This window comes from Mycolicibacter terrae (genome assembly GCF_010727125.1).
Lineage (GTDB): Bacteria > Actinomycetota > Actinomycetes > Mycobacteriales > Mycobacteriaceae > Mycobacterium > Mycobacterium terrae.
In genome coordinates this window covers 3,142,635-3,198,866 of sequence record NZ_AP022564.1, presented here as the reverse complement: position 1 = coordinate 3,198,866, position 56,232 = coordinate 3,142,635, and the positions used below count along the sequence as shown (strand labels likewise).

Sequence of the window (56,232 nt, the reverse complement as noted above, 5' to 3'; positions counted from 1 at the left end):
TGCAGTACGTCAAGCCGGGGCTGCCGCGCACCCTGATCCACGTCTCGGGCGCTGAGGTGCTGCTGCACGACGCGCGGCTGGGCGCCAAGATGCTGGCCGCGGCCGGAGTTCCGGTCGAACTGCGGGTGTGGCCCGGCCAGATCCACGTCTTCCAGATCGCCGCACCGTTCGTTCCCGAGGCCACCCGCTCGCTGCGCCAGATCGGCGAATACATCCGCGAGGCCACCGGCTAGGCCCAGGCCGTGGCCCGGTGAACACCACCGCCTGAGACGATGGCAGGTATGCGGATAGCGCGCCATATCAGTGACCTCATCGGCAACACCCCCCTCGTCGAGCTCGGTTCGATCGTTCCCGCCGGCGCGGGCCGGGTGGTGGCCAAGGTGGAATACCTCAACCCGGGCGCGAGCTCCAAGGACCGCATCGCGGTGAAGATGATCGACGCGGCCGAGGCCAGCGGGGCGCTGCGGCCTGGCGGCACCATCGTCGAACCCACCTCCGGCAACACCGGCGTCGGCCTCGCCCTGGTCGCCCAGCGCCGCGGATACAAGTGTGTGTTCGTCTGCCCCGACAAGGTCAGCGAGGACAAACAGAACGTGATGCGGGCCTACGGCGCCGAGGTGGTGGTGTGCCCGACGGCGGTACCGCCCGACGACCCGGCCAGCTACTACAGCGTGTCCAACCGGCTGGTCGAGGAGATCGACGGCGCCTGGAAGCCCGACCAGTACTCCAACCAAGCCGGCCCGGAGAGTCACTATGAGACCACCGGCCCGGAGGTGTGGAACGACACCGACGGCCAGGTCACCCACTTCGTCGCCGGGATCGGCACCGGCGGCACCATCACCGGCACCGGCCGCTACCTCAAGGAGGTGTCGGGAGGCCGGGTGCGGATCATCGGCGCCGACCCGGAGGGCTCGGTGTACTCCGGGGGGACCGGCCGGCCGTATCTGGTCGAAGGTGTCGGTGAGGACTTCTGGCCCGCCGCCTACGACCCGGGCATCCCCGACGAGATCATCGCGGTGTCCGACGCGGACTCGTTCGACATGACCCGGCGCCTGGCCCGCGAGGAAGCGCTGCTGGTCGGCGGGTCCTGCGGCATGGCCGTGGTGGCGGCCGTGGAAGCGGCCGTCAAAGCCGGGCCCGACGCGCTCGTCGTCGTCCTGCTGCCCGATGGCGGCCGCGGTTACATGTCGAAGATCTTCAGCGACTCCTGGATGTCGTCCTACGGGTTCCTGCGCTCCCGGCTGGACGGCTCGACCGTGCAACCGACCGTCGCCGACGTGCTGCGCGCGAAGTCCGGGGTGTTGCCGGATCTGGTGCACACCCACCCGTCGGAGACGCTGCGCGACGCCATCGGGATCCTGCGGGAGTACGGGGTGTCGCAGATGCCCGTCGTCGGCGCCGAGCCGCCGGTGATGGCGGGGGAGGTGGCCGGCAGCGTGTCGGAACGCGACCTGCTCTCGGCGGTCTTCGAGGGCCGCGCCAAGCTGGCCGACGCCGTGTCGCAGCACATGGGCCCGCCGTTGCCGCTGATCGGCTCCGGTGAGGTGGTCGGCGTCGCCGCGGCTACGCTGGCCGAGGTCGACGCGGTGATGGTGGTCGAAGACGGCAAGCCGGTCGGTGTCATCACCCGCCACGACCTGTTGGGTTTCCTGTCCGACGGGGCGCGCCGCAGGTAGCCACGACGAGGGCACGTTGCGGTAGCGTGAAAATCCGCATCAATCGATTCGATGAAGGGTGCCCATGACTGACTTTCCGCCGCCGCCCCAGGGCAATTACCCGCCCCCGCCCGGCGACTACCCGCCCCAGGGCAATTACCCGCCCCCGCCGCCCGGCAACTACCCGCCGCCGGGTAACTATCCGCCCCCGCCTCCGGGTAACTATCCGCCCCCGCCGCCGGGTAACTACCCCCCGCCGCCGCCGGGGTACGCCTCGGCCGGAAGCCCGGTCGGCGCGCTCCCGGCCGAGGCGTACACGTCGTGGCTGACCCGGGTGGGCGCCTACCTCATCGATCTCATCCCGATCCTGGTGATTTACGGGATCCCCTCGATGATCGCCGGATCAACGGCGCGAAGAGAGTGCATCACCACGTCGGCGGGGTTCGCCTGCACCGTCACCCCGTCGAGTGCCGGCGCCATGCTGATGTTCATCGGGTGGGTGGCGGCGCTGGGCTACGGAATCTGGAACTTCGGCTACCGGCAGGGTGTCACCGGGTCGAGCATCGGCAAGTCGGTGATGAAGTTCAAGGTGGTCTCCGAAGCCACCGGCCAGCCGATCGGGTTCGGGATGTCGATCGTGCGGCAGCTGGCCCACATCATCGACGGCGCCATCTTGTGCATCGGCTACCTGTTCCCGCTGTGGGACGCCAAACGGCAGACGATAGCCGACAAGATCATGACCACCGTCTGCCTGCCGATCCGGTGAGTCAGAGTCACGGGCGCGGCCCGAAGGGCCTGTCCACCAAGGCGATCCACGCCGGCTTCCGGCCCGACCCGGCCACCGGGGCGGTCAATGCCCCGATCTACGCCAGCAGCACTTTCGCCCAGGACGGCGTCGGGGGCCTGCGCGGCGGTTACGAGTACGCCCGCACCGGCAACCCGACCCGGGCCGCGTTGGAGGCCGCCCTGGCCGCGGTCGAGCGGGGCCGCTTCGGCCGGGCGTTCTCCTCCGGGATGGCCGCCACGGACTGTGCCCTGCGGGCGATGCTGCGCCCGGGCGAGCACCTGATCATCCCGGACGACGCCTACGGAGGCACCTTCCGGCTGATCGACAAGGTGTTCACCCAGTGGGGGGTCGCCCACACCCCGGTCGCGTTGTCCGACCTGGACGCGGTGCGCGCCGCGCTCACCGACAAGACCCGGCTGATCTGGGTGGAGACCCCGACCAACCCGCTGCTGTCGATCAGCGATATCGAAGGCATTGCCGCGATCGGCCGAGAATCCGGCGCGAAGGTGCTGGTGGACAACACCTTCGCCTCGCCGGCGTTGCAGCAGCCGCTGACGCTGGGCGCCGACGTGGTGCTGCACTCGACCACCAAGTACATCGGGGGGCACTCCGATGTGGTCGGCGGCGCGCTGGTCACCGACGACGAGGAACTCGACGCGGCCTTCGCGTTCCTGCAGAACGGCGCCGGTGCGGTGCCCGGGCCCTTCGACGCCTACCTCACCCTGCGGGGTCTCAAGACGCTGGTGTTGCGGATGCAACGGCACAGCGAGAATGCGACGGCGGTGGCGGAGTTCCTCGCCGGGCACCCGGCGGTGGACAGCGTGCTCTACCCGGGTCTGCCCGGCCATCCCGGGCATGACGTGGCCGCCCGCCAGATGGGCGGCTTCGGCGGCATGATGTCGGTGCGGATGCACGGCGGGCGGCCCGCCGCCGAGAAGCTCTGCGCCGCGACCGAGATCTTCATCCTGGCCGAGTCACTGGGAGGGGTGGAGTCGCTGATCGAACTCCCGGGCGCGATGACGCATGCGTCCACGGCCGGCTCGCAACTGGAGGTTCCCGACGACCTGGTGCGGTTGTCTGTCGGGATCGAGGACATCGATGACCTGCTCGACGACCTGAAGCAGGCGCTGGGCTGAACGCCTGCGCTCAGGAGTGGTAGGGCTTCGCGCTGACCAGGGTCACCTTGACGGTCTTGCCGCTGGGCACGGTGTAGCTGCGCTCCTCGCCCTCCTTGGCGCCGAGCAGGGCGTGACCAAGCGGTGAGTTCGGCGAGTACACCTCGAGCTTGTCCTCGCTGACGCCTTCCTGGCGGGTGGCGATCAGGAACGTCTCGGTGTCGGACTTGTCGCCGTCGTAGAAGACCTTGACCACCGACCCCGGCAGCGCCACCCCGGACTGGGTGGGCGCCTCACCGACCTTGGCGCTGCTGAGCAGGTCCTGCAGTTGCCGGATGCGGGCCTCTTGTTGGCCCTGCTCCTCGCGGGCGGCGTGATAGCCGCCGTTCTCCCGCAGGTCGCCCTCTTCGCGGCGGTCGTTGATCTCCGCGGCGATCACCGGACGGTTTGCGATCAGCTGGTCGAGCTCGTCCTTGAGCCGGTCGTGTGACTCCTGCGTCAACCAGGTCACCTGAGTGTCCGTCATCTCACTTGCTCCTCGTGTCGTCGGAACCGGCGATCCAAGTCAGCGGGGTTCGACGTCGTTCTAATGCAGCAATACACGGTCCCAGCCGGAACCGTGTATCCGTAAAGGGTACCACCGCGAAATCATGGCGAAATCAGATAACTGGGCACGTCGGTGCCGCAGCCGTAGATATCACCCATCATCGGCGGGCGGGATGATTTGACGATCGTCGTCAGCTGAACGTTCGCCGACTCCGACGGTGGGATCAGCACTTCGCGGCGGCCTGTCTCGCTTCCGTCACCGGCCCGGACCCGGACGATGCACACCGCGGGCCGGGACGGGTCGGATCGCGTCACGCTGATCTTTACCGACACCGTCTGGTCGTCGATCACCTCATAGCCATACATTTCGCCCTTGACGTCGGCGGTGGTCAGCCGCTGATAGCCCAGCACGGCGACGGCGGCGGCCGTCGCGACGGCCAGCAGGCCCAGCACGATCGCGAGCAGGCGCCGGGGCAGGGCGCGGCTCCGGGTGCTGCCGTAGCGGGCCGGCTTCGAGTCGGTCATCGTCGTGGTATGTCCCATGGTCGCCGGTGGAGTCGGGATCGGTTACCGCGCCCGCCGCGCATGGTGGAACGATGGGGGCCGGAAACCAACAGGAACTATAGGGGACTTTGCACATGAGCGGACTGCGGTTGATGGCGGTGCACGCGCACCCCGACGACGAGTCCAGCAAGGGCGCGGCGACGTTGGCCCGCTATGCCGCCGCCGGCCACCGGGTGATGGTGGTGACGCTGACCGGCGGTGAGCGCGGCGACATCCTCAACCCGGCCATGGATCTGCCCGAGGTCCACGGCCATATCGCCGAGATCCGCCGCGACGAGATGGCCAAAGCCGCCGAGATCCTCGGCGTCGAGCATCGCTGGCTGGGTTTCATCGACTCCGGGCTGCCCAAGGGCGACCCGCTGCCGCCGCTGCCCGAGGACTGCTTCGCACTGGTGCCCATGGAGGTGTCGGCGGGGCGACTGGTGGAGGTCGTTCGGGAGTTCCGGCCGCACGTGATGACCACCTACGACGAGAACGGCGGCTATCCGCACCCCGACCACATCCAGTGCCATCAGGTCTCGGTGGCCGCGTTCGAGGCCGCCGGCGACCATCGCCGCTACCCGCACGCCGGCGAACCCTGGACGGTCTCGAAGCTGTACTACAACCACGGGTTCCTGCGCCAGCGGATGCAGCTGCTGCAGGACGAGTTCGCCCGCAATGGCGAGGTCGGTCCGTTCGCGAAGTGGCTGGAGCACTGGCAGCCCGACCGCGACGTGTTCGCCGACCGGGTGACCAGTCGGATCCACTGCGCCGAGTACTTCCACCAGCGCGACGACGCGCTGCGTGCCCACGCCACCCAGATCGACCCGAACGGCGATTTCTTCGCCGCTCCGATCGAGTGGCAGCAACGCCTGTGGCCCACCGAGGAATTCGAGCTGGCCCGGTCTCGGGTGCCGGTTATCCTGCCGGAGACCGACCTGTTCGCCGGGATCGAGGATGACTCATGAATCACGCTGTGCTGACCGCACTTTGGATCTTGGCCGACGACGTGCCCCGTGACACCGGTCCGGACTTCGGCAAGGCGAGCCCATTCGGACTGCTGGTCATCGTGCTTCTGCTGCTCGGCACGTTCGGGCTGGTGTGGTCGATGAACAGGCAGCTCAAGAAGGTGCCGGAATCCTTCGACCCGCAGGACCCGGCGGCCGATCAGGCTGCCGACGAAGGCACGCTGGAGCCGGGACCGGACTCGGCGGGGTAGGCCGGGCTCATGGCTAATCGTCTCGCCGGATCCACCAGCCCGTATCTGCGCCAACACGCCGACAATCCGGTGCACTGGCAGGAGTGGACGCCGCAGGCGTTGGCCGAAGCCGCCGAACGCGACGTGCCGATCCTGTTGTCGGTCGGCTATGCGGCCTGCCACTGGTGTCACGTGATGGCGCACGGGTCCTTCGAGGACACGCAGGTCGCCGAAGCGATGAACGACGGCTTCGTGTGCGTCAAAGTCGACCGGGAGGAGCGCCCGGACATCGACGCGATCTACATGAACGCCACCATCGCGCTCACCGGCCGTGGCGGCTGGCCGATGACGTGTTTCCTGACCCCGGACGGCAGGCCGTTCTATTGCGGCACCTACTACCCGAAAGACACGTTCCTGAACCTGCTTTCGGCGATCACCGACACCTGGCGCAACCGCCGCGACGAAGTCGAGGACGCGTCCGACCGCATCGCCGGCGAGTTGCGCTCGATGGCCGCCGGGCTCCCCGGGGACGGGCCGCCCGTCGACGCGATGCTCTGTGACGGCGCCGTGGCGGCGGTGCTGCGAGACGAGGACACCGAACACGGGGGCTTCGGCGGCGCGCCCAAGTTCCCGCCGTCGGCGATGATGGAAACCCTGCTGCGCCACTACGAACGGACCGCAGCCCGCCCGGCGCTGGATGCGGTGGCGCGTGTCGGCGCGGCGATGGCACGCGGTGGCATCTTCGACCAGCTCGCCGGTGGCTTCGCCCGTTACAGCGTTGACAATGCTTGGGTGGTACCGCATTTCGAGAAGATGCTGTACGACAACGCGCTGCTGTTGCGGGCCTATGCGCACTGGGCGCGGCGCACCGGTGACGCGCTGGCCATCCGGGTGGCGACGGCCACCGCCCGGTTCCTGCTCGACGAGCTGTCCGAGGGAGGCATGTTCGTCTCCTCGCTGGATGCCGACGCCGACGGCCGGGAGGGCTCCACCTACGTGTGGACTCCCGAACAGCTGACCGACGTGCTCGGCGACGACGACGGGCATTGGGCGGCAGACGTTTTCGGGGTCACAGTGGGCGGGACCTTTGAAGTCGGCGCCTCGGTGCTGCAATTGCCGATCGACCCCGACGATCCGTCGCGACTCGACCGGGTGCGGCAACAATTGCTGGCCGCCGGCCGTGCCCGCCCCCAGCCCGGACGCGACGACAAGGTGGTCACCGCCTGGAACGGCATGGCGATCACGGCTTTGACCGAAGCCGCTGTGGCGCTGGGGGATCCGAGCCTGGTCGCCGCCGCGCAGGGCTGCGCGGCGGCCCTGCTCGACCTGCACCTGGTGGACGGCCGGCTGCGCCGGGCCAGCCTGGGCGGACAGGTGGGGGACAGCGCCGCGATCCTGGAGGATTACGGCGCGCTGGCCACCGGTCTGCTCAGCGTGTACCAGCTGGACGGCGACCCGCGGTGGCGCGACGCCGCCGCCGGCCTGCTGGACACCGCGCTGGCCCATTTTGCCGACCCGGCGCAGCCCGGGCGCTGGTTCGACAGCGCGGACGACGCCGAAACATTGGTGCTGCGCCCCGGCGACCCGCTCGACGGCGCCACCCCGTCGGGGGCGGCGCTGATCACCGAGGCGCTGCTGACCGCGGCGCACCTGGTCGACGCGGACCGCGCCGAGCGCTACCGGCAGGCCGCCGCCGACGCGTTGGCCGCGCACAGCGCGCTGCTGGCCCGCGCCCCGCGCTCGGTGGGGCACTGGCTGGCGGTCGCCGAGGCCTACATCCGGGGCCCGCTGCAGGTCGCCGTGGCCTGCGAGCGCACCGACTCGGCGCTGCTGGCCGCCGCGCGCCGGCTGGCGCCCGGCGGGGCGATCGTCCTAGGCGGTGCGCCGGGCTCGTCGGAACTGCTGATCGGGCGGGACCGTGTCGACGGTGCCGACGCCGCCTACGTCTGCCGGGGCCCGGTGTGCGACCTGCCGGTCGGCAGCGCGGCGGAGCTGGCGGTGGTGCTCGAGGTGCCCGGAAACCCGGCGTCCGGTGTAACCTGCGGCACATGACGAGCGCACCCGACCGGACCCAGGCCATCACCGAGACCGTCCACCGCTACATCGAGTTGGTCGGCGGTGGGGACGCGGATGATCTGGTCGGGCTGTACGCGCCCGACGCCACTTTGGAGGACCCGGTCGGCGGCGAGGTGCACATCGGCCACCAGGCGATCCGCAACTTCTACTCGAACATCACCGGCCTGGACCGCAAGTCAGAGCTGGTCACGCTGCGGGTCGCCGGCAACGAAGCGGCTTTCCACTTCGCGCTGACCATCACCAGCGGCGACCACGGGATGCGTATCGAGCCGATCGACGTGATGGTGTTCGATGGTGACGGCAAGATCGCCGCGATGAAGGCCTACTGGTCGGCGGAGAACATCACCCAGCTGTAGACCCGGTCACGGCGAGGACAGCGCGGCGAACCAGATCGCGATGTACTGGCAGATCGCCGCGACCGCGGTGCAGGCGTGGAAGAACTCGTGGTAGCCGAACGTCTGAGGCCACGGGTCCGGCCACTTCAGCGCGTACATGATCGCCCCGACGCTGTAGAGCGCGCCGCCGACGGTCAGCAGCACCATCGCCGCGACCCCGGCGTTGTGCATGATCGTCGCGATGAAAAACGCTGACACCCAACCCAACAGCAGATACAGCGGCACCCCGACCCACTTGGGGGCGGTCGGCCAGCACAGCTTCAGCAGCACGCCGGCCAGTGCACCGCCCCACACGATCGTCATCACCAGCCGTTCCTGGGCGCCGTGGTCCATCGCCAGCAGCGCGAAGGGGGTGTAGGTGCCGGCGATGAAGATGAAGATCATCGCGTGGTCGAGCCGTTTCATCCGGATCCGGGCTGCCACCGATTTCCACGTCACCCGGTGATAGGTGGCGCTGACGGCGAACATGCCGACCACCGAGATGGTGTAGGCCAGCGTCGCCAAACCCGCCTCCAGCCCGGCCAACGGCCAGGTCACCCCGATCAGCGTGGCCCCGGCGATGACGGCCACGATCGCCGACACCAGGTGAATCCATCCGCGTGCCCGCGGCCTGGTGTGGGCTGGGGCGACGTCGACGGGCAGGTCACTCGGGTTCGGCTCCGAGATGGTTTCGGGGTGCGTGCTCATGAACCTTTCCTCCAGTGGATTCCCGGATGCGATTCGCGGCAACTTCTGCCGATCACAGTAGTCTGGGTTTTTGTGGCGATCATCCCGGCGCGCCTGAAGGAGCCGCTGTACCGGCTCTACGAAATGCGCCTCCGGCAGGGGCTCGCGGCCTCACGGTCGGCGCTGCCGCGGCACATCGCCGTGCTCTGCGACGGCAACCGGCGCTGGGCGCGCGATGCCGGCTACGACGATGTCAGCTACGGCTACCGGATGGGCGCGGCCAAGATCGCCGAGATGCTGCGCTGGTGCGCCGACGCCGGCATCGAGATGGCCACCGTCTATCTGCTGTCCACCGAGAACCTGCAGCGCGACCCCGCGGAGCTGGCCGCGCTGATCGAGATCATCACCGACGTGGTGGAGGAGATCTGCGCGCCTGCCAACCGCTGGAGCGTGCGCACCGTCGGGGATCTTCAACTGCTGGGCGAGGAGCCGGCCCGCCGGCTGCGGGAGGCCGTGGAAAGCACCGTGGGCGCGGCGAGCGCGGGGCGGACGACCGGCGCCGACGGCGGCGGCAGTCCACGCCTGCATGTCAACGTCGCCGTCGGCTACGGCGGCCGCCGGGAGATCGTCGACGCCGTGCGCGGCCTGCTCGGCAAGGAGTTGGCCAACGGTGCCACTGCCGAGGAACTCGTCGACGCGGTGACCGTCGAGGGCATCTCGGAGAATCTCTACACCTCGGGCCAGCCGGACCCGGACCTGGTGATCCGCACCTCGGGCGAGCAGCGGTTGTCCGGATTTCTGCTGTGGCAGAGCGCCTATTCGGAGATGTGGTTCACCGAGGCGCATTGGCCGGCTTTCCGACGGGTGGACTTCCTGCGGGCGTTGCGCGACTACAGCGTGCGGCACCGGCGATTCGGGCGGTAGCGGGGGCGTGGTCGTACTGTCGGCGCTGGTTTTCACCCTGAGCTGGTGGCTGCCCTGACTTGGGGCCGGTTGAGCGTGCCGCCCCAGCCGCCACCGTCTACAGTTCTCTCCCATGATGTGGCGGCTGGCGGCGATGACGCTGATTCCCGGAACCCTGATCTTCGCCGCCGCGCCCGCCCAGGCCGACGAGAAGGGCTACCTCGGTTACCTTGAGTCGCACGGCTTCAAGTACCAGAGCAGTCCGGGGCTCAGCACGCCGTCGGGTGCGGTGAAGTTCGGCGAGATCATCTGCCAGAACTTGCGGCGCGGCCGTCCCGCCCGGGACCGGTTCGACAAGAAGATCGCCGACGGCATCTCCAAGGTCGTGGTGGACGCTGCGCAGAACGAGATGTGCCCGGAGACCTTGGCCGCCGCCTCGACCCCGACCCCGGCGGCACCGCCGCCCGGTGCTCCCGAGAATCCGCCGCCCCCGCCGGCCGACGAGCCGCCGCCCGGGTTCCCGCCGCCGCCCGGGTTCCCCCCGCCGCCGGGGTTCCCCCCGCCGCCCGGGTTCCCGCCACCGCCCGGGTTCCCGCCACCGCCGGAGTTCCCGCCGCCTGCCGAGTTCCCGCCGCCGCCCGGATTCCCGCCGCCTGCCGAGTTCCCGCCGCCGGCCCAGCCGCAGCCGGGCACCGCAACGCAGCCGTAGCCGATCCCGCTAGAGCTTGCGCAGTCGCAGCCGGTTGATGGAGTGATCGGCGTCCTTGCGCAGCACCAGGGTGGCCCGCGGCCGGGTGGGCAGGATGTTCTCCACCAGGTTGGGCCGGTTGATGGAGCGCCAGATGTCGCGCGCGGCGGTCACCGCCTCCTGGTCGTTGAGCCCCGCGTAGTGGTGGAAGTGCGACTCCGGATTGGCGAACGAGGTGGAGCGCATCGCCAGGAACCGGGAGACGTACCAGTGCTCGATGTCCTCCACCCGGGCGTCGACGTACAGCGAGAAGTCGAACAGGTCCGACACCATCAGCGTGGGCCCGGTCTGCAGCACGTTGAGGCCTTCGAGGATCAGGATGTCGGGATGGCGGACCACCTGCTTGGCGCCGGCGACGATGTCGTAGCTCAGGTGTGAATACACCGGCGCGCACGCGTAGTCGGCGCCGGACTTCACCGAGGTGACGAAGCGCATCAGCGCGCGCCGGTTGTAGCTCTCCGGAAACCCTTTGCGGTGCATCAGGTTCCGGCGTTCCAACTCCTTGTTGGGGTAGAGGAACCCGTCGGTGGTCACCAGGTCCACCCGCGGGTGGTGGTCCCAGCGGGCCAACAGCGCCTGCAGTACGCGGGCGGTGGTCGACTTGCCGACGGCCACGCTGCCGGCCACGCCGATGATGAACGGCACCGGCCGGTCCGGGCTTTGGTCGTGCTCACCGAGGAACTCCGCGGTCGCGGCGAACAGCTGCTGACGGGCGGCGACCTGCAGATGCAGAAGTCGCGCCAGCGGCAGATAGACCTCTTCGACCTCGAGCAGGTCGACCTGCTCGCCGAGGCCGCGCAGGGCCACGACCTCTTCCTCGGTCAACGGAAGCGGCGTCGACATGCGCAGCGTCCGCCACTGACGTCGGTCGAACTCCACATAGGGACTCGGCTCGCTAAGCCGCCGCATGACCGTACAGTCTTGCAGTAACCCCGGCGGTTAGCCTGATCGGGTATGGAGCCCGCCGAATTGATCCGTGAATACCTGCTGCTCGGTCTGCGCTTCGACCGGGTCGAGCCGGGTTATGTCGACGCCTTCACCGGTGATCCGGCGCTGCGACGACTGGTCGAGAACGAACCCGTGCCCGACCCGGCCGCGCTGGCCCGCCAGGCCGAGAAACTGCTTGCCGAACTGCCGGCCGGCCTCGATGCCGCACGCGCCGACTACCTGCGGGTACACCTGCGGGCGCTGGCGTGCGCGGGGCGCAAGTTCGCCGGCGAACAGGTCGGTTTCGTCGACGAGGTACGCGACTACTTCGACGTCGATATCGCCACGGGTGACACCGACCGCTACCGGCAGGCGCACGCCCGGCTCAGTGAGTTGTTGGGCGGCAGCGGCCCGCTGGCCGACCGGATGGCTGCGCACCGCCGGGCCGAGGAGATTCCTCCGGAGCGGCTCGAGGCGGCCATCCATGCGTTCTCCTCGGCGCTGCGTGATCGGGTGCGGTCACACTTCCCGCTGCCGGAGACCGAGACCATCACTTATGAGGTCGTCACCGACAAACCGTGGTCGGGATTCAACTACTACCGCGGCGACTACCGCTCCACGGTGGCGGTCAACGCCGACCTCAAACAGCTGATGTCGAATCTGCCGAGGCTGGTGGCTCACGAGTCCTACCCGGGTCATCACACCGAGCACTGCCGCAAGGAGGCCGGGCTGGTCGTGGGTCGGGGCCAGGCCGAGCAGACCATTTTCCTGGTCAACACCCCGCAGTGTCTGATGGCCGAAGGCCTGGCCGACCTGGCGCTGCACGCCGCGGTCGGTCCCGGCTGGGGCGTCTGGGCCGCGGAGATCTACGCCGACCTGGGGCTGCGGTTCGACGGCGAACGGGCCGAGGCGGTCGCCGAGGCCGCGGCGGCGCTGGCCGACGTGCGCCAAGACGCGGCGCTGATGCTGCACGACGAGCACCGGGACGTCGACGAGGTGGCCGACTACCTGCGCCGTTGGTTGCTCGTCCCCGACGACCGGGCCCGCCAAACACTGCGGTTCCTGTCGTCGCCGCTGTGGCGTGCCTACACCTCGACCTACGTGGAGGGCTACCGGCTGCTGCGCTCCTGGCTGGACGCCCGACCAGCCGGGATGACTCTCATCGAGCGGTTCGGCCGGCTGTTGGACGAGCCGCTGATCCCGTCGTCGCTGCGGGCCGAGCTGGCTCGATAGACTGACCGGCGTGACTGCCGCACCCCACACTCGTCCCGCCTCCACGATGTCGACTCCGCTGGCCGAGGTCGATCCCGATATCGCCGAGCTGCTCGGTAAGGAGCTGGGACGCCAGCGCGACACCCTGGAGATGATCGCGTCGGAGAACTTCGTGCCGCGTGCGGTGCTGCAGGCCCACGGCAGCGTGCTGACCAACAAGTACGCCGAGGGCCTGCCCGGCCGCCGCTACTACGGCGGGTGTGAGCACGTCGACGTGGTGGAGAACATCGCCCGCGACCGCGCCAAGGAACTGTTCGGCGCCGAGTTCGCCAACGTTCAGCCGCACTCCGGCGCCCAGGCGAACGCTGCGGTGCTGCAGGCGCTGATGGAGCCCGGCGACCGGCTGCTCGGCCTGGACCTGGCCAACGGCGGGCACCTGACCCACGGGATGCGGCTGAACTTCTCCGGCAAGCTCTACGAGAACGCCTTCTACGGCGTCGACCCGGTCACCCACCGCGTCGACATGGATGTGGTGCGGGCTCAGGCGCTGGAGTTCAAGCCGAAGGTGATCATCGCCGGCTGGTCGGCCTACCCGCGCATCCTGGACTTCGAGGCCTTCGCCTCGATCGCCGCTGAGGTGGACGCGACGTTGTGGGTGGACATGGCGCATTTCGCCGGGCTGGTGGCCGCCGGGCTGCACCCGTCGCCGGTGCCGCACGCGCAGGTGGTGTCCACCACCGTGCACAAGACCCTCGGCGGCCCGCGGTCCGGGCTGATCGTGGGCAAGAAGGAGTTCGCCAAGCAGATCAACTCGGCGGTCTTCCCCGGTCAGCAGGGCGGCCCGCTGATGCACGTGATCGCCGCCAAGGCCGTCGCACTCAAGATCGCCGGCACCCCCGAATTCGCCGAGCGTCAGGAGCGGGTGCTCTCCGGCGCCAAGATCCTCGCCGAGCGCCTGCTGGCCGCCGATGTCGCCAAGGCCGGTGTGTCGGTGGTCAGTGGTGGCACCGACGTGCACCTGGTGCTGGTGGACCTGCGGGACTCCCCGCTGGATGGCCAGATGGCCGAGGATCTGCTGCACGAGGTCGGCATCACCGTCAACCGCAACGCCGTCCCCAACGACCCGCGGCCGCCGATGGTCACCTCCGGGCTTCGGGTGGGCACCCCGGCGCTGGCCGCCCGCGGCTTCGGCGACACCGAGTTCACCGAGGTCGCCGATGTCATCGCTACTGCGCTGGCTGCCGGTTCGGGCGCTGACGTGCCGGCGCTGCGGGCCCGGGTCACCAAGCTGGCGCAGGAATTCCCGCTCTACGACGGCCTGGAGGACTGGAAGCTCGCCTAGGGCTGTCGCGAGCGCGGCGGCCCGACACGGCGCGTCCGAGTTGACAAGATAGTGTGAATTCGGGTTACAGTTACTTTCATGGCTGAACGTCCCGTTGCTAATGCATTGATCCTCGAGCTGGAGCCGGTGGTCGACGCGAACCTGACCCGGCACATCGACACGGTGGACCCGTGGTACGCGCACGACTACGTGCCGTTCGAGCAGGGCCAGAACTTCGCCTTCCTCGGCGGCAAGGACTGGGACCCGTCGCAGGTCACGCTGCCCAAGGTGATCACCGATGCCTGCGAGATCCTGCTTATCGAGAAGGACAGCCTGGCCGGCTACCACCGCGAGCTGGTCGAGCACTTCATCCTCGAGGACAAGTGGGGCCGCTGGATCGGCCGGTGGACCGCCGAGGAGCACCTGCACGCCATCGCGCTGCGCGAGTACCTGGTGGTGACCCGGGAGATCGACCCGGACGCCAACGAGAGCGTCCGCATGCAGCACGTGCAGAAGGGTTACCGCGCCGACCGCTACAGCCAGGTCGAGACGCTGGTGTTCATGGCCTTCTACGAGCGCGCGTGCGCCGAGTTCTGCCGCAACCTGGCCGACAAGACCGACGAGCCGGTGCTCAAGGGACTGATCAGCCGGATCGCCGGCGACGAGGAACGTCACGAGGAGTTCTTCGCCAACCTGATCACCCACTGCCTGGACTACGTGCACGACGAGACGGTGGCCGCGATCGCCGCCCGGGCAGCCGAGCTGAAGATCGTCGGCGCCGACATCGACGCCTACGCCGACCGGCAGGCCGGAATCGCCGAAGCCGGCATCTTCGGGCCCGACCAGTTGCGCCGGGTGATCTCCGACCGGATCAGCGCCTGGGGGCTGGCCGCACACCCCGACTTGAAGCGGTTCGTCATCAGCTGATGAGCTCCGGCGCGCCTGCTCGGCAGGCCCGCGCCGACGGGGGTACCGTCGCAAGCGATGGCTAGCCACACGCTCTGCTGTCTAGGCGGCACCACTGGTCGTGACTACGACAGGACCGGCTCCGGTCCTGGTGCCGCCGCCCCGTCGAATTGCTCGCGCGGGGCCGCGCGGGCCCGCACCCGCTGGAGCGCTTAGTGCCTGATATCCGGACGTATGTGCTCGACACCTCCGTGCTGTTGTCGGACCCGTGGGCCTGTACCCGGTTCGCCGAGCACGAGGTCGTCGTCCCTCTGGTGGTGATCAGCGAGCTCGAGGCCAAACGCCATCATCACGAGCTCGGCTGGTTCGCCCGCCAGGCGCTGCGCCTCTTCGACGACATGCGATTGGAACACGGTCGCCTTGATCAGCCGATTCCCGTTGGTGCGCAAGGAGGTACGCTGCACGTCGAGCTCAACCACAGCGACCCTGCGGTGCTGCCGACCGGGTTTCGCACCGACAGCAATGACTCCCGGATTCTGACCTGTGCCGCCAACCTGGCGGCGGAGGGACGGCGGGTCACGCTGGTGAGCAAGGATATTCCGCTGCGGGTCAAGGCGGCGGCGCTCGGCCTGGCCGCTGACGAATACCACGCCCAGGACGTCATCGTCTCCGGCTGGACCGGAATGGACGAGGTCGAGGCCTCCGTCGACGACATCGACGTGCTGTTCGACGACGGTGAGATCGACTTGGCTGCTGCACGGGATCTCCCGTGCCACACCGGAATCCGGCTGCTCGGTGGTAGCTCGCACGCGTTGGGACGGGTCAACGCGGCCAAGCGCGTGCAGCTGGTCCGCGGTGACCGGGAGGCTTTCGGGCTTCGCGGCCGCTCCGCCGAACAGCGGGTGGCGCTGGATCTGCTGCTCGACGAGTCGGTGGGCATCGTCTCGCTGGGCGGTAAGGCGGGCACCGGCAAGTCGGCGCTGGCGCTCTGCGCCGGCCTGGAGGCGGTCTTGGAGCGGCGCACCCAGCGCAAGGTCGTGGTGTTCCGGCCGCTGTACGCCGTCGGCGGGCAGGAACTCGGTTACCTGCCGGGCAGCGAGAACGAGAAGATGGGGCCGTGGGCGCAGGCCGTGTTCGACACGCTGGAAGGGCTGGCCAGCCCGGCGGTGCTCGAGGAGGTGCTCTCGCGCGGCATGCTCGAAGTGCTGCCGCTGACCCACATCCGGGGCCGGTCGCTGCACGACTCGTTCGTGATCGTCGACGAGGCCCAGTCGCTGGAGCGCAACGTGCTGCTGACGGTGCTGTCGCGGCTGGGCACCGGGTCGCGGGTGGTGCTCACCCACGACGTCGCCCAGCGCGACAACTTAAGGGTCGGCCGGCACGACGGTATCGCCGCGGTGATCGAAAAGCTCAAGGGCCACCCGCTGTTCGCCCACATCACGCTGCTGCGCAGTGAGCGTTCGCCGATCGCCGCGCTGGTCACCGAGATGCTCGAGGAGATCAATCCCGGCGCGCTGCCGTAGGCTGCCGGGGTGCGATACCCGCCCACCGTTGCGGCCCTGGTGGCCGCGCTGCTCATCGGCGCCTGCGCCACCGGCCACGTCCACCGGGCCGATGCCGGTCCGGTGGACTGCGCCGTGGTCAAGTGTGTGGCGCTGACGTTCGACGACGGGCCTTCGCCGTACACCGACCGGCTGTTGCGGGTCTTGAACGACGCCGACGCGCGCGCCACCTTCTTCCTGATCGGCAACAAGGTGGCGGCCGACCCGGCGGGTGCGGCACGGATCGCCGAAGCAGGGATGGAGATCGGCAGCCACACCTGGGAACACCCGAACATGACCACGATCCCGGCGGCAGACGTGCCGGCTCAGTTCGCCCGGGCCAACGACGCGATCCGCTCGGCCACCGGGGTCACGCCGACCCTGTGGCGCCCGCCCGGCGGGCTCACCGACGACGCGGTGAATGCCCAGGCCGCCAAGTTCGGTCTGGCCGCGATCCTCTGGGACGTCATCCCGTTCGACTGGATCAACGACGCCGATATCACCGCGACCCGTTACATGCTGATGACCCAGATCAAGCCCGGCTCGGTGGTGCTGTTCCACGACACCTACTCATCCACCGTCGACCTGGTCTACCAGTTCCTCCCGGTGCTGAAAGCCAATGGCTACCACATGGTTACGGTCGGCGAATTGCTCGGTCCGCGCGCACCGGGCAGCGTGTACGGGGGACGGGACAACGGCCCGCCGGTCAACGAGCTGCACGACATCCCGGCCGCCGACATCCCGGCGCTGCCGGCCACACCGTCGCCGCCGCCGATGCCCAACTTCCCGATCACCGACATCGCCGGGGCGAACTCGGGGGGCCCGAACAACGGCGCGTGACAAACTCAGCGGCGTCACGCCCTGATCGCGCGGCGGGTGTCAGAGATTTCGGGTATGATCGAACGTATGTTCGAATCGAACTCGTCGCAAGGTTCGCCTCCGGAGGTGATCGCCTGGTTCGACGAGCTCTTCGAGCGGCATTACCCGTCGACCACGCCGGAGTCGGCGGCGTTGGTGGATCGCATTGGTGCCTCGGCGCGGGCGGAGAATCGGGCGGCGGCGGCGCATCTGGTGGCAATCGGGGAGTTGTTTGCGCTGCGGTTGAGCCGGTGCAGTGAGACCGAGGATTGGGCGGTGGATACCACGGCGGCGGTCACCGCTGAGGTGGCGGCGGCGCTGCGGATCAGCCAGGCGCTGGCGGGTTCTCGGCTGAATTACGCCCGCGCGATGCGCGAGCAGTTGCCGAAGGTGGCCGAGGTGTTCAAGGCCGGCGATATCGATCTTCGACTGTTCTGCACGATGGTGTATCGCACCGATCTGATCACCGATCGTGAGGTGTTGGCGGCCGTGGATGCCGAGTTGGCGGTCAAGGTGCCACGGTGGCCGTCGCTGACAGCGAGCCGGCTGGCCGGAAGGATCGACAAGATCGTGGCCAAAGCCGATGCCGATGCGGTGCGGCGCCGCACAGAGCGCCGGGCGCAGCGCGAGATCTCGATCCAGGACCAGGAGGGTGGGGTTTCAGAAATCCACGGCAGCCTGTTCACCCCGGACGCGCGCGCGTTGGGCAAAGCCCTGGATGCATTGGCGGCCACCGTGTGTGAGCACGATCCGCGCAGTCATGAGGAGCGCTGTGCCGATGCGATGGGCGCGCTGGCCGCGCGAGCGGACCGGCTGGGGTGTCGGTGCGGCCGCCCCGATTGCGCCGCGGGACGACGACCGGCTGCCTCTCCGGTGGTCATTCATGTGATCGCCGAGCAGGCCACGATCGAGGGCACCGGCTCCGAGCCGGGATGGCTGGTGGAGGCCGATGGGCTGGTTCCCCCGGAGATGATCGAAGAACTCGCCCGCTCGGCGCGCTTGGTGTCGTTGGCTCATCCCGGCGATGCCCCGCCCGAGTCGGGTTATGTGCCGTCGGCGGCGTTGGCGGCGTTTGTGCGTTGCCGGGATCTGACCTGTCGCTGGCCTGGTTGTGACCGCCCGGCGGCCGACTGCGACATCGACCACACGATTCCGTTCGGTGACGGCGGCCCGACGCATGCCTCCAACCTCAAATGCTATTGCCGCACCCATCATCTGGTGAAGACGTTCTGGGGCTGGCGCGATGCCCAGTTGCCGGATGGCACGCTGATCTTGGCGTCGCCGGCGGGGCGCAGCTATGTCACCACCCCGGGTAGTGCGCTGCTGTTTCCCCGCCTGTGTGTGCCCACCGGGGACCTGGCGCCACCTGAGCGAAATCCCGATGCCGCGGGCGGGGAACGCACCGCGATGATGCCCCGGCGCCGGCGCACCCGGGCGCAGAACCGCGCGGCCCGCATCAACACCGAACGCAATCAGAACCGCAACGCCCGCGAAGCCCGCCGCGCCGCCCGGGCCGCCGCCCTGTGCCCCAAAGCGGCACCGGGCACCGGCGGCGACGACCCACCCCCGTTCTAGCCGAAGCTACGCCTCAATGAGGTTGTGCCGCTTCCGCTTCGGAGCGGATCCCAGGAAAACCACCAGGCCGGCCGCGAGCAGTGAGAACGCTCCGATCACCCACAGGGCGACTTTGCTGTCGCCGGTCAGATCGGTCAGCCAGCCCGTGACGTAGGGGCCGCCGAAGCCGCTCAGGTTGCCCAGCGAATTGATCAACGCGATCCCTGCGGCCGCCGCCGTCCCGGTGAGGAACTCAGACGGCAGAGCCCAGAAAACCGGCATTGCACACATGATCGAGCACGTCGACAACGTGATCGCGAGCATCGCCAGGTACGGGTTGGCCATGTACAACGCCGCGGGAATGCTCAAACCGCCGACAATGGCGGGGATCGCCACATGCCAGACGCGCTCTCCCGTCCGGTCTGCGTGCCGCGCCCACGGCACCATCACGACGGCTGCGACGGCCCAGGGAACAGCGGTCACGACGCCGCGCCCGATGATGCTCAGCTCACTGCCGTACTGCTGCGCAAACCCGGCGACGATGGTCGGCAGGAAGAACCCGACGGCGTAGAGCCCGTAGACGATCCCGAAATAGATGAACGCCAGCGCCAGCATCCGCCGATGGCTGAGGACCTTGGTGAGCGGCCAATGCTGACCGGCCCCGGCCGCCGCCCGTTCGTCCGCCAGTGTTGCTTCCAGCCACTGCTTCTCGTCGGTGTCGAGCCAGCGAGCCTGCGCAGGCCGGTCGGTCAGGTAGAACCAGCACGCGAACGCGAGCGCGATCGCGGGCAGTCCCTCGACGAGGAACATGAAACGCCATCCGGCAAGGCCAAAAACACCGTGGCCCCAGTCGATGACGAGTGAGGACAAAGTGGAGCCGATCGCCGTCGAAACCGGAACCGCCACCATGAACAGCGAGATCGCCCGGGACCGCTGCCGTTGCGGGAACCAGAACGTGAGGTAGAGGATGATGCCCGGGAAGAAGCCGGCCTCGGCCACCCCGAGCAGAAACCGCAGTGCGACGAGCGTGGGTGCGTTGGGAACGAAAGCGATTGCGGTGCTGACGATTCCCCAAGTGAGCATGATGCGGGCCAGCCAGCGTCGGCCACCGAACCTGTGCAGCGCGATGTTGCTGGGTATCTCCAGGAACAGGTAGCCGAAGAAGAAGATCCCCGAGGCGAAACCGAACATCGTCGCGGTCATGCCCAGTTCGTCGTTCATGCCGTTAGGCCCGGCGAACCCGATGTTGACGCGGTCGAGGTAGTTGACGAAGTAAAGCAGCCCCAGGAAGGGGATGACACGACGAGTCACCTTCGCCGTCGCCGACCTGCCCGTCTCGGACGCAGCCGGATCGGCGCTCATCTGGTGGCTTAGTCTTTGTCGACCTTGGCCATCGCCAGCACGTCGAGGCGGCGGTCCAGCTCGGCCTCCGAGAGCTTGTCGCCGATCAGACCGCGGTCGATCACCGTCTGGCGAATCGTCTTGCGCTCCTTGAGGGCCTGCTTGGCCACCGCGGCGGCCTCCTCATAGCCGATCGCGGAGTTCAGCGGCGTCACAATCGACGGGCTGGACTCGGCGAGCTCGCGCAGGTGCTCCTCATTGGCGACCAGCCCGACGATGCAGCGCTCGGCGAACAGTCGCGAGACGTTGGTCAGCAGCGTGAAGGACTCCAGCATGTTGCGGGCCATCATCGGGATGTAGACGTTGAGCTCGAAGGCGCCGTTGCCGCCGCCCCAGGCGATCGCCGCGTCGTTGCCGATCACCTGCGCCGCCACCTGGGTGACCGCCTCGGGCAGCACAGGATTCACCTTGCCCGGCATGATCGAGCTGCCTGGCTGCAGGTCGGGCAGCTGGATCTCGGCAAGGCCGGTCAGCGGGCCCGAGCCCATCCAGCGGATGTCATTGGCGATCTTGGTCAGCGACACCGCGATGGTGCGCAGCGCACCCGAGGCCTCGACCAAGCCGTCCCGCGCCGCCTGCGCCTCGAACGAATTCGCCGCCGTGCGCAGTTCGGTGATCCCGGTCTCTTTGACCAGCACCTCGACCACCTTGGCGCCGAAGCCCTCCGGGGCGTTCAGCCCGGTGCCGACGGCGGTCCCGCCGATCGCCAGCTCACCCAGGCGGGGCAGCGTTGCCTGCACTCGCTCGATGCCGGCCGCGATCTGGCGGGCGTAACCGGAGAACTCCTGGCCCAGGGTCACCGGGACGGCGTCCATCAGGTGGGTGCGGCCCGATTTCACCACGGTGCGCCACTGCATCGCCTTGGCGGCCAGCGCTTCGTGCAGCACCTGAAGTGCCGGAATCAGGTGGCGCACCGCAGCTTCGGTTGCCGCGATGTGGGTAGCGGTCGGGAAGGTGTCGTTGGACGACTGCGACATGTTCACATCGTCGTTGGGGTGCACGGTCACCCCGTTGGCGGCCGCTATCGACGCGATCACCTCGTTGGTGTTCATGTTGGAACTGGTGCCCGAACCGGTCTGGAACACGTCGATGGGGAACTGGTCGTCGTGCTTGCCCTCGGCGATCTCGGCGGCGGCGGCCTTGATGGCGGCGGCCTTCTCCGGGGCCAGCAGACCCAGGTCGGCGTTCACCTGCGCGCACGCGCTCTTCAGCAGGCCGAGCGCCCGGATCTGGGTGCGCTCCAGGCCACGACCGGAGATCGGGAAGTTCTCCACGGCGCGCTGCGTCTGCGCGCGCCACAACGCACTCGCCGGCACCCGGACCTCGCCCATGGTGTCGTGTTCGATGCGGTATTCGGTCTCGCTCATAGCTTTCAAGTCCTCGCTTGACGGTCAGGGCAGGGGGTAGGCGGCGTGTGCGTCGCCGGTGAAATCGACCGCCGAATACTCGTTGAGCTTCGACAGGCGGTGATATGCCTCGATCATCCGGACGGTGCCGGACTTCGAGCGCATCACGATCGATTGGGTGGTGCAGCCGCCGGGGTAGTAGCGCACTCCCTTGAGCAGGTCGCCGTCGGTGACCCCGGTGGCGCAGAAGAACACGTTCTCGCCGGAGACCAGATGCTCGGTGGTCAGCACCTCGCCCAGGTCGTAGCCGGCGTCCAGGGCCTTCTGCCGCTCGGCGTCGTCGGTGGGCGCCAACTGGGCCTGAATCTCACCGCCCATGCAGCGGATCGCCGCGGCCGCGATGATGCCCTCCGGGGTGCCGCCGATCCCGGCCAGCATGTCGGTGCCCGAGTCGGGCCGGCACGCCGCGATCGCTCCGGCCACGTCGCCGTCGGTGATCAGCCGAATCCGCGCACCGGCGGCCCGCACGTCATGGATCAGCTGCGCGTGCCGGGGCCGGTCCAGGATGCACACCGTCATGTCGCGGGGCGACAGGCCCTTGACCTTGGCGACTGCTTTGATGTTGTCGGCGATCGGCTTGGTGATGTCCAGTACGTCGGCCGCCTCGGGGCCGACCGCGATCTTGTTCATGTAGAACACCGCCGACGGGTCAAACATCGCGCCGCGCTCGGCCACCGCCAGCACCGAGATGGCGTTGGGCATGCCCTTGCTCATCAGGGTGGTGCCGTCGATCGGGTCGACGGCGAAGTCGCAGTCGGGCCCGTCGCCGTTGCCGACCTCTTCCCCGTTGTAGAGCATCGGCGCGTGGTCCTTCTCGCCCTCGCCGATCACCACCACGCCGCGCATCGACACCGAGTTGACCAGTTCGCGCATCGCGTCGACGGCCGCACCGTCGCCGCCCTCCTTGTCGCCGCGGCCGACCCACCGGCCGGCGGCCATGGCGCCGGCCTCGGTCACCCGCACCAGCTCCAAGGCCAGGTTGCGGTCTGGGGGTTCGCGGCGAGAGGGTGCGGTCATGGTTGCTCATTGTCCCAGAACAGGGTGGGCCGCTCGGAGCTGGGATACTGGCTTCCGTGACCGCAGAGCCCCCGCCGCCGACCCGCCCTGCCCCGAAGCCGGCGAAACCACGCCTGCTGCAGGACGGCCGCGACATGTTCTGGTCGATCGCGCCGCTGGTCCTGGCCTGCATCGTGCTGGCCGGCTTGGCCGGGACGTGCTCCTTTCGTCCCGGCGGCAGGTCGGCCGGGCCGGTGCCTTCCTACGACGCCGTCGCCGCGCTCAACGCCGATGCGCAGACGCTCGGGTTCCCTGTCCGGTTGCCGCAGCTACCGCAAGGCTGGCAACCCAACTCCGGCAGTCGCGACAGCATCACCGACGGGCGCACCGATGCGTCCGGCCAGCGGCTGCGTGCCGTCACCTCGAGGGTCGGCTACATCAGCCCGACCGGGATGTATGTCAGCCTGACCCAGAGCAACGCCGACGAGACGGCGCTGGTCGCCTGGGTCCGCCCCGGACTTCATCCCACCGGGACCCAGGACGTCGACGGCACCCGCTGGGTGGTCTACCAAGGTGACGGCGAGCCGGTGTGGACCACCCGGTTGGCCGGAAAGGCCGGGGCGGCCCAGCTCGCGATCACCGGCGCGGGCGGCGCCGACCAGTTCCGGACGCTGGCGGCGGCCGTGCAATCACAGCCGCCGCTACCCGCGGCCCGGTAGGGGTATGCGCCATCGGCGGGCCCTGGGCTCCTCGTCGTGGGTCTGCAATTCCACCCCGTGATACACCGCCCGGTAGACGTCGATGGTGGTGACGATGATGATCATCACCACCGGGCCGATCACGATGCCCCAGAAGCCGAACATGCCGATCCCGGCAAAGACGGCCAGCAGCATCAACGCCGAATTGAGCCGGGCGTCGCGCGGCACCAGCATCGGGCGCAGGAAGTTGTCGATGTTGGTGACGACGATCAGGTGGAACGCCACCACGAACACTCCGCCGACGACGTTGCCGAACAGTGCCATGCCGATGCCGAACGGCATCGTGACGATGCCCCCGCCGAGCGGGATGACCGACAGTGCGCTCAGCAGGATCGCGAAGATGAAGAAGGCCTGGTGGAACCCGCCGATATAGATGGAGGCGGCCCCGGCGACCCCCTGGCAGAAGGCGATCACGAACTGCCCGCCGACGGTGCCCCGCACCATCGAGCCCACCTTGGCCAGGTACAGATCGGTGACGTCGGCGCCGAGCGGGTTGAGTTGGCGGATCAGGGTGTGCAGTTCCTCGCGGTGGGTCAGCAGGGCGAGGAACACGTAGAGAAAGATGATCGCCGCCGTGATCGCCCCGACGACGCCCCCGACGGCGCCCTGCAGCACATGCAGCAGCAGCTCGCCGCCGCGCTGCGCCACGTTGACCATCGCCTCACGCAGCGAATCCATGGTCACCTGCACGTGCACGAAGGGAATCCGCTCCAGCAGGCCGTTGACGAACTTCAGCACCTTGTCACCGAGGGCGTTGGGGTCGGTGGCCTGCACCCACTCGGCCACCTCGCCGGCGGTGCGGGTGATCTGCACGACGGCCAAAAAGCCCGTCAGGCCGACCGGGACGATGACGGCGATCAGCGCGGCCAGCAGCGTGCCGGTGGCCGCCAGCCCGGTGGGCAGCCGTCGGCCGAGGGCACGAAACAGCGGGGTGAACAGATAGGCGCCGACGGCGGCCACCACGATCAGCACGAAAAAGGCGCGCAGGAAGTACGCCCCGAACAGCAGCGCGATGACGGTGAAGACCGCCAGGGCACGCCGCTGGGTCGGGGAGAAGTCGGAGTTCACGGGCGCGGGTCGCCCCACTTGTCGGCGATGGCCCGCCACGGGTCGGCAAACTTCTTGCCGGTGCGGTAGTAGGGGCTGCGCCACCCCAATACGACACGGGCCAGGGGCGCGACCACACGCAGCAGGTATCGCCTGGGGCCGGCGTTCGCCGCCGTCTCGGCCAACATCTGCTGCCAGGAATGCTGCTGGAAGCCCAGCGCGTCCTGGGCGCGACTGGTGTCCATCCAGTCGGTGTTGAACCAGTCCTCGTCGCGCTCGGGGTTGCCGGGCAGACCCGCGGGGATCCCGTTGACCAATCCCATCGCGGCGGCCATCGCCGGCGCGATGTCGCCCTGGAGTTGGCGGTGGGTGTCGTCGCCGCCGATCAGCAGGGTCTCCCCGACCACGGGCGCGGTGGTGGCCGCGACGAACGCCGAGGCGACGTCCCGCACGTCCACGGTCTGGAGCCTGCCGTCGGACGGCAGCAACTTCTCGAAATACAGGCCGTCGAGATTGATGTCGGAGCCCAGGTCGACGGCGAGCACTCCGCCGAGCCGCAGGATCACCCAGTCCAGCTGCGAGTCGCGTACCAGCCGTTCGGCTTGCACCTTGTGGTCGCCGTAGATGTCGGCGGGGTTGGTCGGGGTGTCGGCGGTCAGCACGCCGGAGACGGTATGCGGGTTGCGGGAGCCGTACACCGCGATGCTGGAGGCCTGCACGAAACGGGGCGGGTCGGACTGTGCGGCCGCCGCGGCCAGCAGGTGCCCGGTCGCCTCGACGTTGACCTGGTAGGCCAGCTTGCGGCGCGAATAGATCAGGGGCGGGATCACTGCGGCCAGATGGATGATCGCGGCGGGTTTCACGGCGCCGACGAGCTCGTCGACCGCGGCCGGGTCGGTGAGGTCGGCATACCGCACTTGTACGGACTTCGGAAGTTCTGCCGCCGCTTTGCGGTTGGCCGGGACGTCGAGATCGGTGGCTACGACCTCCCGACCGTCCACCGCCAATTGCCGTACCACCGCTGAACCGACCAGACCGAACGCGCCGGTCACCAATACCGTGCCCACAGCACCTCCTCAACCACCGCGATCTTTCCGTGAAAACCCGGCCAGCGACAACCGTTCGCAACAAAGTGGCTCATGGCGCCGGCCGTCTGTCTGTTGTTCGACGGCGATCCGAGCGGGCGCGGCCGCACGTCGCCTATGCGATCGCAGCCGTCCCTACTGTGACGATCACGTAACAAAAGCCCAGCTAGCTGAGGAAAAGCATATTCTTGGCCAATCGTTTGATTTGACGGATCGGCGGCGTCGGGATGACCGCAACTACTTGCCGGGTGTGCGGTGCCGAACCACTGGAGAATGCACGGTTCTGCCACTCCTGTGGTTCGCCAATCAGTGCTGCCGCAGTACCGGCGGAATTCAAACAGGTGACGGTTCTTTTCGCCGACGTGGTGCATTCGATGGATATCGCGGTGGCAGTGGGTGCCGAACGGTTGCGCGAGATTATGGCGCAGTTGTTCGATCAATGCGCGGCGGTGGTGCGGCGTTATGGCGGGACGGTGGACAAATTCACCGGCGACGGGATCATGGCGGTGTTCGGTGCGCCGGTGGCGTTGGAGGACCACGCTTTTCGGGCGTGCCTGGCGGCTTTGGAAATTCAGCGGTCTGAAGAGGGTGTGCTGCAACTGAGGGTGGGATTGAACTCGGGCGAGGTGGTCGCCGGTGAGATCGGGTCCGGACCGGGCAGCTACACGGCGATTGGCGAGCAGGTCGGGATGGCGCAGCGGATGGAGTCGGTTGCCCCGCCGGGCGGGGTGATGCTCAGCGCATCTACGGTGCGATTGGTCGAAGACGTTGTCGCGCTAGGTGAGTCGGAGTTGGTGCAGATCAAGGGCGCCGATGGCCCGGTGCCGGTTCGTCGGTTACTGGGGGTGGCGCAACAGCATCGGCAAGGAAGGCGAAGCGACCCGGCGCTGGTGGGGCGCACCTGGGAGTTGAACACCGTTGCCGGGATTCTCGATGAGGCGATTGGCGGCGCCGGATGCGTGGTCAGCGTCGTCGGTCCGCCGGGAATCGGTAAGAGCCGCATCGTTCGGGAATCGGCCGCACTGGCCGCACAACGTGGCGTGGAGGTGTTCGCCACCCATTGCGAATCACATACCAGCGACATCCCGTTCTACGCGGTCGTGGGATTACTGCGGGCCGGGCTGGGAGTCGAAGGTCTCGGGCATCAGGCGGCTCGGGCACGGGTCCGTGAACGCGTCACCGGCACGGACCCCGAAGACCTGTTGCTGCTGGACGACTTGCTGGGCATCGCCGATCCCGACGTCGAACTGGCCGACCTCGAAGCCGATGCCCGGCGGCGGCGGCTGACGGCGCTGGTCAATGCCGCCTCGGTGGCCCGGGATGCGCCGGCACTGTATGTGATCGAAGATGCTCACTGGATCGACGAGGTCAGCGAATGGATGTTGGCCGATTTCCTGGCGGTGATCCCCCAGACCCATTCGATGGTGTTGATCACGTACCGGCCCGATTACCGTGGTGTGCTGGCCGCCATGCCCGGGGCACAAACGATCGTGCTGCGGCCGCTGAACAACGCGCAAGCTACGACGCTGATCGGGGAGCTGCTGGGCAGTGATCCCTCGGTTCACGAGCTGACGCAGATAATCGCCGAACGTGCTTCAGGGAATCCGTTTTTCGCCGAAGAGATCGTGCGCGACTTGGCCGAGCGCGGCGTCCTCCGCGGCAGCTGCCGCTCGTATCTGCTGGTCGGCGACATCGATGAGGTGGGGGTGCCGGCCACTCTGCAGTCGGCGATTGCCGCCCGCGTCGACCGCCTGAGTCCCGCCGCCAAACGCACGCTTAGCGCCGCGGCGGTCATCGGGTCACGATTCGACCCCGATCTGCTGACCGCACTGGGGATCGACCCGCTCCTCGATGAGTTGGTCAAGGCCGAGCTGGTCGACCAAGTCGGGTTCACCCCGCGTCCCGAGTACGCGTTCCGGCACCCGTTGATCCGGTCGGTGGCCTACGACTCCCAGCTGAGGTCCGATCGCGCCGAGCTGCACCAGCGGCTGGCCGCCTCGATCGAACACCGCGGTTCGGCCGACGAGAACGCCGCGTTGATCGCCGAACATCTCGAAGCCGCAGGCGATCTGCACGCAACATTTGACTGGCACATGCGCGCCGGCACGTGGTTGACCCATCGGAACATGGTCGCGGCACGGGCCAGTTGGCAGCGTGCGCGCGACGTCGCCGACCGATTGCCCGACTCAGACCCGGAAAGAACCGCACTGCGGATCGCCCCGCGGACGCTGCTGTGCGCCACATCGTGGTTTGTCGGCGGCACTCTGGCCGATACCGGCTTTGATGAACTGCGCGGCCTTGCCGGCGCTGCCGACGACAAGGTGTCGCTGGCCATGGGGATGGCGGGATGGCTGCCGGCCTTGATCGTGCACGCCCGGTTCCCGGAAGCATCGTTGTTGGCTTCCGAGCTCACCAGCCTGCTCGAATCGATCGGCGACCCGACGTTGAGCCTCGGGTTGCTCTACAGTGCGCTCGCCGCCAAGTTCCAGCAAGCCGAGATGACTGAAGTCGTGCGGCTCGCGCAACGGATGATCGACCTGGCTGACGGGGATGTCACCAAGGGCAATCTGATAGTCGCCTCTCCGTTGGCGTGCGCAATCATGTTGCGGGGCTGCGCACGATGTTGCCTGGGTGACCACAGCTGGCGAGATGACGTCGAGCAGGCGGCAACGATGCTCCGTGCATTCGAACCGTCGTTCCGCGCGGTCACACTGCTCTTCAAGTACACCCTCGTCGGTTGCGGTGTGTGGCGGCCCGACGCTGCCGCGCTACAGGAGACGGCTGAGGTGCTCGCGCTCGCGGAACGATCCGGCGACGATCTCACGCTCGCATCCGCCCGGCAGGTGCGCGGCATCGCCTTGATGGTCCAGCACGGCCCCGGTCGTGAAGAGGGCTTGGCCCTGCTCGCCGCGGCCCGTGAGGCCGCGGTGCAAGAGCGCTTCACGATGGTCGCGGCATATTACGTCGACAATATTTTCGCCGAGGAGCATGCCCGAGCCGGCGATCTCGACGGCGCGATCGCCGAGTCGCGGGTCGTCCTCAAAGAGCTGTTCGCCACAGGCGATGTACTCGGGCTTGGGCAGGCCACCGCGGTTCTGGGAGGGTTTCTCCTGCTCAGAGGTACAGCCACCGATGTGCAAGAAGTGCAGGCGGCCATCGACCGGCTGGTGGCCGTGCCGACCGAGCCGGGGTTCGTCGTGCACGACATCTGGCTGCTGCAGCTGCGGGCGCTGCTGGCCCGGGCTCACGGCGACGAAGCGGGCTATCGAGATTTCGCAGACCGTTACCGGGCGATGGCCAATGACCTTGGCTTTGAGGGGCACATGGCGCTGGCGGAGGCAATGACATGACCGCGTGCCCGACGTGCGGCACCGAGTTGCGGGAGAACGCCAAATTCTGTTCCGAGTGTGGTGTGTCCGCCGCGCCGGCTCATCGGCCGGCTGAGTACAAGCAGGTGACCGTGCTCTTCGCCGATGTGGTGCATTCGATGGACATCGCCGCGGCGGTCGGTGCCGAACGGTTGCGCGAGATCATGAGTGACTTGTTCGGCCGGTGTGCTGCGGTGCTGCGGCGCTATGGCGGCACGGTGGAGAAGTTCATCGGTGATGCCATCATGGCGGTGTTCGGTGCGCCGGTGGCGTTGGAGGACCATGCCTTTCGGGCATGTTTGGCGGCGTTGGACATCCAGCAGCAAGCCCGGGGTCTGGCCGATGAGGTGCAACGTCAGGACGGCATTGCACTTCGGTTGCGAGTCGGATTGAATTCGGGCCGGGTGGTTGCCGGTGAACTCGGCTCCAACCCGCTGACCTACACCGCCATCGGCGAGCAGGTCGGTCTGGCGCAACGAATGGAATCGGTTGCCCCGCCGGGCGGAGTGATGCTCAGCGCCTCGACGGCGCGGCTGGTCGAGGACGTTGCCGCGTTGGGTGAGCTGGAGTTTGTGCATATCAAGGGCGCTGCAGAGCCGGTGCCGGCGCGCCAGCTGCTGGGGGCGTCGTCCGAGTATCGTCGCGATGGTCGGCAGGATCCGGCGTTGGTGGGCCGCAGCTGGGAGATGGGCGCCCTGACGGGCATGCTCGACGCGGCGATCGACGGCACCGGCTGTGTGGTTGGTGTCGTGGGGCCACCCGGTATCGGCAAGAGCCGCATGGCCCGCGAGGTCGTTGCGGTGGCGCAGGGCCGCGCTGTTGAGGTATTCACCACTTACTGTGAATCGCACGCCAGCGAAATTTCCTTCCACACGGTGACAGCGCTACTACGAACCGCGCTCGGAATCACTCTGCTCGGTGCGGAAGCAGCCCGAGCTCTGGTCAGGGAGCGTGCGCCTGACGCCGATCCGCAGGATCTGCTGCTGCTCGACGACCTGCTCGGGATTCGTGACGGCAGTGTCGAATTGCCAATCATTGATCCCGATGCGCGGCGCCGTAGGCTGACCCGCTTGATCAACGCCGTGTCGCTGGCCCGTACCACACCCGCCCTTTTCGTAATCGAGGATGTGCATTGGATCGATGAGGTGAGCGAGTTCCTGCTGGCGGATTTTCTGGCCGTGATCCCGCAAACCCCGTCGTTGGTGATGATTACCTACCGGCCGGAATATCGCGGGGCGCTGACCCGTGCACCGAATTCGCAGACGATCACCTTGGCGCCGCTGAGTCCTTCCCAGTCCGCAACGCTGGCGACTGAATTGTTCGGTTCGCACCCGTCGGTGGCGGCGTTGTGCAGGCGAGTCGTGGAGCGGGCGGCTGGGAACCCGTTCTTCGCCGAGGAGATTGTGCGCGACCTGGCCGAGCGCGGTGTGCTGAGCGGTGCCCGTGGTGACTATTCGTGTGAGGTCGATGATGACGGTGTCGTCGTGCCCGCCACCTTGCAGGCCACCATCACAGCTCGCATCGACCGCCTCGACCCCGCCGCAAAGCAAACATTGAACGCCGCCGCGGTGATCGGATTGCGTTTCAGCGCAGACCAACTGACGCTGCTTCGTGGTGAACCTGAGGTGGGCCAGTTGATCGCTGCCGAACTCGTCGAGCAGGTACGGTTCACCCCGCGCGCTGAGTACGCCTTCCATCACCCGTTGATCCGGACGGTGGCCTACGAGTCACAGCTCAAGTCCGACCGCGCCGAACTGCATCGGCGCCTAGCCTCCGCGATCGAGCAACGCCACCCTGATGCGCTGGATGAGAACGCGGCGCTGATAGCCGAGCATCTTGAGGCGGCCGCGGACCTCAGCGTCGCGTTCGGCTGGCACATGCGCGCGGGGGCTTGGGCACAACATCGCGACATCAGGGCCGCGCGGGTCAGTTGGGACCACGCCCGGTCGGTCGCCGACCGGTTGCCCACCGGCGACCCGGGCCGGACGTCGATGCGCATCGCCCCGCGCACCCTGCTGTGCGCGAGCACCAGCTGGGTCAGTGGCAGCGTCGCCGATGCCGGCTTTGAGGAGCTGCACGAACTGTGCACCGCCGTCGATGACAAATTGTCGCTGGCGATTGGCATGGCCGGCCTGATGACGGTGTTGATCTTCCATAGCCGGTACGTCGAGGCGTCACGCCTCGCGTCGGACTGCAGCCGGCTACTGGAGTTGATCGGCGACCCGATGTTGACGGTTGCGCTTGCCGTCGCGCCGTGCAACATCAAGGTGCAGGCAGGCGAGGCGGCCGAAGGTCTGCGCTTGGCCCAGCGCGTCATCGACCTGGCCGACGGCGACCCCGCCATGGGCAACCTGGTGATCGGATCACCGCTGGCGGTTGCGCTCATGTTCCGTGGCTCCGGCCGATATTGTCTCGGGCTCCGAGGCTGGCGGGAAGACCTCGATCAGGCGTTGGTGATGGCCCGCCGCGTCGACGCCAGGACCTACGTAACGGTCGTGCTGGGGAAGTACGGTGTCGCCGTCCACGCCCGGGTGGTGTTGCCCGACTCGGCAGCCGACCGCGACACCGCCCAGGCCCTGGAGATGGCCGAGCATTCGGGCGACGACTACGCGGTGGATACCGCGCGGTTGTGCCGGGGCCTCATTCTCATCAACCAGGGAGGGACCCGACATGGTGCCGGTATGGCGCTGCTCACCCAGTACCGTGACGCTTACCTACAGCACGGGTATGCGCAAAGCGCGGTGCGGTTTTTCGAGACCGAGCTTGCGCGGGAGAGGGCCCGGGCCGGGGACATCGACGACGCTATCGAAATAGCCCGCGTCGCGGTCGATTATCTGTTCGACGTGGGTGACATGCTCGTGCCAGGTGAGGCAACCAGGGTCTTTGTGGAATCACTGTTGCAACGCGGCAGCAAAGCCGATCTCGCGGAGGCGCAGGCCGCCATCGACCGATTGGCGGCCGCGCCGACCGACGCCGGCTACGCGTTGTTCGACGTCCCGCTGCTCCGGCTGCGGGCGTTGCTGGCGCGCGCGAACGGCGACGAAGTCGGCTACCGCGATTACGCTGACCGGTACCTCAAGCGGGCCACCGAGGTTGGCTATGAAGGCCATATGGCGTTAGCGGAGGCGATGACGTGAGTGGTTTGCGCCTCTCGTGGCCGCTGACCGGCCGCTCGGAGGAGATCCAAACTCTCCGGGAGGCCCTCTCGGCTTCGGATGTATCCGGGGCCATTGTGTGCGGTGCGGCGGGGGTGGGCAAGAGCCGGATCTCGCGTGACCTGTTGTCGGTGGCGGCATCCCAGGGCTGCGAAGTGCGATGGGCGATCTGCACATCCGCGGCGCGCGACGTCCCGCTGGGCGCGTTCGCCGCATGGGTGCCCTCGGATGTCACCGACACGGTTCCGTTGGCAAGGGCCGTGATCGAATCGCTGACGGCCGACTCTTCGGGCGCCGCGGTGGTGGGCATCGACGATGTGCATCTGATCGACGACCTGTCGGCGTTCGTGGTGCATCAGATCGTGCAACGGGAACTGGCGAAGGTGATTCTCACCGTTCGCGACGGCGAAGCGATACCCGCTGCCGTGCACGAGATCTGGTCGGCCGGCCGGTTTGAACGGCTCGACCTGCAGCCGCTGTCACTCGGCGAGACCACCGATCTGCTGTCTGAGGCGCTGGGCGGCCCGATAGATTCCGGTGCGGCGCAGCGGCTGTGGGAGCTCACCCGCGGCAATGTCTTGTATCTTCGCAACATCGTCGAACACGAGGTCTCCGACGGCCGAATCGTGCGACAACACGGGTACTGGCGCTGGATCGGGGATCCGGTCATCCCGCCCGGTCTCATCGGGCTCATCGAATCCCGTATCGGGTCGTTGCCCGGGCCGGTCGGCGATGTGATCGACGTGCTGGCCGTCGGCGAACCGATCGACCTGGCGACCCTGACGCGGATCACCGATCCTGCCGCGGTCGAAGAGGCCGATATCCGCGGCCTGATCACCCTCGAGCCCGTCGAGGAGGGTGCAACGGTGCGGCTGGCGCATCCGCTCTACGGCGAGGTCCGTCGTGGCCGGGTCGCGTCCACCCGGCTACGGCGGTTGCGTGGGCTGGTCGCCGCAGAACTCGCGACCTCGCAGGACGGAGACGACATCCAAGTGGTGGTGCGCCGCGCCACCCTGAGCCTCGAGTCGGACCTTGCACCCGACGCCGATCTGTTCGCCAGAGCTGCACGCGGGGCGGTTTGGCTGGCGGATCTGGTTCTGGCGGACCGACTGGCGCAGGCGGCCATCCGTGCCGGAGCGGGTCCGGAGCCGAGTTTCGTTCGGGCCCATGCACTGTCGTGGCTGGGCCGGGGTGAGGAGGCCGACGCGGTGCTCGCCGAGGTCCACATCGACGACTTGAGTGACGGTGACCGGGCCAGGCTGGCATTCTTGCGGGCCAGCAACATGCTCTGGGCGATTGGTGATCCCGTCCGCGCGAGACAGCTCATCGATGACGCCGCGCGCACCGTATCGCCGCCGGCCCGCAACTACATCGATGCCTTTCTGGCGGTGTACTGGTTCGCGACCGATGAGCTGGATGCGGCAAGGCGGGCTTCTGAGGGTCTTGACCTGGATGATCTTCCTCCGGTCGTCGGAGCTGAGATCGCCTGGGTGCGTGCCGTCGTCGCAGCGGACAGTGGACGCACGGCCGAGGCGCTGGCCGCCGCGAACGCGGGGTATTCCGTGGTGGCTCGCTCCTTGGACGCCCCGCACATGATGTTCAACATCGCCGACGCGCACGTCAGCGCACTGCTGCTGGCAGGTCAGGTGAGGCACGCCCTTGACGTGGCTGAACGGATGCGTCGGCAGGCAGTCGACCTGCCGGGAGCGGCGCAGCCACTGGGTGCCGCGGTGGCGGGCCGAGCCGCCCTCGCCGCCGGCTGCCTGGACGCGGCATGTCTCCTGCTTGACCAGGCTGCCGCGGCCTTCGTCGACCGCGAGCACGCCACGGGCTGGGGATACCGATATCTCATTCCGCGTATCACGGCCCTGGCAATGCGCGGCTCAACCGCCGAGGCTGCGGCCGCTCTCGAGACGCTCGGCGGCCTGCGTCGTCCCTTCAGGTTGCTCGACTACGAGGGGAGCCTGGCCCGCTCGTGGGTGGCCGCAGGGCAGGGCGCCGTCAGTGAGGCGATAACCCTGGCATCATCTGCGGCCGAACGTGCCAGGAATAATGGGCAATTCGCGGCTGAGGTGCTCTGTCTGCAGGCTGCGGCACAGTTCGGGGACGGCTCTGGCGCAGCGCGTTTGCGTGAGCTCGAAGCGATCGTCGAGGGGCCGCGCGTCGGTATCGCGGCGAGGTTCGCCACGGCGCTGCGCGAAGGCGATGGGGCGGAGTTGACCGCGGTGTCGCAGGATTTCGACGACATCGGCGATCTCGTCGCCGCGGTCGATGCCAGCGCGCAGGCTGCGCTCGTCTACCGCCGGCAAGACCGGCGGGGCACGGCGTTGACATGTGCCACGCGCGCCGCCGCCCTGGCCGAACGATGCGGAGGCATCGATACTCCGGCGCTTCGCCAAGCCTCCGATCCCTTGCCGCTGACAGATCGTGAGCGTGAGATCGTGATGCTGATCGGTCAAGGGTTGTCCAACCGTGCCCTTGCCGAGCGACTGACGCTGTCCGTCCGCACCGTCGAAAGCCATATTTACCGGGCCATGTTGAAAACGGGTACCGCTAACCGCGACGAACTGGCAGCCCTGCGGCCACATCACGACCGCACTCAGTAGCGCCGCCGCGGCTGCGGGCAAGATTGCAGTGGCGCGCTACTGAGCTCCCGCCGCGGCAATTCGGTCACGATCCTTCCGGTGGATCCCGAAAGTGGACGCTGTGATCGGGGACTGGGAGCAGTCATGAGAGTACTGGTAGCGGGCGCCGTGCTCGGGGCCCGCCCGATCGCCATTCCTGCGGCAGTCGAACCGGATGCCGAGCACCACGCGGTCGAACTTACGGCCGGGGGGTACAGCGTCGATCTGGCGAGCCCGTTCACGGCGATGAGTGACGGCCTGGGTGGCGTTGGGGCACCGGACAATCCACTGCCGGAACTGGTGAATGCCATGAGCGCAGTCCCCGGCGCCGCGGATGGCGACCCCCTCGCCGATTTCTGGCAACAGATCATGAACTACCTCGAGGCAGCAGCTCTTTTCGGCCTGCTGATATTTGGCCAACGTGGCCAACGTGGCCAACATCTTTGTGGACGCCTACAACTGGGTTGCAGGAATTTTCGGGTTCGAGCCGACATCGGCGCGCTGGTGAGCGGCTAGGAAACGGCGATGAGTGCACACAATTCGTCAGTGGTGGCGTTCACGATTGGTGTCGTCGTTACCAGCAGCAGCCTGATCAGTGTCACCCCGGTGGCGGCACAGCCAACCTGGCAGGTCCGCGAAATCCAGCTGACCGCCGGTGGGACGCCGGATTCGCCGCTCGGCGACGGTATCGCACTGGTTTACGACGGCAGCAGCGGTGGCCTGATGCCGCCCCCGCAGTATGTGGAGGCCGTCGAGGAGCTGTACCTGCATCCGCTCGGCTTCACCGGCACCGCGCAATCCTCGGTCATCCCCAATGCGCTGTATCCGCTGACCGGTCCCAAAAGCCTGGGGCTCGGCGCGTCATTGGCGCAAGACCAACCGATCATGATCGCCGCTATCGAACACCAGATAGCCGCCGGAGAGGTGAGCCCTGAGAATCCCGTCGTGGTTTTCGGCTACTCGCAGAGTGCAACCGCCTCCTCGCTGATCATGCAGCAGCTCCACGATGCGGGCGTGCCCAGTGACTCGGTGCACTTCGTGCTGGTCGGCGATACGCAAAACCCCAACGGCGGCTTCTACAACACCTTCGATTTCCCCGCCGGCAACAGCTCGCCCTTCACCGCCTTTGACATTCCCTTCGGGCCGCCGACGCCCTCGGACCTTTACCCGACGGATATCTACAGCATCGAGTACGACGGTGCAGCCGATTGGCCGCACTATCCGGCCAACCTGTTGTCGGACCTCAACGCCCTGCTCGGGGTCTTCTTGGTGCACTTCATCTATGCCGATCTGACCCCCGAACAGATCAGCGGTGCGATTCTCCAAGCGGGATCCGCGGCGCTCACCGGCGAAGGTCTGACCGATTACTACATGATCCCGAACGACAACCTGCCGCTGCTGATGCCGCTGCTGTTCATCCCGGATATCGGAAAGCCGCTCTATGACCTGCTGGAGCCCGACACCCGGATCCTGGTGAACCTGGGGTACGGCAGCATCACCGAGGGCTGGAACGAGGGTCCGGCGAATGTGCCCACCACCTTTTCGCTGTTCCCCGACATCGACCAGACCCAGCTCTCCGAAGCACTGAGCAGCGGCTGGCAGCAGGGGCTCACCGACGCCTGGCAGGCTATTCAGAACCCGATCAGCTACGAGGAGCAGATCGCGCCGTGGTTGCCGTTCGCGAACTCGTTGCACACCCACGGTTTTGCCCCCGAGAACCCGTCGTTTGACGACGTGGTGGAGGGGTTGCTCAAGTTCGCCGGCTTCCCGCTTTCGGACGTCACGCTGAGCTCGCCACCAACCGACATCATCAACATGATCAGCGCCACGCTCGCCTACGACTATTCGGCGCTGCTGCCCGCTGCCGACGCCGTCAATGCGCTGTTCACCAGCCTGCCCGCCTACGCGGCGAACATCTTCTCCGATCAACTGGAGGCCGGCAACCTCCTCGACGCGATCGGGCTTCCCGCGGCCGCCTACACCGCCCTGGTCCCGTACGATCTCCTCCTCGGTTTAGCACCGGCGCTGTTTGCGACGATCGGCACCCTGGACAATTTCGCGGAGCTGTTCTCGTAACAGCAGTCAGAGCATCGCCCCGGCCCGATCCAGGTGCTCTTCGAAGCCAAGCGACTCCGCCATCGCGCGATACCGGCTCGCTAAGACCCGGTAGACCACCTCGTCGCCGCGAGCACGGGATAGCAGCGCATTGAGCCGCAGCAGCGTGATCTCGCACATCGCCGAGCCGTGATCGGCCTGGAGTTTCGCCAACCAGCGGATCGCTTCTTCGGCTTCGGCCAGATCGCTCTCGGCGGCGCGCTCCAGCAGTGTCTCCACCAGAACGCCGGTGCCCCAGCCGCCGTAGAAGACGTTTTCGGCGCGGCGCAAGTCGTGGACGGCTTGGCGCATCACCGCGATGGCAGCGTCGCGGTCGCCACCGCGGGCCGTTTCCCGGGCGGCCCACACGTCGGTGACCGGGATGAGGAAGAGTGCGCGCTTGCGCAGCCATATGTCGCGGGACTGCATCATCAATTCCAGTCCCCGGTTACGGTCGGCCGCGTTATCACGCTTGAGCAGCACGACGGCCAACGCGTACCCGGCCAAACCCAGCGCTCGATCGCTGCTGGCCCCTTGGGCGGATTGCACTGCCTCCTGGCAGGCGCGTTCCGCGGAGTCACTGGGCCGAAGCGCGCCGTACTGCATCGCGAAACCGTAGGTCCAGGCGACGGTGCTGGCCAGGGTTTCCGTGTTGCTCTGCCGGGCCATCGTGACGGCGTCGTCGATGTCTTGCGGCCATCCGGGACGACCCAGCCACCACCGAGCGGTGCCGCGCCATGCCAACGCGATCGCCAGTGGTGATCCCACGCCGTAGTTGGCGCCCTTGGCGGGGTCGCCCTCGGCCAGGTCGACGATGGTTTGTGACCACCGCAAGATCGCACCGACGTCGCCGGCGCAGAGCCAGTTGACAAACGCGATGAATGCCAGCCCCATGGTCGGGGAGCGATCGCCCATCGACTCGAAAAGCGCCATTTGCTGAGACGCCAGCTGCGCACCCTCACGTGAGCGGCCGGCGTAGAGCAGCTCGGTGGCCAGCGCAGTCATCCCGATGGCCAGCGACACCTTATCGCCGGCCGCGCTACACAATTCCCGTAGCTCTTCGAATCGGCTCCGGCTTTCCTGGACTTCGCGCGCTTGCCAGTCGGTGGCGCACAACATGGTTCGCGGGTTGATGCGCATCGACAATCGGTCTGGGTCGTCGGCGGGCAGTGCGTCGGCGATGCGGCGGGCCCGCTCCCAGCTACCCCGGGCGGCGACGAGATCGCGGTTGGTGGACCACGCGCCGGCGCGCATGTGCCAGGCGTACGCCGCGCGCAGCTCGCCCGCGGCCTGGAGATGTTCGGCTATCAGCGCTGAGTTGTCCTCCACTGATCCGGGAGCGCGTTCTTGGATCGCGACGGCCAGCTTCCGGTGCCACTGGGCACGATCGGATTTGAGCTGCGATTCGTAAACCACCGCATGGATCAGCGGATGCCGAAAGGCATATTCGGGCGGGGTGAAACGCACCCGATCGATCAGCTCCGCGTCGAGCAGCTCGTCGAACACCGCAGCTACGCCCAGCGCCGACAGCAGATCCGCCTCGAAGCGTGCCCCGATCACCGAGGCGGCGCTCAAAGCTCGTTTGGCCCCGCTGCTGAGCTGGTCGATACGCGCTTCGATGGCCGCCTGCACCGTGACCGGCACCGTGACATCCGCGGCCCTCGTGTGACAGACATAGTCGCCGTATTCGCCGGTCAGCTCCCCGCGCTGGGCCAACTCGCGCACCATCTCCTCAGCGAAGAACGGGTTACCGGCTGCCCGACCGGCGATGATCGCCGCCAGCTCACCGACCGATGGATGCGACCCCAGAAGCTCTCCGGTCAGCGTCTTGATCTCCGAATCATCCAGCGGGGCAAGGATTATCCTCTGGGCGCCGGGTATCCGCGTCAGCGCGCCGCGGTATTCGGAGCGATGGGTGATCAGCACCATCGACGGGGTGCGCGGGGTCACCGCCAAGAAGTCGGCGATCAGCGATTCGCTGACCATATCGATCCAGTGCGCATCCTCGATGATGAACAGCGTTGGTTCGGTGCGGGCCAACGATGCGGTGTTGATCAGCGCGGTCAGCCGCTGCCGGCGCGTATCCGCGTCGAACTGGGGCAGTGTCACGTCTGCGTCGGCGATGCCCAGCAGATCGTCGAGCAGCAGCAGATCCTGCGGATCGGCTTCCGTAAATCGTTCCCGGACCCGGTCGCGGGCGTCCTCGCCGCGCCGTTCGCCCACACCGATGCTGGCCCGCAGCAGCCTCGACACGGCGTGGAACGGAATGTCGCCGGCGTGCGAATCGCAGAAGGCCCATACCACCTCGAACCCGCGACCGGCGGCGGTCGCCGCCGCCTCCCGGGCCATCCGGCTCTTCCCGACGCCCGGGGATCCCACCACATTGACCACACCGCCGCGACCGTCGATCGCGCGGTCCACCACCGTCTCGACGGCGGCCAACTCCGCGCGCCGGCCGATGAGCCTCGACTCAGCACGGCGGCCGGCGCGAGGGCGGTCGGCCATGCCCAACAGCCGGCGGGCGGGCACCGGTTCGGAGGCACCCTTGATCTGAACCAGCTCGAGCTCACCCAGGGCAGCCGCACCTTCGACGAGTTGGGCTGTCGAAACGCTCAGCATGATTCCGCCCGGCGGCGCGACCGACTCCATCCGCTGGGCCATCCCGACCTGCCCGCCCACGGCGGCGTAGCCAAACTGTCCCGAGCCGATCCCGCCGGCGATCACCTCGCCGGAGTTCAGCCCGACCCGCAACCGCAGTTCGATGCCGTCGAGTTCGGCGATATCGACAGCAACCCGCGTTGTCTCCTCTTGAATATCCAAGGCCGCCAGACAAGCCCGCATGGAGTGGTCTTCCAATGCGACCGGGGCGCCGAACACCGCCATGATCCCGTCGCCCGTCCACTGTGTGACCGTGCTGCCGTAGCGCCGCACCACTGCCGCACAGCGATCGGCGAGGTCGGCCATGATCTCGCGCAACCGTTCCGCGCCCACCGCCGCGGCGATGTCCATCGAGTGCACCACGTCGGCGAACAGCACCGTCACCTGTTTGTATTCGGCCGGTGGCGCGGCAGTGACTACCGCCGTTCCGCACTCATGGCAGAACTTGAAGCTCGCGGGCAGCCCAGTGCCGCAGGAACTGCACAGCAAGGCTGCCGCGGGCAGGTCGGATGGCGGCTCAACGCCGTTCACGTCGTTATCGTGTCACCGCTGACCGTAGCTGGATAGCGCCTTCGCTGAAGAACCTCCCCAGCAATGAACAGCGCTATTCGGGATGCGGCTCCGCCACCACCGTCGCCAGGTGCGGATGCGCTTCGGCCTTGACCCGCTCGAAGAGCTCCTGGTAGTAGGGCAGGCAGTCGGCCATCGCCTGCTCGGTGGTGAACAGCGGCTGGTAGCCCAGGTCGCGGCGGGCCTTGTCGATCGAGAAATAGTTGTTCAGGTAAAGCCGTTCCACCGCACCGGGTTCCAACAGCGGTTCGGGCAGTCCGAACCGGAAGTGCAGCCACTGCCAGCCGAACATGACGTCGCGCACCATGCGGCCGGAGACCCGCAGTCGGGGCCAGTGCTGCCCGCACGCTTCGATGACCGGCCGGGCGAATTCGAACATGTTGATCGGTTCACCGTCGTTGACGAAGTAGGCCTGGCCGGGCGCCGTTCCGCCCGGCACCAGGTGCTCGGCGGCCAGGATGAAACCGTGAATCAGGTTGTGCACGTAGGAGTTGTCCAGCTTGGCGCGTTTGCTGCCGATGAGCACCTTGACGTGACCGGCGACCACGCTTTCAAACAGCTTGCGGAACATGGTCTGGTCGCCGTTGCCCCAGATTCCCGAGGGGCGAATCGAACAGGTCAGCATGTCGCCGATTCCGTTCTCGCCCAGCACGAACTTCTCGGCGACCACCTTCGTCTCGGTGTAGAGGTCGTTGAATTTGGTGGTGTAGGGCATGGTCTCGCTGCCGCCCGAGATGGCCTTACCGCCCATCACCACGCTGTTGGATGCGGTGTAGACGAACCGCTTCACCCCGGCCTTCTGAGCGGCCTGAACCAGATTCTTGGTGCCGTCGACGTTGACCGCGAAGCTGCGACGGCGGATCTCATCGGTGACCTTCGCGCCGCCCTGCAGATCGATGATCGCGGCGGTGTGAAACACGGTGTCGATACCGGCGACGGCGGCTGCCACCGTCTGCGGGTCGCAGATGTCGCCTTGCACCGTCTCGAGGAGGGGATGTTGGGCCAGCGGCGACGGCGCCCGGTCGAAGGACCGCACCTGATAGCCGCGCTCGAGCAGTGTCCTGACGAAATTGGTTCCGACAAAGCCGGAGCCCCCGGTGACCAATACCCGGCCGAGTTCAGTTGTCAGTGCTGGATCACCCATCGGGCGAGCATAACTGAACGTGTTTCAGTTCTTGTGGGCTTCTGGTGGGGGAGCTCACGCCCGATCGGCATCCTCGGGTTCGGCGGCCAGCACGTCCTGCACCCGCTGGCGGGCGCCGGCCAAGTGCTCCTCACACCGTTTGGCCAGCTGTTCACCCCTTTCCCAGAGGCTCAGGGACGCGTCGAGATCCAACCCGCCCTGCTCCAGCCGCTGCACGACCTCGATCAGCTCGTCGCGGCAATGCTCATAGCCGAGGTCACTAACGGGCCTCGTGGACGCGGCTTGGGCTGAGGGTTCGTCAGATGCCATCGTGGTGTCCTTCGCTGGTCGCGGCAATCGCTCCGTCGGCGACGCGGATCCGCAAGTGGGTGCCTTCGGGTGCGTCTTGCACCGACCGCAGCACATGCGCCGGCCCATCGGTGCTCACAGTCTGGACGACCGCGTAGCCGCGGGCCAGGGTGGCGGCCGGACCCAGGGTAGCCAGCCGAGCCGATAAGTGCCCGACCCGTTCGGCCTGCGCGGTGATCAGCCGGGTGACGTCGCGGCGCAGCGTCGCCAGTGCGCGCTCCACCTCCTGGGCGCGCTCGGTCAGCGTGCGCAGCGGGTCGGCCAGCACCGGGCGGCTGCGCAATTGGGCCAGCACGCGTTCCTCGCGCACCACCCAGTTACGCACGGCCTGGGCGCTGCGCCGGCGCAGGTCGTCGACCAGCGCCTGCTCGGCGGCGGCGTCCGGGACGAGCTTCTTCGCCGCGTCGGTGGGGGTGGCGGCCCGCAGGTCGGCGACCAGGTCGCACAGCGGAGTGTCCGGCTCGTGACCGATCGCGCTCACCACCGGGGTGCGGCACGCCGAGATCGCCCGGCACAGGGTCTCATCGGAGAACGGCAGCAGGTCCTCCACGCTGCCGCCGCCCCGGGCCAGCACGATCACGTCCACGCCCGCGTCAGCGTCCAGGTCGCCTAGCGCCTCGACGATCTGGGCGACCGCGGTCGGCCCCTGCACGGCGGTGTTGCGCACCGCGAAGCGCACCGCCGGCCACCGGGTGCCGGCCACCGACATGACATCGCGTTCGGCGGCACTGGCCCGGCCGGTGATCAGGCCGATCGTGGCCGGCAGGAACGGCACCGGCCGTTTGAGCCGCGGATCGAACAACCCCTCGGCCTCCAGCAGCCGGCGCAGCCGCTCGATGCGGGCCAGCAGTTCGCCGATCCCGACCGCGCGGATCTCGCTCAGCCGCAGCGAGAAGGTGCCGCGGGCGGTGTAGAAGTTGGGTCTCCCGCAGACCACCACCTGGGTGCCCTCGGTCAACTTGACCGGGGCACCGGCGACCAGTTCGGGGCTGCAGGTCACCGTCAGCGACATATCGGCGGCGGGATCACGCAACACCATGAACACCGTCCGGACCCCCGGGCGCAGGTTGATCTGGGTCAGCTGGCCCTCCACCCACACCGATCCGAGACGGTCGATCCAGCCCTTGACCCGAACGGCGACCGCACGGACCGGAAAGGGGTTCTCGGCAGAATTGCCCGGCGCGGGGGCGGTCACTTCGAGGTTGTGCGGGTGATCCTGTTGGCCAGCAACGTCTGGAACGGTGCTCGCGCCTTGGTGGCCTCCTCATAGGCGAGCAGGGTCTCCAGCTCGTCGACGCTGAGCGAGGCAAGCCGCGCCCGCAGCTGGGCCAGGGTGAGGTTGCCGTAGTCGAGTTCGTCGACCAGGTCGGGGGTGGGCACCTGCGAGCCCGCGGCCCCGCGGTTGCCCGGTGTGACGTCGGTCTCGGCGGGCCGGTCTTCGGCGCCCTCGCTGAACGAGTACAGCGCGAAGCGCCCGTCGTTGCGCGGGCTGGAATCCGCATCATCGAAACCGTCGAAGTCCACGGTGTCGGCGTAACCGGCGCCGTTGAGGCCGTCGTCGACGTCTTCGTCGAAGGTGGCCCACTCCGGCTGCTCGTCTTTCGGCGGGAAGAGTGATTCGAGCGTGGAGTCGCCCTTGTTGACCAGCTCAGCGATGCCCTGCTGCCAGCGCATCACGGCGTGCGCGGCCTGGCTTGCCAGCGTCATCGGGTAGGTCAGGATGGTTTGTGGCAGCTTCATCGTCTCCTCGACGGCAACGGTTGCCGCGCCGACCAGGAGACGGACTCCGAATGGTGCAGTAGCCATGGCCACCAGACTGCCTTACCCGCCGGTCATCTCCAAGTACTGAGCGCCGGGGCGCGAGCTGGCGGTCCCGTGTCGGCAGACCGTACGCTGGGTGCCATGCCGCCGACCCTCGATATGGAGACCTCAGACACCGCGGGGGCGCCGGTCGCCGCCGCCCCCGCCGGCAAACGGGTGCTCTTGGCCGAGCCCCGCGGCTACTGCGCGGGCGTCGACCGGGCCGTCGAGACGGTGGAGCGAGCGCTGGAGAAGCACGGCGCACCGGTCTACGTGCGGCACGAGATCGTGCACAACAAGCATGTGGTGGACACCCTGACGAACAAGGGTGTGGTCTTCGTCCACGAGGCCGACGAGGTGCCCGAGGGCGCGATGGTGGTGTTCTCCGCGCACGGCGTCGCGCCCAGCGTGCACGACTTGGCGGCCGACCGCGGTCTGCGCGTGATCGACGCGACCTGCCCGCTGGTCAACAAGGTGCACAACGAGGCCAAACGGTTCGCCCGGGACGGCTACGACATCCTGCTGATCGGGCACGCCGGCCACGAAGAGGTCATCGGCATCATCGGTGAGGCACCCGAGGACGTGCAGCTGGTCGACGGCTTAGATGCGGTGGCCTCGGTGCAGGTGCGCGACGAGAACAAGGTGGTGTGGCTGTCGCAGACCACGCTGAGCGTCGACGAGACGATGCAGACCGTGGTCAAGCTGCGCGAGCGGTTCCCCAACCTGCAGGATCCGCCCAGCGACGACATCTGTTACGCCACCCAGAACCGGCAGACCGCAGTCAAGGCGATGGCCCCGGAATGCGAGCTGGTGATCGTCGTCGGCTCGCGTAACTCGTCGAACTCCAACCGGCTGGTGGAGGTGGCGTTGGGTGCCGGCGCCGACGCCGCACATCTGGTCGACTACGCCGAGGACATCGACCCGGCATGGCTTGCGTCCGGCACCGGCGAAGTGCAGACCATCGGCGTCACCTCGGGCGCGTCGGTCCCGGAGATCCTGGTCCGTGGCGTGCTGGAGCGGTTGGCCGCGCACGGCTACGGCACGGTGTACCCGGTGGCCACGGCCAACGAGACGCTGGTGTTCGCATTGCCCCGGGAGATCCGGCCGGACCGCCGTTAATCGGTCAGATGTCGTACTCCCAGGAGTCGAACTCCTGGTTGCGCGGATCACGGGACCGGGTTCGGGGTTCCACGCCGGGTTCATCACCGGCACTGTTGCGATAGCGCACCCGCGAGACCGGGTGGTGGGTGGTGCCGGTGCCGTTGCTGCGGCCGGCCGTCGTCCCCGGCCGACGTCGGGGTAGCGATTCGGGTTCCTCGGTGGGCCGATAACCGCGTGCACGGGGATCCCGCTGGGTCCTCGGCGCCGGTTCCCCGCGTCGCCGGGGCGGCTCGCCCTGCCACTCGGGCGCCGGGCGTCGCCGCCGGGTCGGCGGCTCGTCGCGCAGGTCGGGTGCCGGGCGGCGGCGCCGCGGACGTTCGGTCACCGGAACGTCGTCCATCGGGGGCCGGACGTGCCGTGAGCGTGTCGGCGCCGATGCGTTGGCCCCGCGACGACGCTCACCGGACCGGGCGGCCGACCGGCTTGCCGTGGCCTTCCGGGCGGCGCGACGAGCCTCCGGGGTCGCCCGCCGGGGACGGCCGCCCGAGCGCCGTTCGCGCTGGGTGCGCGAGGCCGACGGCTCGATGGCGTGCGCGGGGTTGCGGTTGAGCGCCGCGGTGAGCATGCTGCCGAGCTTGTCGACCAGTGTGGACCGCCGAGTCGTGGCGTGGTCGTCGGCCGCGGCGGTCGCCGTGCCGCCCAGCATGCCGAGATACCAGCGGATCATCCCGATCAACAGCACGGCGGCCGCCGTGAACAGCATCAGCGGGAACCGCTCGATCAGCGGATATCCGCAGTTGATGACGATCGCCTTGAGCCCGGGGAAACCCGCGCCGCGGAAGAGCCAGTAGGCGGCCGGCACGGTGCAGAACAGGATCAGGGGAGGTTGGATGACCGCGGTGAACACCGCCGATTGCTGCACCATGAGCACGGCCGCGAGGCAGCCCATCACATACAGTGCGGAGAAGACGGTGCTCAGTTCCTTCTCACCGGAGCCCGCGTCGAACGCGACGCCGATCGCGGTCGCGGTGACAGCCACCGCAACGGCGGCCCACCACGGCAAACCGGCTGCGCTGGGCAGAATCGAACGGTGGTCAGGCGCCACCGCCGACTTGTCCCGCTGTGCTGCCACACACTGACGGTACCGGCTGGCGTTGGCGGGCACGCATGGCGGCACGCTCTAGACTTGGCTCCCTGTGAGCCTGAGCCTGGGAATCGTGGGGTTGCCCAACGTCGGTAAGTCGACCCTGTTCAACGCGCTGACCCGCAACGACGTGTTGGCCGCCAACTACCCGTTCGCGACGATCGAGCCGAACGAGGGCGTGGTGCCGCTGCCCGATCCCCGGCTGGTCAAGCTGGCGGAGATCTTCGGTTCCGAGCGGATCCTGCCGGCGCCGGTGACGTTCGTCGACATCGCCGGCATCGTCAAGGGCGCCTCGGAGGGGGCCGGGCTGGGCAACAAGTTCCTGGCCAACATCCGCGAGTGCGACGCCATCTGCCAGGTGGTGCGGGTGTTCTCCGACGACGACGTGGTGCATGTGGACGGCAAGGTCGATCCCGAGGCCGACATCGAGGTGGTCGCCACCGAGCTGATCCTGGCCGACATGCAGACCCTGGAGAAGGCGATTCCGCGCCTGGAGAAGGAAGCCCGCAACAACAAGGACCGCAAGCCGGTGCTCGAGGCGGCGGTGGCGGCGCAGGAGATCCTTGACGGCGGCAAGACGCTGTTCGCCGCGCGCGTGGACTCGGTGCCGCTGCGGGAGCTGAACCTGCTGACGACCAAGCCGTTCCTGTATGTGTTCAACGCCGACGAGTCGGTGCTCACCGATGCGGCGCGGATCGCTGAGCTACGCGAGCTGGTGGCACCGGCCGACGCGGTGTTCCTCGACGCCAAGATCGAAGCCGAGCTCGCCGAACTGGACGAGGAATCGGCGATGGAGCTGCTGGAGTCGATCGGGCAGACCGAACGCGGTCTGGATGCGTTGGCGCGGGCCGGGTTTCACACCCTGAAGTTGCAGACCTACCTGACCGCCGGTCCCAAGGAGGCCCGGGCCTGGACCATCCACGCCGGCGACACCGCACCGAAGGCGGCCGGAGTGATCCACACCGACTTCGAGAAGGGCTTCATCAAGGCCGAAGTGGTGTCGTTTGACGACTTGGTCGAGGCCGGGTCGATGGCCGCCGCCAAGGCCGCCGGCAAGGTGCGCATGGAGGGCAAGGACTACGTGATGGCCGACGGGGATGTGGTGGAGTTCCGGTTCAACGTGTAGCCGGTGCCTTAGTTGATGATCTCGTCGCGCTCCTCGGCCCGCAGCGCTGCCAGCCGATCTCGCCACTGCTGGAGGGCCTCGGGAGACAGTCGCGTCCAGTCGTCGACCTCTGCAATGACCCGCAGCGGTTCGGTGCTGCGATAGGAGCGGGTCGGGTTGCCGGGGAACTTCTTGTCGGTGACATTCGGATCGTTCTCGAACGCACCGGTCGGTTCGACGAGATACACCCGCGGTGTGCCGTCGCCGGCAGCGAGTTCGGCCGCCAGCCCGGCTCCGTCACGCAGGGCGGTGAAATAGATGTGGTTCATCACGATTTCGGGCCGGTAGTTGGAGCGGAAGCCGGCGGTGAGCAGCTCGCCGGCCTGTAGTTCTGCCTTGGTTCCGTGGAAGAACGGGCCTTCATCCAGCACGGGATCCACCGCGTCAGGCTACCCGGCGTGGTTTGCGCGAGATTGCACCAATGCTGGAAAAATCGCCGGATCACCTGCGTGGCTTCAATTTCGCGGGAAAGAACGTCGCCGACGTGTGTCGTGCCGGTGACCTGACCGCAACCGGGGCAGAGGACGCTCGTCGTCATGGCGGTGGTTGAGGCGATCTACCTGGTGGCGGCGACGCTGTGGATTCTCGTGGTGACCGCGGCGGTGTGCCTCGGAGGCCGGTACTTCCTGAAGCTCCGCGCCAGGCGGCGTCGTATCCATCGGTTGATCGGCGGTGTGCGCCTATCCATTGAGCGGGCCATGGGTCCATACCGGGCTGTGGCACGGCCGGTCCTTGCCGTATCGAGAGGACGGTTTGTCGGGGGTCGCGGCTAACGTCCCCGGCATGAATTTCGTCTCCACACGCATCATCACCGCCGACGTCAAGAGACTGGTCGGCTTCTACGAGCTGGTCACCGGTGCCTCCGCAGTGTGGGGCAATGAGCTGTTCGCCGAGATCCCGACACCGGTAGGCACTTTGGCGATCGGCAGCGACAAGACGGTCCCGCTGTTCGGGGCCGGATCCGCCGAGCCGGGCGCCAATCGCAGCGCGATCCTCGAGTTCATCGTCGACGACGTGGACGCCGAGTTCGGGCGCCTCCGGGGGCAGCTGTCCGAGGTCGTGACCGAGCCGACGACCATGCCGTGGGGCAACCGGGCCCTGCTGTTTCGGGATCCGGACGGCAATCTCGTCAACCTGTTCACACCGGTCACCGACCAGGCCCGACAGAAATTCGGACTCCGATAGGGCATCACTGGAGAAGGCGGCCGAGCTCACCGGAGTGCATGAGAACGCCGTGCTGCTCAGGCGGGGCCTGGAGACCCTGATTCGTGTCGAGAGTGCACGTGATTCGCCCTCCTGGGGGCGGTCCTGATTGCCGATGGCGCGAAATTGTGGACCAGGGACAACAGGCTGGGGGTCGCCGCCGCCGAGATCGGTGTCGAGCTCGTCCACCAGCCCTGATGCCGACTACCAGATGACGGCGATCCCCGCGGCGGTCAGCACCAGTGCGCCGGCGGCGTAGAACAGCGGACGCGGCGCTTCACCGGATCGACGCTGCCGGGCCCGGCCGATCCCGAGCACGGCGCCCAGGGCGATCAGCAGCACCAGCTTGACCGTGATCTTGGGGTAGTTGAGCACCACGTCGGCCGGCCAGGGAGCGGCCAGCGCCAACCCGGTCAGCAACGACAGCACCACGCCGTAGTCCATCAGCGGGGTGAGCTGGAAGCGCCGCGCCGCGGCCTCGGCAGCCAGCGCCCCGAACGTCACAGCGAAGCCGACGATGTGCAGCAGAACTATTACGTGCCGTAGTACCTCCACGTCGCTCAGGCTAGCCCGTGACATGGGCACGGGCCAACCCTCGGTGGCCGGCCGGCCGCTACCCTTGACCGCCATGACCTCATCGACCACTCGCCTGGCCGCCGTCGTCGCCGCCACCAGTGACCCGGCCGCCGCCGATCCGGCCGGCTCCCAAGTCGTCTTCCGGGCCTCCGCGGTCGCCCATGACGCGGTCGCCAGCACGATCACCATGGGGCGCTACAGCGTCGAGGTCGACGAACCGCCGACACTCGGCGGCGAGGACACCGCCCCCAACCCGGTCGAGTACTACCTGGGATCGCTGCTGTCCTGCCAGATCGTCACCTGGCGGTACTGGGCCGAGAAGTTGGGCGTCACCGTCGACGAGATCACCGGGCGGGCCGAGGGAGATTTGGACGTGCGCGGGTTCTTCGGCCTCGACGACGCGGTGCGCCCCGGCTTCAGTGAGGTCCGGGTGGTCATCACCGTGACCGGCCCGGAGACAGCAGAACGTTACGCCGAACTGCACCAGGTCGTCGAAAAGCACTGCCCGGTACTGGATTTGACCACCAACGCCACACCGGTTCGCAGCAGTCTGGAAATCGGGTAACAGCGGTGATCTTCATCGTGGTCAAGTTCACGGTCAAGCCGGAGTGGGCGGAGCGCTGGCCGCAGCTGGTCGCGGAGTTCACCGAGGCCACTCGCGCCGAGCCGGGCAACCTGTGGTTCGACTGGTCACGCAGCCTGGACGATCCCAGTGAGTACGTGCTCGTCGAGGCTTTCCGGGACGGCGAGGCCGGCAGCGCCCACGTCAACAGCGAGCACTTCCAGCAGGCCATGACCCAGATGCCGCAGGCACTGGTCTCGACCCCGAAGATCATCAGCCAGCAGATCGAGGCGACGGACTGGTCGCTGATGGGCGAGCTGACCGTCGACTAGGGCCATCACGCCTACGGCACGACGATGATCTCCCGGCCGAGCTGATATCCGGGGGTCAGCGGCAAGATGTCGCCGCTCCAGAACGTCCCGGGGTCGAACCAGTTCGCGTCCTTGTCGGTCGACAGCAACCCCATCTCTTCATAGGTGATGCCCACCGTCTCCGCGCAGTAGGCGGTCTGCATCGCGACGCGGGCTTTGCGCGCCTTACGGCGTTGGCTGAGCTGACGAACTTTACGGTCCAGCACCGGGATTCCTCGGGTCCAGTCGCCCGCGGTCGGCAGCCGGCCCCGCAGCCACCGGCCGGTGAGCCGCGCCGTGGTGGGAAACGCGGTGCCATCCATCCGGGCGATCACCTGCAGCAGCCGGTCTTCCTGTTCGCGGGTGATGGTTCCGTTGAGCTGACGGAACCAGCAGCGCTGCTCGTAGCGACCCATCCATTGCTCGACGGCGGCCCGGGCATCGTTGAGCTGCACCCCGCGGTGGTTGGTGCCGGTCCAGACGTCGAGCAGCTTGTCGCCGAGCTCGGCATGCCAGATCAGCGGGGGCAGGTCCTCGAGGGCGACCGTCATCCCGACGTGGTTCACCGGGGCGTTGGACAGGGTCTGGATGGCGCGGTCGGGGCCGGAGCGGCCGCGAAACAGCCAGATGTCGCCGGTGCGGGTCTCGGCCAGCGCGCGTTCCAACGTCACGGTGTGTTCGTCCACGAATCAGCACCCTAAGGTGTGATCGTGCGCAGCATTTGGAAATGGATCGGCCTGGCCGGCGTGGTCGGCGTCGCCGCCGGGGGAGTGCTGGTGGCGCGGGACCAGCGACGGCGACGGGCCTACACGCCCGAAGAGGTCCGCGCCCGGCTGCATCAGCGGCTGGCCGAAGCCGGCGGTGACAACTAGGCGGCCTCGACGGCGTAGAGGCGGTGGGTGCCGGCGAAGCCCTTCAGCTCGGCGTCGCGGCCGGCGCCGACGGCGATGTCGTCGCAGTCCTTGACCGCGTCGCGCACCGGGCCGCTGATCAGGATCTGGGCGCCGTCGGCGGCGGCGGCGACCCGGGCGGCCATCGCGACGTTGCGTCCGAACAGGTCGTCGCCGCGGCGCACCGAGCGTCCCATGTGAATCCCGATCCGGACCCGGATCGGATGCGCCGGCTTGCGGCCGCGGTGCTGCTGCAGTGCGTGTTGGATGTCGATGGCGCAGCGCACCGCCTGCTCGGGTTGCGCGAACGCGATCATGTAGCCGTCGCCCTGGCTCTTGACCACATGCCCGCCGTGCTGGCGGACCGTACGCTGCACCATCTCGTCATGCCGGGCGATCAGCTTCACCCAGGCGCGGTCGCCGATCCGTTCGTTGAGGGCGGTGGACTCCTCGATGTCGGTGAACAGGATCACCACGTGGCCGTCCGGGGTGAGGCGGGCCAGGTCGGGTCGCTCCACCTCGGCCCAATCGGCGAGATCTTCGATCGAAGACCGCACCGCCGCGCCGAACCCCTGCTTGCGCACCAGGTTCGCGGTCTGCCACACCGTTTTGACGGCTTCGCGTCCGCCGGTCAAAAGCAGGTTGCGGGTGTCGACGCGCTGTCGCAGCTCATCGGCCTCGGCCCGGGTCCGGTGTAACCGCCGGGTCAACACCGCGAGGACGACGGCTTCGACGAGGGCCACCGCTGCCAGCACGCCGACCGCGAGCAGCGTCGGCGTCAGCCATTCGATCCCGAACATTCAGCGCGACACGAACTCGACGACGGCCGTGCTGAACGCGTCGTTGTCGTCGCCGGCCGCGGTGTGCCCGGCCTCGGACAATTCGACGAAGCGCGCACCGGGAACCTTGGCCAGGAAGTCGTGAACGCCCGCGGTGCTGACCACATCGGAGAGCTTGCCGCGGATCAGCAGGATCGGGATCTGCAGGCCCATGGCGGCCGCCTCGAGCATCTCGGTGCGTAGCGCCGGATCGTCGCCGGGTTTGGTCAGCAGCGCCGGATCCCAGTGCCAGTACCAGCGGCCGTCGCGGAACCGCAGATTCTTCTTCAATCCCTCCGGACTGCGGGGCTTGGCCCGGTACGGCAGATATTCCGCCACCGCGTCGGCGGCCTGTTCGAGGGAGTCGAAGCCGTCGATGTGGCTGAACATGAAGTCGCGGATCCGCGCGCTGCCGTCTTTCTCGTAGCGCGGCACCACATCGACCAGCACCAGCTTGACTACCCGCAGCGGTCCGGCCTGATCGGCGACCAGAAGCCCGGTCAGCCCGCCCATGCTCGCCCCGATCAGCGCGACCGGGCGGCCGATCGCCTCGATCACCGCGATGGCGTCGGCGGCGAGCGTCTCGATGGCGTAGTCGGCGCCGGGTGCGCGGTCACTGTCGCCGTGGCCACGAGTGTCGAGCGCGACGACGTGATAGCCCCGGTCGGCCAGGATCTGACCGGTCTTGTGCCAGGAGTGCCGATTCTGGCCGCCGCCGTGCAGCATCAGGATCGTCGGGGTGGCGTCTACGGCGACACCCCGGTTCCATTCGTCGGCGACCAGCGTGACTCCGTCGACGCCGTCGAATTCGACGGTCTGGGCTGTGCTCATCAGGAGATGGTAGACAGTGTGAATCATGGTGGGTGATGACATCGCCGACGGCGGACAGCGTCGCGCATTGATCGCAGGGCTGATCGGGGTGCTGGTGTTGGCGGGCCTGCTCGGCTGGCTCGGTGTTCGGGCCGAGGCCGTCCACCGCGCCGCCACGCAGCGGGCGATGTTCATCCAGGCGGCCCGCCAGACCGCACTCGACCTCACCACGGTCGATTACCAAGACCCCGAGGGTGATGTGCGGCGCGTCCTCGAGTCGGCGACCGGCGAGTTCTACGAGCGGTTCGCCGACCGCGCCCCATTGCTGATCGAGACCGTCACTCGGGAGCATTCGCAGGCGGTCAGCGCGGTGAGCGAGGCGGGTCTGGAATGGCAGTCCGGTGACGAGGCGCAGGTGCTGGTGGTCGTCAGCGTCGCGTCAAAGCATCTCGGTGGTCTGGAGCTGAGGCCGCACGAGCTGCGAATGCGGATGACGGTGCAGCGGGTGGGCAAGCAGGCCAAGGTTTCCGACGTCGAGTACGTGTTATGAGGCGGCTGGTCTATGGTGTGCTGCCGGGCCTGATCCTGGCCTTGGCTATCGCTGCCGGGTGGTTGAAGTGGTACGACGGATCGCATCGAGTCGATGAGTCGATGCAAACCGAAACTATCGAGGATGCAACCGAATTCACCATCAAGATGCTGTCGTTTCGACCCGACAGCATCGAGGGGGATCTGGCCGGTGCGCAGCAGTTGATGACCGATGGCTTCCGGGCCCGATTCGCCGTGCGGGCGCGCGATCAGATCATCCCCGATGCCAAGGCGCGCAACGTCACCGCGGTGGCCGAGGTTCCCGCGGCGGCGTCGGTGTGGAGCACGCGTGAGCACGCCGTGGTGCTGGTCTTCGCGGACCGCACCGTCACGGTCGGCTCCGCCGAACCCGCCGAGGTCGCAGCGAGCTACCGGGTGACACTGGACAAAGTCGACGGCCGGTGGCTGGTCGCGGATTTCGAGCCGGTCTGAGGGGTGGACGATGAGTGAACCGCGGTGGATCGACGTGACGGCGCCCGGGGTTGCGCTCAAGGCGTTGAGTTGGGGGGTGCCCGGTAACCCGGTGGCGTTGTGCCTGCACGGTTTTCCCGACACCGCCTACGGATGGCGCCGGGTGGCGCCCCGACTGGTCGCGGCGGGCTGGCATGTGGTGGCGCCGTTCATGCGGGGTTACGCACCCTCGTCCATTCCCGACGACGGCAGCTATCACATCGGTGCGCTGATGCACGACGCGCTGCGGGTCCATGAGACGGTCGGGTCGACCGGTCACGATGTGGTGATCGGTCACGACTGGGGCGCGATGGCGGCCACCGGGTTGGCCGCCATGCCGGACAGCCCGTTCACCAAGGCGGTGATCATGTCGGTGCCTCCGCCGGCGGCGCTTCGCTCGGCCGGCGCAACGGACCGGTTCGCCATCGCCGGCCAGCTGCCGGCGCAGATGTTGCGCAGCTGGTACATCGGCTACTTCCAACTGCCGTGGCTGCCGGATCGGTCCGCCTCCTGGGTGCTGCCGCGGCTGTGGCGGCGATGGTCGCCGGGCTATCCCGCCGAGGAGGATCTGCGCCACGTCGATGCGGCGATCGGGACTCCGGAGGGCTGGCGGGCGGCGCTGGGCCCCTACCGGGCCCTGCGCAGTGTCCGGGTGCCGGCCCGCTACGCCGATCTGCACCGGCACTGGCTGGAGCTGCCGCGGCTGCCGAGCCTGTACCTGCACGGGCGCACCGACGGCTGCATGTCACCGGCCTTCACGCGGTGGGTGGAGCCGGCGCTGCCGGAGGGCAGTGCGGCGGCCGTGATCGAGCATGCCGGGCACTTCCTGCAACTCGAGCAGCCCGACGAGGTGACCGACCGGGTGCTGCAGTTTCTGAGGTGACCGTCGGGCCGATGCGGGGACACCGGATGGCCGCGATCGACGCACAGTTCTACTGGATGTCGGCGAAGATCCCCAGCGACCAGTTCCTGCTCTACGCCTTCGCCGGAGTGCCGGACGACCTCGACGCCGCCATCGCAGAGCTGCTCGACCGCGCCCGGCAGAGCCCGGACCTCACCATGCGGGTCGAGGATGCCGGTTCGCTGCGCTACCCGCGGTGGGTCCCGGGGTTCGACCACGTCGGCGCGGTTCGGCACCGCGTCCCCGAGGACAGCTGGGCGGGTTGCCTGGACGCCGTGGTGCGGCTCACCGATGACCAGCTCGACGTGCGGGCGGCGCCGTGGCGGCTGCACGTGTTCGCGCCGGTGCACGGCATCCCGGGCCACCGCGGCGCCGGCACGGTAGCCGTCCTGCAGGTGGCGCACGCGCTCGCCGACGGCGCGCGGGCCTCGGCGCTGGCCGCGTGGCTGTTCGGGCGTGCGGCACCGGTGGCCGCGGTCGAGACACCCGATCGCGGGTTCCTGCCCTGGCGTGCCGCCGTCGCGGCACGCGCCCACCGCAGCCGGGTCCGAGACACCGGAGCCGGGTTGTTGCCGCCCCCGCTCGGAGACCGGCCGCCGCTGGCCACCAACAGCCGGCCCGACGGCGCCCGCGCGGTGCGCACCCTGGTGCGCCACCGTGGTGAACTGAGCGGACCCACCGTCACCGTGGCGGTGTTGTCGGCGGTGTCCGCGGCGCTGTCGGAGTATCTCGACGAGCCGTGCAATACGCTGGGCGCCGAGGTGCCGATGGCCAAGACGGGTGTTCGCCTGGCACATAACCATTTCGGCAACATTCCGGTGGGGCTGTACGCGGGACTGGGCCCGGCTGCCCGCATCGAAGCTATTGCGGCCGACGTCGCCAACGGCCGGGTTCGTGCCGGGCATCCAGCTTCGGTCGCGGCCGACCGCGCGTTCGCGGCGATACCGGCGGCGTTGTTGCACTGGGGCGTCGAGAAGTTCGACCCGTGCTCCCGGCCGGTGCAGGTGGCCGGCAACACCGTGGTGTCCAGCGTGTACCGGGGCGCGGCGGACCTGCGCCTGGGCACCGCGCCGGTGCTGATGACCGCGGGATTCCCGGCGCTGTCCCCGGCGATGGGCCTGACTCACGGGGTGCACGGTATCGGCGACACCGTGGTGATCAGCGTGCACGCCGCGCAGTCGGCGATCAGCGAAATCGACGTATATCTACGATTACTGGATGCGTCGTTGTAGGTTGGGCCACATGATCACCGCTGCCGACACCGCTTTGCTGATCCTGCGCCTGGTTCTGGGTGTGACCCTGGCGGCGCACGGTTTCAACAAGTTCTTCGGCGGTGGCCGCATCCCGGGCACCGCGGGATGGTTCGAGAGCATCGGGATGAAGTTCGGCAAGTTCCAGGCGCTGACGGCCGCCACCGCTGAGGTCGCTGCCGGGCTGGGATTGGCCGCCGGCCTGCTCACCCCGATCGCGGCCGCCGGGTTCGTGGCACTGATGTCGGTCGCGGTGTGGACCGTGCACCGTGCGAACGGCTTTTTCGTGCTCGGCGAGGGCTGGGAGTACAACCTGGTGCTGGCCACCGGCGCGGTCGTGGTGGCGATGCTCGGACCGGGCCGGCTCAGTCTGGACCACCAGATCTTCTGTCGCTGTTGGCTCAACGGCTGGACGGGCCTGCTGATCTCGGTCGGCCTGGGTCTGGCCGGTGCGATCGGCCAGATAGTGCTGTTCTACCGGCCGCCGGCCGTGACCGGCGAGTAAGGCAGCCCGCTGCCGGCGTTCTCGTCGACGACGACCCGCCGGCCCAGATACGGAAACGCCCGTTGCGGGCACGTCTCACGGTCGCAGATCTTGCAACCCGCCCCGATCGGCACCACGGTGGCCTCATCACCCAGCGCGACTCCGGTGGAGTACACCAGTTTGTCGGCGTGCGCCAGATCGCAACCCAGCCCGACGGCGAAAGTCTTGTGCTGTCCCAGGTAGCCGCGGCCCTCCGGCGGCGTAGTGGTCGCGATCCAGAAGTACTTTCGCCCGTCGGGCATCTGCGCGACCTGGGTGATGATTCGACCCGGCTGGCTGAACGCGTCGTGCACCACCCACAGCGGACAGCTGCCGCCGACCCGGCTGAAATGAAACGCGGTGGCCGATTGACGTTTCGAGATGTTCCCCGCCTTGTCGGTGCGTACGAAGATGAACGGCACCCCGCGACGACCCGGCTGTTGCAACGTCGAGAGCCGGTGGCATACCGTCTCGAATCCGACCTCGAAGCGCCGCC

General features: G+C 68.1%; 54 protein-coding genes and 1 pseudogene (2 of these 55 running past the window's edge). 34 read left to right on the top strand and 21 right to left on the bottom strand.

Annotated features, from left to right (window positions below):
* From G6N23_RS15130 to G6N23_RS15115, 4 genes are all read left to right on the top strand, one after another.
* A protein-coding gene (locus G6N23_RS15130) for an alpha/beta hydrolase (protein ID WP_085262480.1) crosses the window boundary here: on the top strand, positions 1-233 show its 3' portion. Its footprint begins 829 nt before the window's first position; only the last 233 of its 1,062 coding nucleotides appear in the window; its start codon lies off the left edge, out of view; its stop codon occupies positions 231-233.
* A gap of 48 nt (positions 234-281) precedes the next feature.
* Positions 282-1,676 carry a cystathionine beta-synthase gene (locus G6N23_RS15125; protein WP_085262479.1) on the top strand — a complete coding sequence of 465 codons (1,395 nt, stop codon included), beginning with the start codon at positions 282-284 and terminating at the stop codon, positions 1,674-1,676.
* A 64-nt stretch (positions 1,677-1,740) separates the two neighbouring features.
* On the top strand, positions 1,741-2,421 hold the full coding sequence (locus G6N23_RS15120) for an Rv1078 family RDD domain-containing protein (protein WP_095173755.1): 681 nt from the start codon (positions 1,741-1,743) through the stop codon (positions 2,419-2,421).
* Positions 2,418-3,578 (top strand): cystathionine gamma-synthase, encoded by a 1,161-nt coding sequence (locus G6N23_RS15115; RefSeq protein ID WP_085262477.1) that lies wholly within the window; start codon positions 2,418-2,420, stop codon positions 3,576-3,578. The genes G6N23_RS15120 and G6N23_RS15115 overlap by 4 nt, the downstream gene beginning before the upstream one ends.
* Before the next feature lie 10 nt (positions 3,579-3,588).
* Here the strand turns inward: G6N23_RS15115 and greA are convergent, their stop codons facing one another.
* Positions 3,589-4,083, bottom strand: a complete 495-nt coding sequence (greA, locus tag G6N23_RS15110) for a transcription elongation factor GreA (protein ID WP_085262476.1) — start codon at positions 4,081-4,083, stop codon at positions 3,589-3,591.
* Positions 4,084-4,205: 122 nt separating this feature from the next.
* Positions 4,206-4,628, bottom strand: coding sequence for a DUF4307 domain-containing protein (locus G6N23_RS15105; RefSeq protein WP_085262475.1), 423 nt, complete (start codon positions 4,626-4,628; stop codon positions 4,206-4,208).
* 113 nt (positions 4,629-4,741) lie between these two features.
* Between G6N23_RS15105 and mca the strand changes: the two genes are divergently transcribed.
* Genes mca through G6N23_RS15085 form a run of 4 tightly spaced genes read left to right on the top strand, consistent with a single transcriptional unit; the run spans position 4,742 to position 8,276 of the window.
* Positions 4,742-5,614 (top strand): mycothiol conjugate amidase Mca, encoded by an 873-nt coding sequence (mca, locus tag G6N23_RS15100; RefSeq protein WP_085262474.1) that lies wholly within the window; start codon positions 4,742-4,744, stop codon positions 5,612-5,614.
* Positions 5,611-5,865, top strand: coding sequence for a hypothetical protein (locus tag G6N23_RS15095; RefSeq protein ID WP_085262473.1), 255 nt, complete (start codon positions 5,611-5,613; stop codon positions 5,863-5,865). Before mca ends, G6N23_RS15095 begins: the two co-directional genes overlap by 4 nt.
* Positions 5,866-5,874: 9 nt before the next feature.
* The gene (locus tag G6N23_RS15090; RefSeq protein WP_085262472.1) at positions 5,875-7,896 is read left to right on the top strand and encodes a thioredoxin domain-containing protein; all 2,022 of its coding nucleotides are present in this window, start codon (positions 5,875-5,877) and stop codon (positions 7,894-7,896) included.
* Positions 7,893-8,276, top strand: a complete 384-nt coding sequence (locus G6N23_RS15085) for a nuclear transport factor 2 family protein (protein WP_085262471.1) — start codon at positions 7,893-7,895, stop codon at positions 8,274-8,276. Before G6N23_RS15090 ends, G6N23_RS15085 begins: the two co-directional genes overlap by 4 nt.
* 6 nt (positions 8,277-8,282) lie before the next feature.
* On the opposite strand, the gene trhA is transcribed toward G6N23_RS15085, so the two are convergent.
* Positions 8,283-9,002: a PAQR family membrane homeostasis protein TrhA gene (gene trhA, locus G6N23_RS15080; protein ID WP_085262470.1), complete on the bottom strand. Its 720-nt coding sequence runs from the start codon at positions 9,000-9,002 to the stop codon at positions 8,283-8,285.
* A 72-nt stretch (positions 9,003-9,074) separates the two neighbouring features.
* Here trhA and G6N23_RS15075 point away from each other — a divergent pair, with 72 nt between their 5' ends.
* The gene (locus G6N23_RS15075) at positions 9,075-9,905 is read left to right on the top strand and encodes a (2Z,6E)-farnesyl diphosphate synthase (protein WP_085262469.1); all 831 of its coding nucleotides are present in this window, start codon (positions 9,075-9,077) and stop codon (positions 9,903-9,905) included.
* 112 nt (positions 9,906-10,017) lie between these two features.
* A complete protein-coding gene (locus G6N23_RS15070) occupies positions 10,018-10,593 on the top strand; it encodes a DUF732 domain-containing protein (RefSeq protein WP_095173757.1) in 576 nt (191 codons plus the stop codon).
* A gap of 9 nt (positions 10,594-10,602) precedes the next feature.
* Here G6N23_RS15070 and coaA read toward each other — a convergent pair whose 3' ends face one another.
* Positions 10,603-11,541 carry a type I pantothenate kinase gene (coaA, locus tag G6N23_RS15065; RefSeq protein ID WP_085262467.1) on the bottom strand — a complete coding sequence of 313 codons (939 nt, stop codon included), beginning with the start codon at positions 11,539-11,541 and terminating at the stop codon, positions 10,603-10,605.
* 45 nt (positions 11,542-11,586) lie between these two features.
* Here coaA and G6N23_RS15060 point away from each other — a divergent pair, with 45 nt between their 5' ends.
* The 6 genes from G6N23_RS15060 (at position 11,587) to G6N23_RS15035 (ending at position 18,972) form a co-directional block, all read left to right on the top strand.
* The gene (locus tag G6N23_RS15060; protein WP_085262466.1) at positions 11,587-12,792 is read left to right on the top strand and encodes a DUF885 domain-containing protein; all 1,206 of its coding nucleotides are present in this window, start codon (positions 11,587-11,589) and stop codon (positions 12,790-12,792) included.
* Between the two features lie 46 nt (positions 12,793-12,838).
* A complete protein-coding gene (glyA, locus tag G6N23_RS15055) occupies positions 12,839-14,113 on the top strand; it encodes a serine hydroxymethyltransferase (RefSeq protein ID WP_085262465.1) in 1,275 nt (424 codons plus the stop codon).
* Between the two features lie 78 nt (positions 14,114-14,191).
* Positions 14,192-15,019 carry an acyl-ACP desaturase gene (locus G6N23_RS15050; protein WP_085262464.1) on the top strand — a complete coding sequence of 276 codons (828 nt, stop codon included), beginning with the start codon at positions 14,192-14,194 and terminating at the stop codon, positions 15,017-15,019.
* Positions 15,020-15,213: 194 nt separating this feature from the next.
* Positions 15,214-16,521, top strand: a complete 1,308-nt coding sequence (locus G6N23_RS15045; RefSeq protein ID WP_085262463.1) for an RNA 5'-3' helicase PhoH2 — start codon at positions 15,214-15,216, stop codon at positions 16,519-16,521.
* Positions 16,522-16,530: 9 nt separating this feature from the next.
* A complete protein-coding gene (locus G6N23_RS15040; RefSeq protein ID WP_085262462.1) occupies positions 16,531-17,379 on the top strand; it encodes a polysaccharide deacetylase family protein in 849 nt (282 codons plus the stop codon).
* A 66-nt stretch (positions 17,380-17,445) separates the two neighbouring features.
* A complete protein-coding gene (locus G6N23_RS15035; protein WP_085262461.1) occupies positions 17,446-18,972 on the top strand; it encodes an HNH endonuclease signature motif containing protein in 1,527 nt (508 codons plus the stop codon).
* Between the two features lie 6 nt (positions 18,973-18,978).
* Here G6N23_RS15035 and G6N23_RS15030 read toward each other — a convergent pair whose 3' ends face one another.
* Genes G6N23_RS15030 through glpX form a run of 3 tightly spaced genes read right to left on the bottom strand, consistent with a single transcriptional unit; the run spans position 18,979 to position 22,775 of the window.
* The gene (locus G6N23_RS15030; protein WP_085262460.1) at positions 18,979-20,313 is read right to left on the bottom strand and encodes an MFS transporter; all 1,335 of its coding nucleotides are present in this window, start codon (positions 20,311-20,313) and stop codon (positions 18,979-18,981) included.
* 8 nt (positions 20,314-20,321) lie between these two features.
* Positions 20,322-21,719, bottom strand: a complete 1,398-nt coding sequence (locus G6N23_RS15025; protein ID WP_085262459.1) for a class II fumarate hydratase — start codon at positions 21,717-21,719, stop codon at positions 20,322-20,324.
* Positions 21,720-21,743: 24 nt separating this feature from the next.
* Positions 21,744-22,775, bottom strand: coding sequence for a class II fructose-bisphosphatase (gene glpX / locus G6N23_RS15020; protein WP_179961137.1), 1,032 nt, complete (start codon positions 22,773-22,775; stop codon positions 21,744-21,746).
* Positions 22,776-22,831: 56 nt separating this feature from the next.
* On the opposite strand from glpX, the gene G6N23_RS15015 reads away from it, so the two are divergent.
* Entirely contained in the window at positions 22,832-23,473 is a 642-nt protein-coding gene (locus G6N23_RS15015; RefSeq protein WP_085262458.1) for a DUF4245 domain-containing protein, read from the top strand.
* On the opposite strand, the gene G6N23_RS15010 is transcribed toward G6N23_RS15015, so the two are convergent.
* Both G6N23_RS15010 and G6N23_RS15005 read right to left on the bottom strand, forming a co-directional pair.
* Positions 23,456-24,580 (bottom strand): AI-2E family transporter, encoded by a 1,125-nt coding sequence (locus G6N23_RS15010; protein WP_085262457.1) that lies wholly within the window; start codon positions 24,578-24,580, stop codon positions 23,456-23,458. The genes G6N23_RS15015 and G6N23_RS15010 overlap by 18 nt on opposite strands.
* A complete protein-coding gene (locus G6N23_RS15005) occupies positions 24,577-25,626 on the bottom strand; it encodes an NAD-dependent epimerase/dehydratase family protein (RefSeq protein ID WP_085262456.1) in 1,050 nt (349 codons plus the stop codon). Before G6N23_RS15005 ends, G6N23_RS15010 begins: the two co-directional genes overlap by 4 nt.
* Positions 25,627-25,871: 245 nt before the next feature.
* Between G6N23_RS15005 and G6N23_RS15000 the strand changes: the two genes are divergently transcribed.
* The 5 genes from G6N23_RS15000 (at position 25,872) to G6N23_RS14980 (ending at position 36,867) form a co-directional block, all read left to right on the top strand.
* Positions 25,872-28,994, top strand: a complete 3,123-nt coding sequence (locus G6N23_RS15000; protein WP_085262455.1) for an ATP-binding protein — start codon at positions 25,872-25,874, stop codon at positions 28,992-28,994.
* Positions 28,991-32,149, top strand: a complete 3,159-nt coding sequence (locus G6N23_RS14995) for an adenylate/guanylate cyclase domain-containing protein (protein ID WP_085262454.1) — start codon at positions 28,991-28,993, stop codon at positions 32,147-32,149. Before G6N23_RS15000 ends, G6N23_RS14995 begins: the two co-directional genes overlap by 4 nt.
* Positions 32,150-32,154: 5 nt before the next feature.
* Positions 32,155-34,773, top strand: coding sequence for a LuxR C-terminal-related transcriptional regulator (locus G6N23_RS14990; RefSeq protein ID WP_085262637.1), 2,619 nt, complete (start codon positions 32,155-32,157; stop codon positions 34,771-34,773).
* A gap of 123 nt (positions 34,774-34,896) precedes the next feature.
* Positions 34,897-35,307, top strand: a complete 411-nt coding sequence (locus G6N23_RS14985; RefSeq protein ID WP_133055504.1) for a hypothetical protein — start codon at positions 34,897-34,899, stop codon at positions 35,305-35,307.
* Between the two features lie 9 nt (positions 35,308-35,316).
* A complete protein-coding gene (locus tag G6N23_RS14980; protein WP_085262452.1) occupies positions 35,317-36,867 on the top strand; it encodes a PE-PPE domain-containing protein in 1,551 nt (516 codons plus the stop codon).
* A gap of 6 nt (positions 36,868-36,873) precedes the next feature.
* Here G6N23_RS14980 and G6N23_RS14975 read toward each other — a convergent pair whose 3' ends face one another.
* The 5 genes from G6N23_RS14975 to G6N23_RS14955 form a co-directional block, all read right to left on the bottom strand.
* Positions 36,874-40,074: an AAA family ATPase gene (locus G6N23_RS14975; protein WP_372508895.1), complete on the bottom strand. Its 3,201-nt coding sequence runs from the start codon at positions 40,072-40,074 to the stop codon at positions 36,874-36,876.
* A 73-nt stretch (positions 40,075-40,147) separates the two neighbouring features.
* On the bottom strand, positions 40,148-41,257 hold the full coding sequence (locus G6N23_RS14970) for a 3-beta-hydroxysteroid dehydrogenase (protein WP_085262451.1): 1,110 nt from the start codon (positions 41,255-41,257) through the stop codon (positions 40,148-40,150).
* Between the two features lie 54 nt (positions 41,258-41,311).
* Entirely contained in the window at positions 41,312-41,566 is a 255-nt protein-coding gene (locus tag G6N23_RS14965) for an exodeoxyribonuclease VII small subunit (protein ID WP_085262450.1), read from the bottom strand.
* Complete coding sequence (xseA, locus tag G6N23_RS14960) at positions 41,556-42,800, bottom strand: exodeoxyribonuclease VII large subunit (RefSeq protein ID WP_085262449.1); 1,245 nt, start codon at positions 42,798-42,800, stop codon at positions 41,556-41,558. Before xseA ends, G6N23_RS14965 begins: the two co-directional genes overlap by 11 nt.
* On the bottom strand, positions 42,797-43,411 hold the full coding sequence (locus G6N23_RS14955) for a lipid droplet-associated protein (protein ID WP_085262448.1): 615 nt from the start codon (positions 43,409-43,411) through the stop codon (positions 42,797-42,799). Before G6N23_RS14955 ends, xseA begins: the two co-directional genes overlap by 4 nt.
* 96 nt (positions 43,412-43,507) lie before the next feature.
* On the opposite strand from G6N23_RS14955, the gene G6N23_RS14950 reads away from it, so the two are divergent.
* Positions 43,508-44,524 carry a 4-hydroxy-3-methylbut-2-enyl diphosphate reductase gene (locus G6N23_RS14950; protein ID WP_085262447.1) on the top strand — a complete coding sequence of 339 codons (1,017 nt, stop codon included), beginning with the start codon at positions 43,508-43,510 and terminating at the stop codon, positions 44,522-44,524.
* Positions 44,525-44,528: 4 nt separating this feature from the next.
* Here G6N23_RS14950 and G6N23_RS14945 read toward each other — a convergent pair whose 3' ends face one another.
* Complete coding sequence (locus tag G6N23_RS14945) at positions 44,529-45,638, bottom strand: DUF6542 domain-containing protein (RefSeq protein ID WP_085262446.1); 1,110 nt, start codon at positions 45,636-45,638, stop codon at positions 44,529-44,531.
* 64 nt (positions 45,639-45,702) lie between these two features.
* Here G6N23_RS14945 and ychF point away from each other — a divergent pair, with 64 nt between their 5' ends.
* Complete coding sequence (ychF, locus tag G6N23_RS14940; RefSeq protein WP_085262445.1) at positions 45,703-46,776, top strand: redox-regulated ATPase YchF; 1,074 nt, start codon at positions 45,703-45,705, stop codon at positions 46,774-46,776.
* Positions 46,777-46,784: 8 nt separating this feature from the next.
* On the opposite strand, the gene arr is transcribed toward ychF, so the two are convergent.
* A complete protein-coding gene (gene arr, locus G6N23_RS14935; protein WP_085262444.1) occupies positions 46,785-47,195 on the bottom strand; it encodes an NAD(+)--rifampin ADP-ribosyltransferase in 411 nt (136 codons plus the stop codon).
* Between the two features lie 403 nt (positions 47,196-47,598).
* Between arr and G6N23_RS14930 the strand changes: the two genes are divergently transcribed.
* Entirely contained in the window at positions 47,599-48,000 is a 402-nt protein-coding gene (locus G6N23_RS14930) for a VOC family protein (RefSeq protein WP_085262442.1), read from the top strand.
* A gap of 7 nt (positions 48,001-48,007) precedes the next feature.
* Positions 48,008-48,100: pseudogene (locus G6N23_RS22070) on the top strand (type II toxin-antitoxin system VapB family antitoxin); the annotation flags it as partial.
* Positions 48,101-48,222: 122 nt separating this feature from the next.
* On the opposite strand, the gene G6N23_RS14925 reads toward G6N23_RS22070, so the two are convergent.
* Positions 48,223-48,573: a Fe-S protein gene (locus G6N23_RS14925; protein WP_085262635.1), complete on the bottom strand. Its 351-nt coding sequence runs from the start codon at positions 48,571-48,573 to the stop codon at positions 48,223-48,225.
* Between the two features lie 73 nt (positions 48,574-48,646).
* Between G6N23_RS14925 and G6N23_RS14920 the strand changes: the two genes are divergently transcribed.
* Together G6N23_RS14920 and G6N23_RS14915 are read left to right on the top strand one after the other, a co-directional pair.
* Positions 48,647-49,159, top strand: a complete 513-nt coding sequence (locus G6N23_RS14920; protein ID WP_085262441.1) for an OsmC family protein — start codon at positions 48,647-48,649, stop codon at positions 49,157-49,159.
* Positions 49,160-49,164: 5 nt separating this feature from the next.
* Positions 49,165-49,488: a putative quinol monooxygenase gene (locus G6N23_RS14915; protein ID WP_085262440.1), complete on the top strand. Its 324-nt coding sequence runs from the start codon at positions 49,165-49,167 to the stop codon at positions 49,486-49,488.
* An 11-nt stretch (positions 49,489-49,499) separates the two neighbouring features.
* On the opposite strand, the gene G6N23_RS14910 is transcribed toward G6N23_RS14915, so the two are convergent.
* Positions 49,500-50,192: a guanylate cyclase gene (locus G6N23_RS14910; RefSeq protein WP_085262439.1), complete on the bottom strand. Its 693-nt coding sequence runs from the start codon at positions 50,190-50,192 to the stop codon at positions 49,500-49,502.
* Positions 50,193-50,216: 24 nt separating this feature from the next.
* On the opposite strand from G6N23_RS14910, the gene G6N23_RS21465 reads away from it, so the two are divergent.
* Positions 50,217-50,378, top strand: a complete 162-nt coding sequence (locus G6N23_RS21465; RefSeq protein ID WP_095174146.1) for a hypothetical protein — start codon at positions 50,217-50,219, stop codon at positions 50,376-50,378.
* On the opposite strand, the gene G6N23_RS14905 is transcribed toward G6N23_RS21465, so the two are convergent.
* The gene (locus G6N23_RS14905; RefSeq protein WP_085262438.1) at positions 50,375-51,196 is read right to left on the bottom strand and encodes an adenylate/guanylate cyclase domain-containing protein; all 822 of its coding nucleotides are present in this window, start codon (positions 51,194-51,196) and stop codon (positions 50,375-50,377) included. The genes G6N23_RS21465 and G6N23_RS14905 overlap by 4 nt on opposite strands.
* A complete protein-coding gene (locus G6N23_RS14900) occupies positions 51,197-52,045 on the bottom strand; it encodes an alpha/beta fold hydrolase (RefSeq protein WP_095174147.1) in 849 nt (282 codons plus the stop codon).
* Between the two features lie 25 nt (positions 52,046-52,070).
* Here G6N23_RS14900 and G6N23_RS14895 point away from each other — a divergent pair, with 25 nt between their 5' ends.
* The 5 genes from G6N23_RS14895 to G6N23_RS14875 all read left to right on the top strand — a co-directional run bounded on the left by G6N23_RS14895 (position 52,071) and on the right by G6N23_RS14875 (position 55,718).
* Positions 52,071-52,574 (top strand): Rv1363c family protein, encoded by a 504-nt coding sequence (locus tag G6N23_RS14895; RefSeq protein ID WP_085262436.1) that lies wholly within the window; start codon positions 52,071-52,073, stop codon positions 52,572-52,574.
* 101 nt (positions 52,575-52,675) lie between these two features.
* Complete coding sequence (locus G6N23_RS14890; protein WP_234808710.1) at positions 52,676-53,044, top strand: hypothetical protein; 369 nt, start codon at positions 52,676-52,678, stop codon at positions 53,042-53,044.
* Positions 53,045-53,054: 10 nt separating this feature from the next.
* Positions 53,055-53,945, top strand: a complete 891-nt coding sequence (locus G6N23_RS14885) for an alpha/beta fold hydrolase (protein WP_085262434.1) — start codon at positions 53,055-53,057, stop codon at positions 53,943-53,945.
* 11 nt (positions 53,946-53,956) lie between these two features.
* On the top strand, positions 53,957-55,195 hold the full coding sequence (locus tag G6N23_RS14880; protein ID WP_085262634.1) for a WS/DGAT/MGAT family O-acyltransferase: 1,239 nt from the start codon (positions 53,957-53,959) through the stop codon (positions 55,193-55,195).
* Between the two features lie 10 nt (positions 55,196-55,205).
* Positions 55,206-55,718, top strand: coding sequence for a DoxX family protein (locus G6N23_RS14875; RefSeq protein ID WP_085262633.1), 513 nt, complete (start codon positions 55,206-55,208; stop codon positions 55,716-55,718).
* On the opposite strand, the gene G6N23_RS14870 is transcribed toward G6N23_RS14875, so the two are convergent.
* Positions 55,688-56,232 carry the end of a short-chain fatty acyl-CoA regulator family protein gene (locus tag G6N23_RS14870; protein WP_085262433.1) on the bottom strand. 895 nt of this gene lie beyond the right edge of the window, so only the last 545 of its 1,440 coding nucleotides appear in the window; its start codon lies beyond the right edge, outside the window — the gene reads right to left on this strand; the stop codon is at positions 55,688-55,690. The two genes, G6N23_RS14875 and G6N23_RS14870, sit on opposite strands and share 31 nt — an antisense overlap.

What these genes read in the sequence shown, in the direction of transcription:
- G6N23_RS15125 (WP_085262479.1), top strand. Translation starts at nt 282, where the DNA reads ATGCGGATAGCGCGCCATATCAGTGACCTCATCGGCAACACCCCCCTC.
- G6N23_RS15120 (WP_095173755.1), top strand. Translation starts at nt 1,741, where the DNA reads ATGACTGACTTTCCGCCGCCGCCCCAGGGCAATTACCCGCCCCCGCCC.
- greA (WP_085262476.1), bottom strand. Translation starts at nt 4,083, where the DNA reads ATGACGGACACTCAGGTGACCTGGTTGACGCAGGAGTCACACGACCGG.
- G6N23_RS15105 (WP_085262475.1), bottom strand. Translation starts at nt 4,628, where the DNA reads ATGACCGACTCGAAGCCGGCCCGCTACGGCAGCACCCGGAGCCGCGCC.
- mca (WP_085262474.1), top strand. Translation starts at nt 4,742, where the DNA reads ATGAGCGGACTGCGGTTGATGGCGGTGCACGCGCACCCCGACGACGAG.
- G6N23_RS15095 (WP_085262473.1), top strand. Translation starts at nt 5,611, where the DNA reads ATGAATCACGCTGTGCTGACCGCACTTTGGATCTTGGCCGACGACGTG.
- G6N23_RS15090 (WP_085262472.1), top strand. Translation starts at nt 5,875, where the DNA reads ATGGCTAATCGTCTCGCCGGATCCACCAGCCCGTATCTGCGCCAACAC.
- G6N23_RS15085 (WP_085262471.1), top strand. Translation starts at nt 7,893, where the DNA reads ATGACGAGCGCACCCGACCGGACCCAGGCCATCACCGAGACCGTCCAC.
- trhA (WP_085262470.1), bottom strand. Translation starts at nt 9,002, where the DNA reads ATGAGCACGCACCCCGAAACCATCTCGGAGCCGAACCCGAGTGACCTG.
- G6N23_RS15070 (WP_095173757.1), top strand. Translation starts at nt 10,018, where the DNA reads ATGATGTGGCGGCTGGCGGCGATGACGCTGATTCCCGGAACCCTGATC.
- coaA (WP_085262467.1), bottom strand. Translation starts at nt 11,541, where the DNA reads ATGCGGCGGCTTAGCGAGCCGAGTCCCTATGTGGAGTTCGACCGACGT.
- G6N23_RS15060 (WP_085262466.1), top strand. Translation starts at nt 11,587, where the DNA reads ATGGAGCCCGCCGAATTGATCCGTGAATACCTGCTGCTCGGTCTGCGC.
- glyA (WP_085262465.1), top strand. Translation starts at nt 12,839, where the DNA reads ATGTCGACTCCGCTGGCCGAGGTCGATCCCGATATCGCCGAGCTGCTC.
- G6N23_RS15050 (WP_085262464.1), top strand. Translation starts at nt 14,192, where the DNA reads ATGGCTGAACGTCCCGTTGCTAATGCATTGATCCTCGAGCTGGAGCCG.
- G6N23_RS15035 (WP_085262461.1), top strand. Translation starts at nt 17,446, where the DNA reads ATGTTCGAATCGAACTCGTCGCAAGGTTCGCCTCCGGAGGTGATCGCC.
- G6N23_RS15030 (WP_085262460.1), bottom strand. Translation starts at nt 20,313, where the DNA reads ATGAGCGCCGATCCGGCTGCGTCCGAGACGGGCAGGTCGGCGACGGCG.
- G6N23_RS15025 (WP_085262459.1), bottom strand. Translation starts at nt 21,719, where the DNA reads ATGAGCGAGACCGAATACCGCATCGAACACGACACCATGGGCGAGGTC.
- glpX (WP_179961137.1), bottom strand. Translation starts at nt 22,775, where the DNA reads ATGACCGCACCCTCTCGCCGCGAACCCCCAGACCGCAACCTGGCCTTG.
- G6N23_RS15000 (WP_085262455.1), top strand. Translation starts at nt 25,872, where the DNA reads ATGACCGCAACTACTTGCCGGGTGTGCGGTGCCGAACCACTGGAGAAT.
- G6N23_RS14995 (WP_085262454.1), top strand. Translation starts at nt 28,991, where the DNA reads ATGACCGCGTGCCCGACGTGCGGCACCGAGTTGCGGGAGAACGCCAAA.
- G6N23_RS14985 (WP_133055504.1), top strand. Translation starts at nt 34,897, where the DNA reads ATGAGAGTACTGGTAGCGGGCGCCGTGCTCGGGGCCCGCCCGATCGCC.
- G6N23_RS14980 (WP_085262452.1), top strand. Translation starts at nt 35,317, where the DNA reads ATGAGTGCACACAATTCGTCAGTGGTGGCGTTCACGATTGGTGTCGTC.
- G6N23_RS14970 (WP_085262451.1), bottom strand. Translation starts at nt 41,257, where the DNA reads ATGGGTGATCCAGCACTGACAACTGAACTCGGCCGGGTATTGGTCACC.
- G6N23_RS14965 (WP_085262450.1), bottom strand. Translation starts at nt 41,566, where the DNA reads ATGGCATCTGACGAACCCTCAGCCCAAGCCGCGTCCACGAGGCCCGTT.
- G6N23_RS14955 (WP_085262448.1), bottom strand. Translation starts at nt 43,411, where the DNA reads ATGGCTACTGCACCATTCGGAGTCCGTCTCCTGGTCGGCGCGGCAACC.
- G6N23_RS14950 (WP_085262447.1), top strand. Translation starts at nt 43,508, where the DNA reads ATGCCGCCGACCCTCGATATGGAGACCTCAGACACCGCGGGGGCGCCG.
- G6N23_RS14930 (WP_085262442.1), top strand. Translation starts at nt 47,599, where the DNA reads ATGAATTTCGTCTCCACACGCATCATCACCGCCGACGTCAAGAGACTG.
- G6N23_RS14920 (WP_085262441.1), top strand. Translation starts at nt 48,647, where the DNA reads ATGACCTCATCGACCACTCGCCTGGCCGCCGTCGTCGCCGCCACCAGT.
- G6N23_RS14905 (WP_085262438.1), bottom strand. Translation starts at nt 51,196, where the DNA reads ATGTTCGGGATCGAATGGCTGACGCCGACGCTGCTCGCGGTCGGCGTG.
- G6N23_RS14900 (WP_095174147.1), bottom strand. Translation starts at nt 52,045, where the DNA reads ATGAGCACAGCCCAGACCGTCGAATTCGACGGCGTCGACGGAGTCACG.
- G6N23_RS14895 (WP_085262436.1), top strand. Translation starts at nt 52,071, where the DNA reads ATGGTGGGTGATGACATCGCCGACGGCGGACAGCGTCGCGCATTGATC.
- G6N23_RS14890 (WP_234808710.1), top strand. Translation starts at nt 52,676, where the DNA reads ATGCAAACCGAAACTATCGAGGATGCAACCGAATTCACCATCAAGATG.
- G6N23_RS14885 (WP_085262434.1), top strand. Translation starts at nt 53,055, where the DNA reads ATGAGTGAACCGCGGTGGATCGACGTGACGGCGCCCGGGGTTGCGCTC.
- G6N23_RS14880 (WP_085262634.1), top strand. Translation starts at nt 53,957, where the DNA reads ATGCGGGGACACCGGATGGCCGCGATCGACGCACAGTTCTACTGGATG.
- G6N23_RS14875 (WP_085262633.1), top strand. Translation starts at nt 55,206, where the DNA reads ATGATCACCGCTGCCGACACCGCTTTGCTGATCCTGCGCCTGGTTCTG.